At 46.6% G+C, this 57,671-nt stretch carries 39 protein-coding genes, 1 pseudogene and 1 riboswitch (1 of these 41 only partly in view); of the genes and pseudogenes, 12 read left to right on the top strand and 28 right to left on the bottom strand.

The features are described 5' to 3' along the window. The 15 genes from cbiD to hisC all read right to left on the bottom strand — a co-directional run. Positions 1-988, bottom strand: partial view of a cobalt-precorrin-5B (C(1))-methyltransferase CbiD gene (cbiD, locus tag ACDC99_RS03870; RefSeq protein ID WP_022317277.1) — the 5' portion only. The gene continues 785 nt to the left of window position 1, outside the view; only the first 988 of its 1,773 coding nucleotides appear in the window; the start codon lies at positions 986-988; its stop codon lies beyond the left edge, outside the window. Then, positions 985-2,808, bottom strand: coding sequence for a precorrin-4 C(11)-methyltransferase (gene cobM, locus ACDC99_RS03875; RefSeq protein ID WP_370755891.1), 1,824 nt, complete (start codon positions 2,806-2,808; stop codon positions 985-987). The genes cbiD and cobM overlap by 4 nt, the downstream gene beginning before the upstream one ends. Before the next feature lie 38 nt (positions 2,809-2,846). Then, the gene (locus ACDC99_RS03880; protein WP_044064550.1) at positions 2,847-4,016 is read right to left on the bottom strand and encodes a bifunctional cobalt-precorrin-7 (C(5))-methyltransferase/cobalt-precorrin-6B (C(15))-methyltransferase; all 1,170 of its coding nucleotides are present in this window, start codon (positions 4,014-4,016) and stop codon (positions 2,847-2,849) included. 22 nt (positions 4,017-4,038) lie between these two features. Then, a complete protein-coding gene (gene cobJ / locus ACDC99_RS03885) occupies positions 4,039-5,439 on the bottom strand; it encodes a precorrin-3B C(17)-methyltransferase (RefSeq protein WP_370755892.1) in 1,401 nt (466 codons plus the stop codon). Between the two features lies 1 nt (position 5,440). After that, a complete protein-coding gene (locus ACDC99_RS03890) occupies positions 5,441-7,519 on the bottom strand; it encodes a TonB-dependent receptor plug domain-containing protein (protein WP_370755894.1) in 2,079 nt (692 codons plus the stop codon). A gap of 48 nt (positions 7,520-7,567) precedes the next feature. Beyond that, entirely contained in the window at positions 7,568-8,671 is a 1,104-nt protein-coding gene (locus ACDC99_RS03895; RefSeq protein WP_022317272.1) for an ABC transporter substrate-binding protein, read from the bottom strand. 125 nt (positions 8,672-8,796) lie between these two features. Beyond that, on the bottom strand, positions 8,797-9,876 hold the full coding sequence (locus ACDC99_RS03900; protein ID WP_370755895.1) for a sirohydrochlorin cobaltochelatase: 1,080 nt from the start codon (positions 9,874-9,876) through the stop codon (positions 8,797-8,799). Beyond that, positions 9,863-12,028: a TonB-dependent receptor plug domain-containing protein gene (locus ACDC99_RS03905; protein WP_302749776.1), complete on the bottom strand. Its 2,166-nt coding sequence runs from the start codon at positions 12,026-12,028 to the stop codon at positions 9,863-9,865. The genes ACDC99_RS03900 and ACDC99_RS03905 overlap by 14 nt, the downstream gene beginning before the upstream one ends. Before the next feature lie 36 nt (positions 12,029-12,064). Then, positions 12,065-12,260: riboswitch (cobalamin riboswitch) on the bottom strand. 235 nt (positions 12,261-12,495) lie between these two features. Next, positions 12,496-13,854 (bottom strand): glucose-6-phosphate isomerase, encoded by a 1,359-nt coding sequence (locus tag ACDC99_RS03910; RefSeq protein WP_044064554.1) that lies wholly within the window; start codon positions 13,852-13,854, stop codon positions 12,496-12,498. A 28-nt stretch (positions 13,855-13,882) separates the two neighbouring features. Next, positions 13,883-14,878, bottom strand: coding sequence for an NAD(P)H-dependent glycerol-3-phosphate dehydrogenase (locus ACDC99_RS03915; RefSeq protein WP_044073219.1), 996 nt, complete (start codon positions 14,876-14,878; stop codon positions 13,883-13,885). A gap of 78 nt (positions 14,879-14,956) precedes the next feature. After that, positions 14,957-16,717 carry a lysine--tRNA ligase gene (gene lysS / locus ACDC99_RS03920; protein WP_022317267.1) on the bottom strand — a complete coding sequence of 587 codons (1,761 nt, stop codon included), beginning with the start codon at positions 16,715-16,717 and terminating at the stop codon, positions 14,957-14,959. Between the two features lie 427 nt (positions 16,718-17,144). Then, positions 17,145-18,017: a sigma-70 family RNA polymerase sigma factor gene (locus ACDC99_RS03925; RefSeq protein WP_022317266.1), complete on the bottom strand. Its 873-nt coding sequence runs from the start codon at positions 18,015-18,017 to the stop codon at positions 17,145-17,147. A gap of 190 nt (positions 18,018-18,207) precedes the next feature. After that, entirely contained in the window at positions 18,208-18,678 is a 471-nt protein-coding gene (gene rlmH, locus ACDC99_RS03930) for a 23S rRNA (pseudouridine(1915)-N(3))-methyltransferase RlmH (protein ID WP_278839843.1), read from the bottom strand. A gap of 80 nt (positions 18,679-18,758) precedes the next feature. Beyond that, a complete protein-coding gene (locus tag ACDC99_RS03935; protein ID WP_022317264.1) occupies positions 18,759-19,058 on the bottom strand; it encodes a DUF4491 family protein in 300 nt (99 codons plus the stop codon). An 81-nt stretch (positions 19,059-19,139) separates the two neighbouring features. Continuing rightward, positions 19,140-20,189, bottom strand: a complete 1,050-nt coding sequence (gene hisC, locus ACDC99_RS03940) for a histidinol-phosphate transaminase (RefSeq protein WP_370755899.1) — start codon at positions 20,187-20,189, stop codon at positions 19,140-19,142. Positions 20,190-20,432: 243 nt separating this feature from the next. Between hisC and ACDC99_RS03945 the strand changes: the two genes are divergently transcribed. Beyond that, positions 20,433-21,671, top strand: a complete 1,239-nt coding sequence (locus ACDC99_RS03945; protein ID WP_044074231.1) for an MltF family protein — start codon at positions 20,433-20,435, stop codon at positions 21,669-21,671. Positions 21,672-23,112: 1,441 nt separating this feature from the next. On the opposite strand, the gene ACDC99_RS03950 is transcribed toward ACDC99_RS03945, so the two are convergent. Next, entirely contained in the window at positions 23,113-23,769 is a 657-nt protein-coding gene (locus ACDC99_RS03950) for a DUF4468 domain-containing protein (protein WP_287073328.1), read from the bottom strand. Between the two features lie 284 nt (positions 23,770-24,053). Here ACDC99_RS03950 and ACDC99_RS03955 point away from each other — a divergent pair, with 284 nt between their 5' ends. The 7 genes from ACDC99_RS03955 (at position 24,054) to ACDC99_RS03985 (ending at position 34,413) form a co-directional block, all read left to right on the top strand. Continuing rightward, on the top strand, positions 24,054-25,241 hold the full coding sequence (locus ACDC99_RS03955) for an ATP-binding protein (RefSeq protein WP_370755902.1): 1,188 nt from the start codon (positions 24,054-24,056) through the stop codon (positions 25,239-25,241). A gap of 85 nt (positions 25,242-25,326) precedes the next feature. After that, positions 25,327-28,926, top strand: coding sequence for a pyruvate:ferredoxin (flavodoxin) oxidoreductase (gene nifJ / locus ACDC99_RS03960; protein ID WP_288772132.1), 3,600 nt, complete (start codon positions 25,327-25,329; stop codon positions 28,924-28,926). Positions 28,927-29,188: 262 nt separating this feature from the next. Next, a complete protein-coding gene (locus ACDC99_RS03965; protein WP_022317255.1) occupies positions 29,189-30,877 on the top strand; it encodes a putative transporter in 1,689 nt (562 codons plus the stop codon). 34 nt (positions 30,878-30,911) lie between these two features. After that, on the top strand, positions 30,912-31,874 hold the full coding sequence (locus ACDC99_RS03970; protein WP_044073924.1) for an OadG family protein: 963 nt from the start codon (positions 30,912-30,914) through the stop codon (positions 31,872-31,874). Between the two features lie 33 nt (positions 31,875-31,907). Beyond that, positions 31,908-32,366 (top strand): biotin/lipoyl-containing protein, encoded by a 459-nt coding sequence (locus tag ACDC99_RS03975; protein WP_022317253.1) that lies wholly within the window; start codon positions 31,908-31,910, stop codon positions 32,364-32,366. A 49-nt stretch (positions 32,367-32,415) separates the two neighbouring features. Next, positions 32,416-33,573, top strand: a complete 1,158-nt coding sequence (locus tag ACDC99_RS03980) for a sodium ion-translocating decarboxylase subunit beta (protein WP_370755905.1) — start codon at positions 32,416-32,418, stop codon at positions 33,571-33,573. A 210-nt stretch (positions 33,574-33,783) separates the two neighbouring features. After that, entirely contained in the window at positions 33,784-34,413 is a 630-nt protein-coding gene (locus ACDC99_RS03985; RefSeq protein ID WP_022317251.1) for a response regulator transcription factor, read from the top strand. Between the two features lie 16 nt (positions 34,414-34,429). On the opposite strand, the gene uvrB is transcribed toward ACDC99_RS03985, so the two are convergent. Beyond that, positions 34,430-36,484 (bottom strand): excinuclease ABC subunit UvrB, encoded by a 2,055-nt coding sequence (gene uvrB, locus ACDC99_RS03990; protein WP_044064563.1) that lies wholly within the window; start codon positions 36,482-36,484, stop codon positions 34,430-34,432. A gap of 463 nt (positions 36,485-36,947) precedes the next feature. Here uvrB and ACDC99_RS03995 point away from each other — a divergent pair, with 463 nt between their 5' ends. From ACDC99_RS03995 to ltrA, 4 genes are all read left to right on the top strand, one after another. Further along, positions 36,948-37,772, top strand: a complete 825-nt coding sequence (locus tag ACDC99_RS03995) for an outer membrane protein assembly factor BamD (protein WP_022317249.1) — start codon at positions 36,948-36,950, stop codon at positions 37,770-37,772. 83 nt (positions 37,773-37,855) lie between these two features. Then, positions 37,856-38,182 (top strand): DNA-directed RNA polymerase subunit omega, encoded by a 327-nt coding sequence (locus ACDC99_RS04000; RefSeq protein WP_022317248.1) that lies wholly within the window; start codon positions 37,856-37,858, stop codon positions 38,180-38,182. A 2-nt stretch (positions 38,183-38,184) separates the two neighbouring features. Then, positions 38,185-38,643 (top strand): DUF4293 domain-containing protein, encoded by a 459-nt coding sequence (locus tag ACDC99_RS04005; protein WP_022317247.1) that lies wholly within the window; start codon positions 38,185-38,187, stop codon positions 38,641-38,643. Positions 38,644-39,199: 556 nt separating this feature from the next. Beyond that, entirely contained in the window at positions 39,200-40,606 is a 1,407-nt protein-coding gene (gene ltrA, locus ACDC99_RS04010) for a group II intron reverse transcriptase/maturase (RefSeq protein ID WP_044075172.1), read from the top strand. A gap of 119 nt (positions 40,607-40,725) precedes the next feature. Here ltrA and ACDC99_RS04015 read toward each other — a convergent pair whose 3' ends face one another. From ACDC99_RS04015 to ACDC99_RS04065, 11 genes and pseudogenes are all read right to left on the bottom strand, one after another. Further along, entirely contained in the window at positions 40,726-41,268 is a 543-nt protein-coding gene (locus ACDC99_RS04015) for a CinA family protein (protein WP_022315687.1), read from the bottom strand. Positions 41,269-41,284: 16 nt separating this feature from the next. Further along, positions 41,285-42,316: a tRNA (adenosine(37)-N6)-threonylcarbamoyltransferase complex transferase subunit TsaD gene (gene tsaD, locus ACDC99_RS04020; RefSeq protein ID WP_022315686.1), complete on the bottom strand. Its 1,032-nt coding sequence runs from the start codon at positions 42,314-42,316 to the stop codon at positions 41,285-41,287. A 26-nt stretch (positions 42,317-42,342) separates the two neighbouring features. Then, complete coding sequence (map, locus tag ACDC99_RS04025) at positions 42,343-43,203, bottom strand: type I methionyl aminopeptidase (RefSeq protein ID WP_022315685.1); 861 nt, start codon at positions 43,201-43,203, stop codon at positions 42,343-42,345. A gap of 21 nt (positions 43,204-43,224) precedes the next feature. Continuing rightward, positions 43,225-43,863, bottom strand: a complete 639-nt coding sequence (locus ACDC99_RS04030; protein ID WP_370755906.1) for an HAD family hydrolase — start codon at positions 43,861-43,863, stop codon at positions 43,225-43,227. A 48-nt stretch (positions 43,864-43,911) separates the two neighbouring features. After that, positions 43,912-44,391: an SsrA-binding protein SmpB gene (gene smpB / locus ACDC99_RS04035; protein WP_022315683.1), complete on the bottom strand. Its 480-nt coding sequence runs from the start codon at positions 44,389-44,391 to the stop codon at positions 43,912-43,914. 111 nt (positions 44,392-44,502) lie between these two features. Continuing rightward, positions 44,503-45,006, bottom strand: a complete 504-nt coding sequence (locus ACDC99_RS04040) for a DMP19 family protein (protein ID WP_022315681.1) — start codon at positions 45,004-45,006, stop codon at positions 44,503-44,505. Between the two features lie 402 nt (positions 45,007-45,408). Continuing rightward, positions 45,409-47,097, bottom strand: a complete 1,689-nt coding sequence (locus tag ACDC99_RS04045) for a transposase (RefSeq protein WP_042517040.1) — start codon at positions 47,095-47,097, stop codon at positions 45,409-45,411. Positions 47,098-47,370: 273 nt separating this feature from the next. Beyond that, positions 47,371-50,238 carry a PD-(D/E)XK nuclease family protein gene (locus tag ACDC99_RS04050; RefSeq protein ID WP_370755907.1) on the bottom strand — a complete coding sequence of 956 codons (2,868 nt, stop codon included), beginning with the start codon at positions 50,236-50,238 and terminating at the stop codon, positions 47,371-47,373. A 20-nt stretch (positions 50,239-50,258) separates the two neighbouring features. Then, positions 50,259-53,525 (bottom strand): UvrD-helicase domain-containing protein, encoded by a 3,267-nt coding sequence (locus tag ACDC99_RS04055; protein ID WP_370755909.1) that lies wholly within the window; start codon positions 53,523-53,525, stop codon positions 50,259-50,261. A 30-nt stretch (positions 53,526-53,555) separates the two neighbouring features. Continuing rightward, positions 53,556-55,217, bottom strand: a complete 1,662-nt coding sequence (locus tag ACDC99_RS04060) for a DUF5686 family protein (protein WP_370755911.1) — start codon at positions 55,215-55,217, stop codon at positions 53,556-53,558. A 563-nt stretch (positions 55,218-55,780) separates the two neighbouring features. Next, positions 55,781-56,599, bottom strand: a pseudogene (locus tag ACDC99_RS04065) (IS982 family transposase); the annotation flags it as partial. Between the last annotated feature and the right edge of the window lie 1,072 nt (positions 56,600-57,671).

A 57,671-nucleotide genomic window follows, 5' to 3' on the forward strand; every position in this document is an offset into this window, starting at 1 on the left:
AAGAGATGCGAGATGTTATTCTACAGCCTCTTGTCACATCCGGATCGTCGCTGAAGTCTTTTGTGACGGTGGCAATTCCTTTGGCGTTGTGTTCAACGGGGATAGTGAGTATTTCACCATCAGGAAGAGAGAAGGAAACTTCCTCGTCGTCATCATCAAACAAGAGGGAGAGAAGTGCTGCTTTTGTAGCAGCTGTGGCGCAGGCACCGGTAGTGAGACCTGTTTTCAGTGGAAAGAAATCGGGCATCATCTGTTCGATGCTTCGTCTTAGTCCGTATTTTCCTGTTACGTAAACCCAATCGCCGGGAAGTGCAGGATGCTCGATTACGTAGATTTTCAGCCCTAGTTTTTGTGCTGCCTCTATCTTTGCGTCGAATCCTCCGGACAATCCGCTTTCCTTGGTCAGTATGGCATCGCAGCCAATGCGCTTCATCATGGCCTTTTCAGCTTCGGCTGATGGTATCTCAAGGTTTTCGTTATACATTACCAGATGCTCACTTGGAAAACCTGAGACCTCCGCTTTGTCAAGACTCTCCTGTCTGTCGAGGATTCGGAAGAAAGTTGTATGTTTCCGCCAATAAGCTTCCAACTTACTGATAGTGTTTACTCCACTCAACGCCAGCAGACAGTTGATGTCGTCAGCTTCGAGTCTACTGATAGCTTCTTCATAGCTATGGCAATATGTCACACCGATGGCGTGGCGTGGGAAAGAACGTTCAACCCTTATTACAGGAATGCCTGCTTCTTCAATCGCCTTGTGCAGGTTTTCGGCAAAGGGGTGGGCAGCGTCGATGATGCAGCCGATATTATTGTCGTGGCAGAATGACTTTATCTCAGTGGCGGACATGCTTCCAGAGAGACGCACGCCGTTGTGCATCTCCACTTCTTGCAGCTTGCTTCTTGTGGAGTAATAGAATGGCTTTCCTGCTTCTTCGCATACCTCCACAGCGATGCGGCCTTCTGTTGTGCCGCCAAAGATAAGTATCATTCTTTACCCTTTCTGAATAGATGAGTGAAATGTCCGTCGTAGAGTTTGCTCAGACCATTACGATTGTCGATAGCCTCTCCTACAACTATCATTGTTGTGAGAGTAAGGTTGTTGTCCTTGAGAATCTTGGACAGGTCTTTCAGTTGGCCACGATAAATGCGCTGCTCTTTCCATGTTAATTTATAGCATGCCGCAACAGGCGTTTCGGGAGGATAACCTCCATCGAGGAGTTCTTTCATCACTTCGTCTACAATGCTGGCACTGAGGAATATACACATAGTGGATTGATGTTCTGCCAAGAGATGGAGCTTCTCTTTGTCGGGCATTGGAGTACGTCCTTCGCCACGGGTCAGGATGATAGTCTGACATTTTTCCGGGATTGTGAACTGGCTTCTGAGTTCTGCAGCGGCAGCAAGAAAACTGCTGATACCAGGAGTGATGTGGTAATGCATACCGTATTCATCGAAATATGCCATCTGTTCCTGTATGGCACCATAGATACAAGGGTCGCCTGTATGGAGACGCACTATGAGTTTTCCTTCGTCATAGAATTTCTTCATCAGGTGGAATTGCTCCTCAAGGTCCATTCCTGCAGATGAGCGTACTGTGGCTCCCGCTTTGGCACAGTATGTCAGTTCCTTGGGTACAAGACTTCCTGCATAAAGGATAAGATCTGCCTGCTCGAGGAATTTCCTGCCGCGCACGCTTATAAGATCAGGGTCGCCTGGACCAGCCCCCACTATTTCTATGTGTCCGTTGTCAAGGCTATTGTTCATGTCTGGTTTGTGGCATGCAGATTCGTCTTCACCAAGAGCCCATGTATAGAAAAACGTCTTGTCGCCGGCAGACACACTACCTTTCTGTTTCTCCACCACCAAACTGCCGTTTCTGCTTGCAGCCAATGCGGAAGCCTCAGCAACACCAAGGCAGCCTGTCACTTCAAATACCTTGTCGGAAGGGTTCGGAACCTCTATCTGGCAAAGAGTCTCGGCAGGATAGATATTCAGTTCGGCCCATGGCAATAGGGCTTGGAGTTTCTTCAATGCAGCCTCGTCTTTCTTCAATGTTATTGTTGAGACAGTTCGTATGCTCTCCATAGCATAGCCTTCATTGCGGACATTCGACAATATTTCGTTGGCAATACCAGTGGGAGCGTCTTTCTGGCAACCAATGCCGAGATTGAGGCATTGCGGACAATACTGGATATGTTTCACTCTGCTTATGTCATATCTGTGTGGAGACACCAAGATCAGCAATTCTTTATTCCATTTGTCATTACCGGTAGTCTTGTCGTTAGAATTGCCATCTGACAAATAGTCATTATAGCTGTCGTAGACTGTGACATGTGTCGGGCATGAGGATTTCAAATATCTTGTTCCTTCGTCATCCACTTCACACACGAGGGCGGTTGGGCATTTGTTGACAAATGTAGCGATGACTTTATTCATTTCCTCATTTGTCATTTTGGTGATTTGCCATCCGAAGCGCTTGGCTATGGTGTCGAGAGACCACAGACCGGTATTGTCGCTCTGGGTGGTTATAATAGCCTCAGCATTTATAACTTTCGCTATTTCTCGGGCAAGGCCGTTGGCACCGCCCACGTGTCCGCTCAAAACAGGAATTACGTATTTCCCTGTTGAGTCTACACATACTACTGCGGGGTCGGTGTGTTTGTCTTTGACAATGGGAAGTATTTTTCTCACGCAGATGCCCAATGCTCCGATGAAGACTATCGCCTCACCATCAAAGCACAAGTTTCCTTTTCGTATTTTGTCTGCAAGACGTCTGCCTGCATCGTTTATTGTCTCGTATTTTATCATATTGCTTTCAAACGTATTGTGTTCTACAACACAGGAGCTCATATCGCTCTCATTATTGTAATAGGGTTGTTGCCGTCAACAGTTATCGTGTGTAGTATTTCTGTTGTCATGCCTAACTCTCTCGTAATGCTGAAGAAAGAGTCTTTGCTTGTTTCGCTGACAGAATTGAAAACTATGCAACCAGAGTGAGACAAGACATTTTTTACTTTTATAAGTACTTCTTTCATCTTGCCTCCATAACCGCCGATGAATACGGCGTCGGGCAGGGGGCAGTCGCTTATGTCCATATTGCAGAAGTCGCCTATCCTTGCGTCAATGCCAGGGGCATGGAATTTCCTGGAGTTTGCAAGCATGAGTTCCTTTCCCTCGTCGCGTATTTCGAATGCCGTGACCTTCAGATGAGGATAGGCGAGCTTGGCCTCAATGCTCACGCTACCAGTACAGAATCCTATATCCCAGAAGGATTTCTTTTCAGCCAACTGAAGGGCCGACAAAGATGCCATACGTACGGGCATTTTAGTTATCATCCTGCTGCGGCCATCCAGCAAGTGGAAGGCTTCGTCTGGGATGCCGATATTCTGGCGTATGAGTTTTCTTTGTTCCAATATTATGCAATTAGGGGTAGAGTAACCTTTGGCAGGGTCGTATTGTCCAAAGTTCTCTTTTTCTTCATTGCCAAGGTTTTCACCCACATACATTTCGTAGTTGTCGTAGCCATAGGTGTGCATTCTTTGCCATATCTCATGTGGAGTCTTGTTCTTGTCGGTGAGACAGCCAATGAGACGTTCTCCGCGTATGAGGGCTTCGTCTAACCGGTCCCACGGTCTGCCGGTAAGCGATGCCGTGTACATGTCATTATAAGCGAGATTCAGTTTGTGTGCAAGTAGCTGAAGAGAGTTGAATGTGGGAAACACTTTCATTTGTACTTCAGGAAAAGACCTCTTTACGGTATTGGCGAAACCATAGAACAGGGGGTCGCCTGAGGCGAAAATTACCAGTTCATCATGGTGCTTGTATTTTTCCAGTACGTCGGTAATTGGTATGGTAATGTTTATCCATACGTATCTGGTGGGCAACATGCTGGCTATGATTTCATGATGGCGCATACCACCGGAGAAGACTCTTCCTGCGGATATGATTTTCATGACCTCTGGTGTGAGGCAAAGTCTGTGGCTGTCGGAGAGTCCTATAATATAACATTTATTCATGTCTTCACTACTTATAATAGGGTTATACGTCTCTGCCCGGTCTCAATTGTTCTGCATCGTCGAATGTCAGAATGCTGTTTATGAGCGTTGCTGCAAGATTACTTCCGCCCTTTCTTCCGTCAATTATGATTTTAGGTATATCGGTGAGAGCCTTGGCAGCGTGTTTGCTTTCCTCAACATGTACGAATCCGACAGGTGCTCCCACTATTCCTGCAGGTCTGCAAATTTGTTTTCTTACTAGCGAACAGAGTTCCAGCAGTGCTGTAGGAGCATTGCCGAAGGCATATAGGGCGTTGGGATGCTCTTGTGAAGCAAGCCGCATCCCGGCCTGAGCGCGGGTTATGTTTTTTTCTTTGGCCATTTCTATGGCGCGGGGGGCATTGATGTAGCATACGGTTTCTATTCCAAGTCGCTCCAGTGCTCCCTTGCGTATGCCGGATGCTACCATAGAGACATCTGTAACAATAACCTTTATTTCTCTGCTTTTTACCTTGTCGTAAATCTTTGCTGTGGCTTCGTTGTCCATCCACAACAGGTTTTCCATATCGAAGTCTGCCGTAGTATGAATGGTATGAAGGAGTGGCCATAGTTTCCATGTAGGGATGTCCCGGTTCTTCAGTTCATTTCTGATAGTTCGGAAAGACTTTATCATTATGCTTTGCCCCACTTTGCAATCTTCATCCTCCTTGTCTTTGCGGTAATAGCCACGTGGGGTGATGAACGATCCGTTCCAGTTGTAAGACTGGCTGTTGCCAATTATTACCACTGTAAACATATCTATATCCTCAGGATTGAAATCCTTCAGCGTTGTGATCTTTACACTTTGTTCTTCACGTCCTGCTTGTCTCACGTATCCTACGATATTGTCCTCGCTTCTATATTTGAGAAACAGTTCTTTCAGACGGTACAACTGCCAGTATCTGCCGTTGCTTTTAGGGTTATATACGGCAGTGATGAAGTCAGCTTCCGCTGCAGCAACAATTCTTTTCTCTATCACATGCCAGGGCGTCATGAGGTCGCTCATGGATATTACGCAGAAGTCATGTCCCATCGGAGCTCCGAGGAGGGAGGCTGCTTTCTGGAATGCGCTGATGCCGGGTATTGAGACGATTTCCACTTTGGATTCCTTCTCACGCTTCATCTCATAAATGAGAGGAGCCATGCCATATATGCCGGCATCGCCGCTGGAAACCACACACACGGTATTCCCCTTCTCGGCATATTCAAAGGCCATCTCGGCACGTTGGCGTTCTTTTTTCATTCCGGTGTCTATGCAGACTGTATCGTCGGATATGAACTTCTCGATGAACTGGAAGTAATATTTGTATCCTACAACTACGTTACTGTCTGCTACGGCCTGTTGAAGTGCGGGAGTTATATCTTCCGCACTGCCAGGTCCGATGCCTGCCACATATATTCTCATATCAGTCTTTGAATTTTAAAGTTACACTCAATATAACGGATCTTCCAGGATTTATTGTAGAGAAATTAGAATTCCAGTAAGATGTGTCACGCTTGTTGAAGATATTGTCTATGCCTACACCTGGTGTTATGGTAAATTGTTTCAGGCTGAAAGTGTGCCGCGTAACAATGTCCCATTGCTGATATTCAGGAGCGTAACCATATGTATTTGAGTATCTTTTGCCCTGTATGTGACCGTTGATCTGGGTGTTTAGATGATATGAACCCCAGCTTTTGTCCCATGCGGCAGATACATTTACAACATTTTTCACGCTCTTGTCCACTGGAGTTTCTGACATCTTATATTGTTGTGTCTTTTTGTCAAGCGTCACGCTTTTTGCCTTGGTATCGCAGAATGTATAGCCTGCAGAAGCAGAGAATCCATATGGGAGAAGAAGCTTTAAGTTTGTTGATATTCCCTTTATGGTGGCTTTGTCTATATTGTCGCGTTGACGTATAGTTGTCCAGCCTTCATTATAGAGTGCCGTCAGTTTCTCACTGGCTTCAATCTCAGCCTGTGTCATGGTGCGGTAGTTTATCATGTTGCGGATATTGTTGAGGAATCCGCTGACGCTCAGGGTGAACCACTTGTTGGCATATTCCAGGTTGGCATTCCAGAATCTGTTCTTTTCGGGCTTCAGCATGGTGTTGTTGATTGTGTATCGGGCAGATGTCTTAGTCTGGTCGGTAGCATAAAGCTGAGAGAGGGTAGGGGTACGGTAGCCTTCAGCATAGCTTACTCTGGCTCTGAATCCGGCGATGTGATAGAAGAGGGCCGCGTTTGGAGTCACATTGCTTCCGAAGTGCTTGTTGTAGGTATATCTCAGTCCCACAACAGCTTCCAGACCTTTGACAATGCGGATTTCATCCTGTGCGAACAGGTTGTATGTATATGTGCTCTCCTTGTCAATATTGTCAGAGGCGCTCTTCAGGTTTTCCTGTTCCATCTCTATGCCAGCCGATAGCTTGTTACAGTTGTTGAGCCTGAAAATACCTTTTATGGTCTCGTTTATATACTGTGTGTTCTTGCGTGTTTCGTCGTAAGCTTCTTTGGTTGCCGTTTGCCAGTAGTCATAAGCCGACTTGAAGTTGTCCATGTATACGTCAAAGTAGAGATGCACATTTCTGTTTGGCACCCATCTTGCACCAGCTCCCAGGTTGTATGTCCTGTGTTTTATATCGTAGGTGTAGGCTTGCTTTGAAGTATAAGTATAAGTCTTGTCCCCCGTAGTCTTGTCGGTTGTTGCTTTCTGTGTGTAGTATGTAGCGTTTCTGTCGCGTCCGGTTTTGTGACCATATAGGTTGCCGGAAAGGTAGATGTCGATTTCGTCATTGAATCTCCACTCCAGCCTCTCGCTGATGTTGTCAGACTTGAAAGCCGTAGACATCGGTCTGCCGGTAAGCTTCAATACGGATTCGTCGCCTTCCTTGAATTCCTGATATCTGTTCACTTGCCAGTTGTCAGCCTGACGGTGGTTATAGCTTGTGTGGCTTGAGAATTTTCCCTTTGTTATATCCACGTTGATATCCTGGTCGAATCTGCCTTTGTTCATCACTTTTGTGCTACTTGTCACCTCAAGGTTGTTTTTGCCATCGTCTGTGATTACGTTTATCACTCCGGCTATGGCATTACTTCCATAAAGGGCGCTTGCTGCTCCCGACAGGATTTCTATGCGCTTGATGTTGTCAATGCTGATACGGTTCCATCTGTCGTCGCCCGACATTCTCTTGCCGTTTACGAGAATCAGCATGTATGCGTCGCTTATTCCGTTGAAATTCACGGTGGTGCCCATTCCGTTTGTATAGGTGGTTATGTTTGATGTGAGTTTGGCCAAGGCTTCCTGAAGACTTGTCACATTGGCATTTTTCAGTTCTTTTGCCGAGATTACCTTCACTTCAACGGGTGAGTTTTCTGCCTTTCTATAGGTGCCTGTACCTGTTACGATAACAGGATTGAGTATATTCTCGCGAACTTTGTCATTCTGTGCTGATGCAATGCTTGGTATAGTCAGGGCAAAGGGTAAAAATATAAGGCGATTCATAAATATCTTGCTTTTTTCAAGTTGTATAATTGATTGTTTAATTGAATGTTACTTTATTAGTTTATAGTATTTAGGAATATAGCTTGGCAGTATTTCCGGATGGAAAGCTTTCACGAAGTCTGCGAGCAAGAAGTGTGGCTGCACTCCGCCAAGCTCTCTGTAAGGCGTCTGGCTCAAGTCGCAGAAGATTACCCTCTTGTTCTTGAAAGCGTCCATAGTGGCATATCTGGCATCTTCGTTTGCAAGTTCTTTCAATGAGAAATTGCCTTTCGATGAACCATCCGTCTGCCAGAAGTCAGCATGAATTCCTTTGGCATAAACAGATTCGAAGTCGAGGGCAATGCCACCAGACTCCTTGTTGTCTTTCATTATATAGTCTGCACCTGCATCTCTGAACAGTTGTGCCATATAGCTTCTGCCGCCCACGATATACCATCCGTCTCGAAGCTGTCTGCCGCTTATCACGGTTGGGAGTTTCTTGTTGTCAGAGGTTGCCTTTTCCACTTCTTCCTTCAGAGTGTTGTATTTTTTCTCGATGTCAGCGAAAACTGCATTAGCCCTTTTCGTTTCTCCTGTGAGGATGCCAACGAGCTTTATCCATTCAGCCTGTCCCAGTGGGTTAGTTTCTTTGTATCCGTGATGGAAGATAAGAGGAATGCCACATTCTTTCAGAGCTTCAAACCCTCCATATTTGCTTGCGCTCACGAGGATAAAGTCAGGTTTTGTGCGCATCACGGTTTCAAGGTCGAAGTTTCCTTCTTTCCCTATCTCAGCTGTCTTTCCGCTTTCAAGTTGGTCAAGCATCCTGAGTGAGAAGATATGTCGTAGAGAATTGATTCCGACGATTTTGTCTTCCAGACCGAGTACTTCAAAATTTCCGAGTTGTAAAGCCGTGGTGCATATAAAGCGTGAAGAAGATTTTCTGATTGTGATGTGTTGAGGCTTGCTTGCTTTGGCAGCAGGGTCAGGGTTTGTTATAGTGACATGTATGCCGTCGGGTTTGTATTCTACTTTCAGTCCTTTGGCATATTTTATCTCTATCGTGTCGCTATAGTCTTCAATGTGTGAAAGTACAGAGTCCTGGTCGTGGTACAGGCTGTCTGCAACAAGCTCTTTCTTGCCGTCCTGAGCTGTGGCGCAAGAAATGAGCATAGTCATTATTACTGCAAAATAATATAAAATTTTCATGTGTCTAAATAAACGGTAAAAACAAGTACGCAGAACATGCATGTTGTTCCGCGTCCCTGTTATATATAAACCGGTTCTATGATTGATTATTATTCCTCTGGATACATTGAATGGTAAGCGTCTTCAAGAAGCTCAGCATTCTTCGTATGGTTTATCCATATCTGGCGGATAGTAGGCAACTCCAGGAGTCCGAGTGGGTTGCCGTTGGTCTGAGGAACTACAGATGTGAAGCCTTTGTGGTTGAAGAACTCAAACCAGCTGTTGTCTTCACTTGTCGGCTCACTTGCGTCCCAATAGTCGTTTCCCTCGCCAGCCATATCGTTGTGTGCGTGGTCACCGGCTATAGACATCAGAGCGTGGAGATAAACCTTGCCAGAAGTGATGTTGTTGTTCTGCATACGTGCCATTACATTCTGCTTGTAGTTGTCCTTCATGTCAACAGTACCTACGTAGTAGTTCTTGCTGTAAGTCTGCAGGGCCTTTTCAAGCTGTGTGTAGCGGATGTTTGCCTTGAAAGAGTCGTAGTTGTCAGGGTTTCCGTGACCCATAAAAGCAACAACGCCCTGTGCCGCCTCGTCTTGATAGAGGTCATTGAGCAGTTTTGCCACGTCGTCAACCTCGTCAAGGTCGTTGAGCAAAGGCATACCGAGGTGGATCTCTACGGTCTTCAGATATTCGTCATCGAGGTGTGCATCCTTTACATAACCGTTGTTGGCGAATTTCTTTACGGCAGCAACAACATTTGCGAACTCCTCTCCAGGGATAACCTGGAGGCTCTGCACGTAAACAGTCTTGTACTTTGCAGCACCGATGGCGTGGAGCAAATAACGTGGCTCATAATAGTTGCGTGACTCGCCATGTTCTCCAGCACTGGCACGGTTGATGCAGATGTCAGAAGAGAAGCAGAAGTAAACGTCTGCATCTGGGAAAGCATCCTCATAAGCCTTTTTCGTGTCATCAAAAGCGGCGAAGGCATTTGTCCAAGTAGAACCGAAGGCTACGAGCAGCACGGCTTTGTCTTTGCCCGACTTGGCTTTCTGTGCAGCCACCTGCTGGTCGTTCATGGAATACTCAGAGATGATGCTCTGCTTAGAGTCATCATCATCGTCGCAAGCTGTAAAGCTCAATACAGCGAGCAACATCATCAGAAAGATTTTAATCTTCTTCATCTTGTTTTTTGTTTTGTTTATAATTATGGTTGAAAATCTTCTTTCCTTTGTTGAACTTTATGGCGAATGAGGCATATATGCTTGTGCCGCCATTGTTTGTTCCGAGATGGTATGGACGCATCGTGGTGTCTTTGTAGTTGAAGATATTGTCCACTCCCAACTCTACCTTATACGACATCTCAGCTCCTGCCTTTCCGAAATCATGCGTGGTGTTGATTCGCCATATCTGATAGTGTTTGCCGTTTCCGTTGTTTTCGTAGTAGCGTTTGCTGCTGCCGCGTGTGGAGAGGCTGGCTCCAAATCGGTATACCGTAGAGAATCTGTGTCCGTAAACCAACGATGCATTCCACTTGTTGTGTGCCATACCGTCTATCACGGCCTTTTTCATCCTGTCGTGGTCTGTGTCATACATGTTGGCTTGAGTGTCGAGGTAACTGTAGTTTCCGACGATGCTCAGATCCTTGTATATATTATACGACAGGTTGACGTCTATGCCATAAGTCTTGGCGTTTTCCATGTTTTTGTAACGTCTTGCCGTTACTTTTCCGCTGCCGTCCCCGAGATAACCGGTCGTCACGTCCTTTGGCAACTCGTCTACCGGAACGTTGACAAGTGCTATCATGTCTTCCAGTTTATTAAAGTAACCGGTTACAGAAGCAGTGAATCTCTCGTTCCTGTATTCGAGTCCAGCGCTGAAGTAGTTGCTTGTCTGTGGTTTGAGCGACGTGTTTCCCATATTGAAGAAAGTGGTCGAACCCATCACGTGCAAATATCTGTAATACAGTTCTTTAACAGTTGGCGCCTTGAATCCCTGACTCCATCCCAGACGCAGTCGGAAGTCGCCAAGACTGGCCATCGTACTCACTTTAGGCGTGAAGTGGAATCCGAATCTTGAATTGTCCACGAGTCTTGCTCCTGCCGTTATGTTCAGCCATGGAATGATGTTGAATTCGTCTTGTGCATATATAGCTCCCGTGTTGTCGTCAGCGCTACCGTTTGCAGTCCTCATTGGGGCTTTAAGATAGTCGTATCTGTATTCGGCTCCAACATTCAAGGTGTTTGCATAAGGCAGATGGAAAACGCCTTTCAGCATAGCCATCACGCGTTGCTGGTCGGCTTGCAGACGCTCTTTGCCTGGATAGAAGGGCACTCCGTGTTCCAGTTTGCCGTCTATATAGGCATCTTCGTATGTCTTGCTTGTATAGTGGTAATAGTAGGCATGCTTGTTCCAGTCCACGTCAATCGATATATAGTCCTTCTTGTCTTTGTTTGTAAACAGTTTACCGCCTATCGCTGCAGAAGCGTTGCGATAGAGCAGGTCGTATGTGTAGACGTCGCATGAGGCATAGTTGCCGTTAGTGGGTCTGTTGATGGATTTCTTGTAGAAATACCCGTCGGCATACAGTTCAAGATTCTTTGTCGGATTATATGTCAGTCTTTCGCTGATCTGCCAGTTCGTGAATTTGTTTGTTGTCTTGTTTCTTGAATCAGGTACTACGTGGCCTTCTGCAAATTCTTTTGAAGTGTTTTGCCATCCATCGTTGTGTTGCAGCTGGAAGCTGGTATACGACTGCACTTTGCCTATTCTCAGTCCCAATCCATTGCGTTGTCTGATGTCGTTGAAACGACTGTAGCGAGTTGTGTTTTCTAGAAGCAGACCTTGCGTGTCGTGTTTCTTTGTTATGATGTTTATCACTCCAGCCATGGCATCAGAACCATAGAGAGCAGATTGGGCACCTTTTACTATTTCTATTCTCTCAATATTGTTCGGGTCGATCAGTCCGAGGTCGTTTTCGCCTCCGTTGTCTCCATGTAGCCTTTTGCCGTTGATGAGAATCAGTATATAGTTGTTTCCGAGTCCTCCAAGCTGTGCTTTGCTGCCCATGTCGCCTTCGTTGAAGGCAAACGAGGCCGTAAGCCCTTCAAGGATGTCTTCCAGGGATTTACCTCCATAACTCTCTATCATCTTGTGCGAGATGACTTCTGTCTGCACAGGCACATCCTTCAGCAGGTGGCCGGTACCGGTAGCGGTCACGACAACCTCTTGCAGCGTCTTGTCGCCAGCAATATTATCTTTGCTGTTCTGGGCATTGGTGCTGATGCTATAAGCACCTGCGGCAATAGCCAATAATATGATTTTATTCTTTTGCATAATTAGATTATCTTCTCCTATCCTGGGAGCATGTTATCTACGAGTTGTGATCTGGCAGGTATTCTGACTTTCCACAGAGCCAACGCCTTCCCGACAATACTTGAAACCCTTTTGTTTCATGTCAGTGGCTTTCTGATGTTAGCTCCATAATGTGGATTACAGCTGCAGGAACAGTTCAGGTCTTTCACCTGATTCCCTTGCATGTCAGCATCGTAAATCACAGCTTTGAAATTATTGTGATTCCCTTTGCTTCTGTTACCATATCAATTGCAAAGGTACATTTAATTTGTTTGATAAACAAATTTTCACAAAGTTTTTTCGAGTAAAAGTCTGTCCACAATATAATAATGTTTTCCTTCTCTTCTTGTCTTTTCCCTATCTGGCAACATGTCTGGATGCTGCAAAAAATAAGGCAAATGCCATGTCTGACATTTGCCTTATATATATAATGTATTTTGCTTTCAAGTTTAAGCCTCTTCAGCCAAACGTTTTTTGATAGCCTTGCTGTCTTCTTCATAGCCAGGTTTGTCGAGCAAAGCAAACATGTTGCGCTTGTATGCTTCCACGCCAGGCTGGTTGAATGGGTTTACTTCGAGAAGCAGTCCGCTTATTCCGCAAGCCTTCTCGAAGAAGTATATCAGCTGACCGATGTAGTATTCGTCAAGTTTCGGAACGCTGATATGTATGTTTGGCACTCCTCCGTCGATATGAGCGAGTCTTGTTCCGAGTTCAGCCATCTTGTTCACTTCGTCCACTCGTTTTCCTGCAAGGAAGTTCAAACCGTCCAGATTGTCTTCGTCGTTAGGGAAGAGCAATTCACGGTTAGGCTTCTCTATGCTGATAACGGTTTCATAGATAGTGCGCTCGCCTTCCTGTATCCATTGTCCCATAGAATGGAGGTCTGTTGTGAAATCGCAGGAAGCGGGGAAGATTCCTTTGCCTTCTTTTCCTTCGCTTTCGCCATAGAGCTGCTTCCACCACTCTGAGAAGAAATGTAGCTTCGGCTGATAGTTCACCATTATCTCGATTTTCTTTCCAACCTCCTGATAGAGTCCGTTTCTTACGGCAGCGTATTGTGCTGCAGGGTTTTCTGCGAACGGCACGTTGATATCACAGGCTTTTTCCATTTCCACTGCACCCTCTACGAGTTTCTTGATGTCGAATCCTGCGCATGCGATAGGTAGGAGTCCTACTGGAGTGAGTACTGAGAAGCGTCCGCCGACGTTGTCCGGAATCACGAATGTCTTGTAGCCTTCTTTTGTGGCTGCTGCACGGGCAGCACCCTTCTTGGCGTCAGTAATAGCCACGATTACCTTCTTTGCTTCTTCCTTTCCGCGCTGTTCCTCACATTGCTTCTTGAGCAGTCTGAAAGTGAGTGCTGTTTCAGTAGTCGTGCCAGACTTGGATATGTTTATTACGCCGAATTTCTTGCCTTTCAGATATGCTGTCAGTTCGGAAAGATAATCCTCGCCGATATTGTTTCCTGCAAAAAGTATTGTAGGGTTGCTGCCGTCGTTGACGAGCCACTGGAAAGAGTTGCTCAGAGCTTCGATTACGGCTTTTGCGCCAAGGTAGCTTCCGCCGATACCAGCCACTACGATTGCCTCGCAGTTGCTGCGTAGGGTGTCTGCACATTGCTGGAGCTCAGCGATGAAGTCTGCAGAAATTTCTGATGGCAGATGGAGCCAGCCCAGAAAATCGTTTCCTTCACATGTGGCATTCTCCAATGCCTCTTGAGCTTTCTTGACTTTTTCTTCAAAACCTTCCACAGCTCCTGCTTTCAGAAACTGTTCGGCTTTTTTTGTGTTCAATTTTATTTTTTCCATATTCGTTTGTGATTTATGTTTGTCTTCTTTATCTGAAAGAATCTGTCAGCAGCTTTATTTCAATCTGCGGACTTATGCGTTCGTACAAGATGTTGTATACAGCATCCAGAATCGGCATGTTCACATGCATGTGTCTGTTTATCTCTTTCATGCATTTCGTTCCGAAATATCCTTCGGCTATCATCTCCATCTCTATCTGTGCGCTTTTCACGCTATATCCTTTGCCTATCATCGTTCCGAATGTGCGGTTGCGCGAGAAGTTGCTGTATGCCGTGACGAGAAGGTCGCCAAGATAGACGGAGTCATATACGCAACGCTTGATAGGGTGTACGGCAGTCAGGAATCTTGACATTTCCTGCACGGCATTAGATATGAGTACCGACTGGAAATTGTCGCCGAATTTCAGTCCGCTGCATATTCCCGACGCTATTGCATATACGTTTTTCAATACGGAAGCATATTCTATTCCGACTACATCGAGGCTTGTCTTCGTCTTGATATAGTCGTTCACCAGTATGTCTGTGAATGCCTGGGCTTTTTCCTCGTCGCAGCATCCCACGGTCAGATACGACAACCTTTCGAGTGCTACCTCTTCGGCGTGCGACGGTCCTCCAAGGCAAGCGATGTTTTCTTCCGGCACGTCGAATACGTTGTGGAAGTATTCTGAGCATACCAGGTTTTCATCGGGTACGATACCTTTTATGGCTGTGACGATGAATTTGTTTGAAATGTTTGTCTTGAGCTTCTTCAGGTGGTTTTTCAGGTATGGTGATGGTGTTACAAACACCAGCGTATCGTATTTTTCTACAATCTCGTTGATGTCTGAAGAGAAACAAATCTCATCTACATTAAATCTAACTCCCATCAGATAAGACGGGTTGTGTCCTAATCGGCGAAATTCGTCAATGCGGTCATCTCTGCGGATGTACCATCCAATGTGGTGGGTTTTTTCCACAACAATCTTTGCAATAGCCGTAGCCCAGCTACCTCCGCCAATTATTGCAATTTTACCACAGTTAAACATTCTGTCAAATTTGTTTGGGTGAGATATGTCCGGACCCATTGTTCTTTGTCGTCCGGACATATCTGGAGATATGAATTATTAAGATTCTGTCGAAGCATTTGCTTCAGCCGAAGGATTGGCTTTGTCAATCCAGTTCTGCACTTCGTCGAGAGACGGCTTTTCGTAGCCCAATTTGTATTTCTTGTTTATTTCTCCTATTTTCTGCTGGAGACCTTGCGCCTTTTCACCCTTGATGTCTGAGATGAGGTTGAATCCGGCCTTACGCATTACGTAAGCCCAATTTTCCGACACTCCGATTTCTTCCCATTCGTTTATGGTGCTTTGCGGCATTTTCTTTTCCGGCTTCATCTGTGGGAAGAACAACACTTCCTGGATGTAAGTCTTTCCCGTCATGAGCATTACGAGGCGGTCTATGCCGATGCCGATACCGCTGGTAGGAGGCATGCCGTATTGCAGCGCACGCAGGAAATCCTTGTCAATGATCATTGCCTCGTCATCGCCCTTGTCGGCAAGCTTCATCTGGTCTACGAAACGGTTCTCCTGGTCGATTGGATCGTTGAGCTCAGAGTATGCGTTGGCAAGCTCCTTGCCGTTTACCATCAGCTCGAAGCGCTCTGTAAGACCTGGTTTCGAACGGTGCATCTTTGTCAGCGGAGACATCTCCACGGGATAGTCTGTGATGAATGTAGGCTGGATGAATGTTCCTTCGCAGAACTCTCCGAAGAGTTCGTCGATGAGTTTTCCCTTGCCGAAGGTCTCGTCGACTTCCATTCCCTTTTCAAGGCAGAACGCACGGATTTCCTCTTCTGTCTTTCCGTTGCAGTCGAAACCTGTTTTCTCCTTGATGGCGTCAAGGATAGGCAGGCGGCGGTATGGAGCCTTGAAGCTCACCATCTTGCCGTCTATTTCCCTTTCAGGCGAACCGTTCACTGCTATACAGATTGTCTCGAGGAGTTTCTCTGTGAATGCCATCATCCAGTTGTAGTCCTTGTATTGCACGTAGAGCTCCATACATGTGAACTCTGGATTGTGGTTGCGGTCCATTCCCTCGTTCCTGAAGTTCTTTCCGATTTCATAAACACCTTCAAAACCGCCTACTATAAGCCTCTTCAGATACAGCTCTGTGGCAATACGCATGTACATATCCTGGTCGAGGGCGTTGAAATGAGTGATGAACGGTCTTGCTGACGCACCACCTGCGATACTCTGCAGGGTAGGGGTCTCCACCTCCGTGTAGCCGGCTTCGTCGAGCACTTTTCTCAGCGTGCGCAACACCGTGGCGCGTTTCAGGAAAGTGTCCTTCACTCCGTCGTTCACAACGAGGTCTACATATCTCTGTCTGTAGCGAAGTTCCGGATCGTCGAATTTGTCGTATGCCACTCCGTCCTTGTATTTCACGATAGGCAGCGGCTTCAGACTTTTCGAGAGCAGGGTCAGCTCCTGTGCGTGAACTGAAATCTCGCCTGTCTGTGTGCGGAATACGAATCCTTTGACACCGATGAAGTCACCGATGTCCATGAGCTTTTTGAATACTACATTATAAAGGTCCTTGTTGTCGCCGTGACAGATCTCGTCGCGTGAAACATACACCTGTATTCTTCCTTTGGAGTCTTGTATCTCAGCGAAGGATGCCTTTCCCATGACTCTGCGGCCCATCAGTCGGCCCGCTATCATCACTTGGCGAGGTTCGTCCTCGTCTTTGAACTCAGATCTTATGTCAGTACTGAAAGCGTTTGTTGGAAACTCTGCGGCAGGATATGGGTCGATGCCCATATCGCGTAGCGTCTGCAAGCTCTGGCGGCGTACAATCTCTTGTTCGCTCAATTCTAGAATGTTCATATTATATTATCTTGTAATTTTCTTTTTACGTTGAAAAGGCATTTCGGACATCAGTTGACAAGTGACCAACCTGCATCTTGTCTGCCTGTAAGCAAGTTCGGAAACTTGCTGAACTCCTATACCTTAATGCTTGATTTTGCAAAGTTAATAAATTTATTATTAAAAGCCTTGCGTTTTGTGTTTTTTTTATTCTCAACAGCTTGCTAATACTCATTAGAAGCCAGACAAAATCTACTCTTCAAGAAATACGGAATCCATGCAAACCGTAACCGTCGGTTTGGGTTCAAATAAAGTAAGTGGGAAAGAAAAATGCGTCTTGCCGCCATGATGTATGAATCATGTCTGTGGCAAGACGCATATATTGTCTGCTATTGGGAATTGCTTCCCGTATTTTGTCTCATTTCTTCCCCAACAGAGGGGGTGGGCATCAGCCCAGATACTTGATGAGAATCTTGGCGTTGCCGCTGTCGCGCAGCTTGGCGATGCTCTTCTCTCTGATCTGTCTCACGCGCTCACGTGTAAGACCGAGCTGGTCGCCTATTTCCTCAAGGCCCTTTTCCTGACATCCTATACCGAAGCATTCGCGGATGATGGTTATCTCTCTCTCTTTGAGCACCTTGCTCAATACGGAATTAAGCTCAAGGGCCATGGATTCGTGGTCTACCACGCGGTCGGTCCTGCTGTCCTCTCCACTAGGCATCACGTCGAGCATACAGTTGTCTTCACCGTCCTGGAATGGGGCGTCGATGCTCACGTGGTGACCGTCGGCAGCAAGCGACTGTCCGATCTTCTCTTCGTCGAGCTTCGTTACTTCAGAGAGCTCGGAAACTGAAGGATGGCGCTGGTTTTCCTGCTCAAACTTGTTGATCTCATGGTTTATCTTGTTGAGCGAACCCACCTGGTTCAGCGGGAGTCTCACGATGCGGCTCTGCTCTGCTATTGCCTGAAGGATGCTTTGGCGGATCCACCACACGGCGTAGGAGATGAACTTGAAGCCTCTGGTCTCATCGAATTTCTGTGCGGCCTTGATGAGTCCGATGTTGCCTTCGTCTATAAGGTCGGTCAGAGTAAGGCCCTGATGCTGATATTGCTTGGCAACAGATACGACAAATCTAAGATTGGCTGTCACCAACTTGTTCTTTGCTCTTTCGCCCTCACGTCCGCCTTTCTTGATTTTCTGTGCGAGTTCAATCTCCTCGTCGATGGAAATCAACGGCGCACGACCTATCTCAACGAGGTATTTGTCGAGTGCTTCACTGGAACGGTTGGTAATACTTTTCTGAATTTTTAGTTGTCTCATGCCTGATATTTTCTTTAAAACCTTATAAGTAGCTGATTATTAATACTTTAATATTGTTTTCCTGAAAAAACGATGCAAAGGTACTAAAAATATCCTCCCGTGTCAATGGTTTTAACAAAACTTTAACACTTACGTGTATTTATTCTTCTGAAAAGCCGTAATGGTGACAGGCATTCATGTTTGATTGTCTTCATTCGTGATGATACGGTTCGCCTTTTATGATTGTGCACGCCCTGTATATCTGCTCCACGAAGAGCAGGCGTATCATCTGGTGTGAGAAAGTCATTTTTGAGAGCGACAGCTTGGCGTCGCTTCTCTCGTATACGGAGTCGGCAAAGCCGTACGGTCCGCCGATTATGAACACGAGGCTCCGTGCAGTCTGCTGCAGCTTCTCTATCCATCTGGCAAACTCTATGCTTCTGTATTCCTTGCCGTGTTCGTCGAGCAGCACCACGGTGTCTGACGGTTGCAGCCTCTTGAGAATCTGTTCCGCTTCCATCTCCTTCTGGTTGCTCTGTGTGAGGCTTTTCGTGTTTTTGAGTTCGGGGATTACCTCTATGTCGAAAGGCATGTAATGCTTCACTCTTCCCACATAGTCGTCAATCCCTTTCGTTATGTTCTTGTCGTTTGTCTTTCCCACGACTAAAAGTTTTGTCTTCATTTCCTCTGTTCTTTGTCCTGTCTTTCGGCTTCATGATGAAGCGTGGCAATGCCTGTATGCGCAACGAGAGGCTGCGCTTTCTATTTGTCGTATTCGTCTTTTCGCTTTGGGTTCATCGGAAACCATCCTTTTCTCACTCTTTCTCTCTGTTCGAAGAGTTCGAGGATAGACCATAGGAATGACGCCCCGGCAAGTCCCAGCGCTGCCGACCCGATAATGTCTTCTACGAAAAGCGCTGCCGCCAGACACAGGAGTCCGAGGAGCATGAACACCCACCAGTATCTTACTCCGGTGTAGTATTCCGTCTTTATCACTATGGGGTGGAACACGCCTATTATCGCCAATGCCATTACGGCTATTATGATACCTGTGAAAAACATTTGTTTATATTGATTTTTTATGAATAATTGGAGAACAGGCAAGGAATGTGCGGCTTGTCTTCCGTTAGGTTATGGACTTGTTTATTCTTCTTCCGTCTTCAGGAGTCTTAGTGCGGCGAGAAGTTCGCTGTTTTCCGACTTGCTGCCTACGGTGATTCTCAGGCAGTCTTCACACAGCGGCACGCCTGCCATGCTCTTCACCAATATGCCGTTTCCCTTGAGGTGGTCGTACACTTTTTTGGCGTCGGTCATCTGGGCAAGGAAGAAGTTCGTCTCTGTCGGATAAACCTTCTTGCACGAAGGCAGCAGTCTGAAGGCTTCAACCATCCTTTCGCGCTCCGCCAACAGTATGTTCACCCATTTCTCCACGTCGTATTGTCTGTCGAGGAGCTTGGACACGCTTTCCTGGGTCAGCGTGTTGACGTTATATGGATTTCTCACCTTATTTAATATGTCGATGATTTCCGGAAAGGCGAAGGCGGCACCAAGCCGTAGTCCTGCGCATCCCCATGAGTTGCTGAAGGTGTCAAGCACTATCAGGTTAGGATATTTGTATAGTTCGTGCCTCAGAGGCGTGGCGCTTGAGAAGTCTGAATAAGCCTCGTCCACCACCACAATGCCTTCAAACCCGTTTATAATCCTGATTATTTCTTCCCGTTGCAGTTCGTTGCCCGTCGGGTCGTTGGGTGAGCAGAGCCATATTACCTTCGTGTTCCCGTTGCATGCTGCGAGTACTCTCCCGGCAGAAAGCTGGAAATTCTCGTCGAGTGCCGCCTTTCTGTATTCCACGTTGTTTATCTCGGCAAGCCTTTCATACATCCTGCATGTCGGTTCTATCGCCACCACATTGTCTCTGCCAGGTTCGGCGAAACATCTGTATATGATGTCTGCGGCTTCGTCTGCTCCATTGCTCAGAAGTATGCATTCGGCTGGCAGCTTCTTCATCTTTGCGATTGCCCTCTTCAGCTCCGTCTGTCGTATTTCGGGATATCTGTTATACGGGGTGTTGTAAGGATTCTCGTTGGCATCGAGAAGCACCAATCCGGTCTTGTTGCCGTTTGAGCTTCTTTCATGTCCGTATGGCTCGAGTCTTAATATGTTTTGACGTACTAATTCGTTGAGTCGCTTCATGTTGCGCTGTTTCTTTAAATCTTTGTTGTGATATGGTTGTCATGATTGTCTTCATTCGAAACGTGGCTTGAATGCGCTTCGTGGCATCTGGTGGCTTCGGTTGCGAAGGCAATCTTTTTCTTTATCATACCGCAAATTTAGTCATTTTGTGATATATTTGCAAGGAAATAGCTATCTTTGTGGGCTATTTGTTCTGCATGCTGTTGTGCCGGAACGACATTTACCCGTAATTAAAAACAATTCATGACAAGATATTTTCGTTGCCGTAAAGGCCATTTGCTTTTCATCATCATGCTTTTGCCTGTTCTCATGCTTGCCGTTTCTTGCAGAGACAAGGCGGCAGACAAGTCTATCGTCACTCCCTGGGGCGAGGTGATGACAGACTCCGTGTCGGCTGGAGGCTTTTGCAGCATCTCGGAGATAGTGAGCAACGGCGAACTGATAGTGGTGACGCTAAGCGGTCCGCAGACATATTTCGAATACCACGGCAGGGGCTTCGGCACCCAGTATCTGCTTTGTGAGAAGTTCGCCCAGCAGCTTGGTGTCGCCCTTCGTGTGGAGGTGTGCAAAGACACGGCGGAGCTTGCCGAGAGGGTGAGGCAGGGTAGTGCCGACCTTATAATGTGTATGTTGCCTAAGGGCATGAAGCAGGGTGGCGGACTGAAGTTCTGCGGTGCCTATTCTGATGGCATGCAATGGGCGGTGGCCAAGGGCAACGGCGAATTGGCGAAAGCCCTTGACGGCTGGTATAAGCCCAAGATGCTTGCCGACATAAAGAAGGAGGAGCGGTTTCTGTTGTCTTCGCGTAGCGTTTCGCGTCATGTCTATGCTCCGTTCCTGTCGCGCGAAAATGGCGTAATCTCTAAATATGACCCGCTTTTCCGCCGCTATGCCCCCGTAGCGCGGTGGGACTGGCGGCTGTTGGCGGCACAATGTTATCAGGAGTCGTGCTTCGACCCCAATGCCAGGTCGTGGGCTGGAGCCTGCGGACTGATGCAGATAATGCCTTCCACGGCAGATCATCTAGGTCTCGCCCGTAGCGACATGCACGACCCGGAGAGGAGCATTGAGGCTGCTGTGCGCCTTCTTGCCGAACTGTCGTCTGTCTTCAGCAACGTGCGTTCTGCCGAGGAGCGCCAGTGCTTCGTACTCGCAGCATACAATGGCGGTGCGAACCACGTGAAAGACGCCATGGCGCTTGCCCGGAAGCATGGCGGCAATCCGTCGAGATGGAATGATGTGGCACCATACGTGCTGAAGCTTCAGCAGCCGGAATTCTATAACGATCCTGTGGTGAGATATGGCTATATGCGAGGGTGGGAGACTGTAGACTATGTTTATCGCATCCGCAAGCGCTATGCCCAGTATCGTGGATGCAAATATACGGGGCCTTCTGTGGAGGGGATTTCCAGCGGGTCCTACGATGCAGGCGGTGTGATGACTCCCCGCAGGGCTACAAAGAAATACAAATATCACATATAGCCTGTTGCAAACAGGCGGTTTGTGACTCGCAAACCGGCTGTTTGCGCCCTCGTTTTCGGTGTTTTTACGTTTGTATGTCGCCTGTTTCGGCAACAAGCATCTTTCGATTTGCTGCTGTCAATAAAGAGTAGATTTACCCCCCCCAATCGGTCATAAAAATAAAGTAAACGTCCTGATGACCGTTTTTTTTGGTTTAAAATTTCGTCTGCGGAATATAATCTTGTCGCGGCTCACCACGTCGTCGTGTAGTTGTATGATTTCAAGAACAGGGGAGGGAGTCAGCCGTATCCAACTTGTCGGAAATGTATAGTTGTTTGAAAAGTCTTTACAAAAGAGTCTCAAGAGTCTCAGAGTCTCACAGTCTCACGTGAAATCCGGTGTTTTGTATAAGTTATTATATATCAATGTATTATCTTTTTTATTACATTATTTATTGGTTATATGAGACTGTGAGACTCTTGAGACTCTTGAGACTCTTTTCCTTCCTTTTCCCTCTTTCTCTTGTCTTTTCTTTGAAGTCCACACTTGCCATGCCTCATGTCATAGTATTTGTAAGATTTACAAGAACAGAGTTGTGACGTTTGCCTTAGTCTGCTTGTCGGAGAATGTATACAGCTCCCACCTAGCCTCCCCCGTAGGGGAGGGACAGTAACCATTGGCTATCTGATTATCTGTAGACGCTTTATTATCAGTCACTTATCCGCTAACGGAGTAATCTTCATCTCCCCTACGGGGGAGAACGAGAGGGGGCTGAAGATGATAACCGGAATAATTCATCTTCACTTGATGTCTGCATTTGTCATGCCCCTGGTCATTGTAGATGCAAAAAATCACGAACAGATGTGTGACGTTTGCCGTAGTCTGGCTGTCGGAGAATGCTGGTTGTTGGAAAAGTTTTTACAAAAGTGCCCCAAGTGTCCCACTGTCCCATTGTCCCAAGTGGAATCATGTATTTTGTATAAGTTATTATATATCAATATATTATCTTTTTTATTACATTTTTTATTGCTTATTTGGGACAGTGGGACAGTGGGACACTTGGGACACTTGGTACTCTTTTCCTCTCTTTTCTCTTGCCTTTTCCTTGAGGTTCATGTTTGCCATGCCTCATGTTGTTGTATTTGCAAGATTTTCAAGAACAGAGGTGTGAAGTTTGCCGTAGTCTGTTTGTCGGAGAATGTATGGCCGTTTGAAAAGTCTTTATAACATTTTTCCCATTTTCCCATTTTCCCATTTTCCCATCTTCCCAATGGGAAATGGTGTTTTTGTATAAGTCATTATATATCAATATATTATCTTTTTTATTACATTTATTTTTCGTTATATGGGAAGATGGGAAAATGGGAAAATGGGAATTTTTGGGAAAATGTCACCCTGTGTGTCGCCGTTGTTTATCTGCGAGAGTCAGTAGGAGATGGGGTTGAGGTTGGCAGATCGTGGATCATTTATCCGCCAGATAGGTTCTGAACTTGTCGAACACCTCGTCCTTCCTGTCGATAGTCATCCTGCGGAACTTCGCCCATCCTGTGACGAGTTTTGTCTTCTTCTTGTTCAGCGCATTCTTGTCGTTAATGGATTCCTCGGCAAGGATTTTCGTCATGCCCTTACCGTCGTTCTCGTCATATCTGAAGAATATGTTGCGCATCGTCAGTTCCACACAACCGTCCGTGCAGTTTGCCACCAGCACATAGTTTAGCTTTGCCCTGTCGAGCGAGAGGAAGGTGCTTTTGAATACAAGCCATTCGTTAAGTGTTGCCACAATCACCCGCTGCGACTTGTTCACAAGCGTGACGTTGCTTTCCGGAAGTTGGTCTTCTTCTTTAACGAAATCCTGCAAATAGCCCAAACACAGGTTGTAAAGCTGCTGAGAGGATTTTCCTGGCATGTTGATTTTGCAGGTCCATTCCACCTTTCCTTCATTCTCCGTCACGGCGCCGGCCATGTATTTCGGATCTTCTACTTTTTCCTTTCTGGTTACGGTCTTTACTGTTTCCTTCTGTTTCCCGACTGCTGCATCCGGTCTTTCCCACTCGTTCTGTGCCCAAACGTTGCAGAACGACACATTTATAAATAATAGTGACAATAAAAATTTTTTCATTCCAATTAATCTTTAAGTTGTTTAACGATATGCAAAGATAACACTAAAAAGCGCAATGCATCGTTGATTATGCATTATTTAACGATTCGGCATCTTGCCTGCAGTTTCTTTGTCATCCTTCTTGTTCGTGAATTTTTACATGCACAAAGCCCCGCTTTTGAGTAATTTTATCCTGCAAACCATCGAAACTGGATTAAAAATGATAAAAAATGCAAGATTTTGCAATGTAGAGTTTGAAAATTGGTGGAAAACCATTAACTTTGCAAATGAATTAAATGATAGGGATGGAAGCGTTTTTTAGAACACATAACTATTTGGTGGAGCACACGGATGCACCGGTACGTCGTCTATTGATGGACGAGGTAGACTGGAACGACCGCATGATCGGAATCAAGGGGTCGCGAGGAGTGGGAAAAACCACTTTCCTCCTGCAGTATGCAAAAGAAAACTTTGAACTCGGAAACAAAAAGTGTCTGTATGTAAATATGAACAACTTTTATTTCCAGTCCAGGGGAATAGCAGACTTCGCTGGGGAGTTCTACAGAAACGGAGGAAGAGTGCTGCTTATCGATCAGGTGTTCAAAGAGCCGAACTGGGCAAGCGAACTGCGCAAATGCTACGATCTCTATCCAAACCTTCACATCGTCTTTACCGGTAGCAGCGTGATGCGGCTCAAGGATGAGAACTACGAGCTCAGCGGCATCGTGAAGAGCTACAACCTGAGAGGGTTCTCGTTCAGAGAATTCATCAACCTGCAGACGGGAAACAACTTCGAACCTTTCACGCTTGACGACATAGTGGAAAACCACGAGAAGCTTGTCAGGAAAATCCTGCCATACGTTTCGCCGCTGAAGTATTTCCAGGATTACGTTCACCACGGGTTCTATACGTTCTATCGCGAGCACAGGAACTATTCGGAAAACCTGCTCAAGACGATGAACATGATGACGGAGGTGGACATACTGTTCATAAAGCAAATCGAACTCAAATATCTTGCCAAGATAAAGAAGCTGTTCTATCTCCTGGCTGTGAACGGAACGAAAGCCCCGAACATAAGCCAATTGGCAATCGACATAGAGACAAGCCGTGCCACCGTGATGAACTACATCAAATATCTGGCAGACGCAAGACTTATAAACATATTGTATCCGGTGGGGCAGGAGTTCCCGAAAAAACCACCGATGGTGGTGATGCACAACCCTAACCTCATGTATGCGATATATCCGATAATCGCCGACAAGCAGGCTGTGATGGAGAATTTCTTCATCAATGCGTTGTGGAAAGATCATGTGGTGAACAAGGGAAACAAGAACGGACATTTCATCGTGGACGAGAAATACGACTTCACCATATCCGACGCCACACATTCATCAAGGTCGAGAGGCTCGGCGAACACGTATTCCGCAAGATACAACACGGAAATAGGACAGGGGAACCAAATGCCGCTGTGGCTGCTCGGATTCCTGTATTGACAGAAGAGGCTAATATATTATTTATTTAAAGTGTAATAATTAAATAAGTAAACAACAAATACATTAACATTAATATTTTACTAAAATGGCAAAAGAAAAAAAGTTTATCACTTGTGATGGTAACGAGGCTGCCGCTCACGTAAGCTATATGTTTACAGAGGTAGCTGCCATTTATCCTATCACACCATCGTCTCCAATGGCTGAGCATGTTGACGAATGGTCTGCACGTGGCAGAAAGAACATTTGGGGACAGACTGTTAGCGTACAGGAAATGCAATCAGAGGGTGGTGCCGCTGGTGCTGTGCACGGCTCACTGCAGGCTGGTGTGCTTACAAGCACATACACAGCTTCACAGGGCTTGTTGCTCATGATCCCTAATATGTACAAGATCGCAGGTGAGATGCTTCCATGCGTATTCAATGTTTCTGCACGTTCATTGGCTACGCAGTCGTTGTGTATCTTCGGTGACCACATGGACGTCATGGCTTGCCGCCAGACAGGTTTCGCCATGTTCTGCTCTGGTTCTGTACAGGAGGTTATGGACCTCTCGGCAGTTCCTCATCTCGCAGCGCTGAAGTCTGAAATTCCTTTCGTAAACTTCTTCGACGGTTTCCGTACATCACACGAGTACCACAAGATAGAGCTCCTCGACCAGGAGGATGTTGCCAAGCTCGTAGACCCAGCTGACGTTAAGCGTTTCCGCGACCGCGCACTCACACCTGAGCGCCCTGTAACACGCGGTACAGCTGAGAACCCTGAGACTTTCTTCACTCATTGTGAGTCTCGCAACGATGTTTATGAGAAGTTGCCGGAAATCGTAGAGCACTACATGAACGAGATGACAAAGATCACAGGTCGTGAGCACCACATCTTCGACTACTACGGAGCTGAGGACGCTGAGCGCGTGATCATCCTCATGGGTTCTGGTTCTGAGGCTGCTCGCGAGGCTATCGACTATATGACAAAGAAGGGCGAAAAGGTAGGTATGGTAAGCGTACACCTCTTCCGTCCGTTCAGCAACAAGCACTTGCTGGCTGCCGTTCCTAAGACAGTCAAGAAGATTGCTGTGCTCGACCGTACAAAGGAGCCAGGAGCTGATGCAGAGCCATTGTATCTCGACGTGAAGAACGCATTCTACAACGTAGAGAACAGACCTGTAATTGTTGGCGGACGCTTCGGTATCGGAGGCTGCGACACTACTCCGGCCAGAATCATCTCTGTATTCGACAACCTCAATTTGCCAGAGCCAAAGGATCACTTCACTCTGGGTATCATTGATGATGTTACATTCACTTCTCTTCCTGCCGTTGAGGAAATCCCAATGGGTGGCGAGGGCCTCTTCGAGGCTAAGTTCTACGGACTCGGTGCTGACGGTACTGTAGGTGCTAACAAGAACTCTGTGAAGATCATCGGTGACAATACAGACAAGTACTGCCAGGCATACTTCTCTTATGACTCTAAGAAGTCTGGTGGTTTCACATGCTCGCACCTCCGTTTCGGCGACGAGGAAATCCGCTCTACATACCTGGTGAACACTCCTAACTTCGTGGCTTGCCACGTACAGGCATATCTCCACATGTATGACGTGACACGTGGACTCCGCAAGAACGGTACATTCCTGCTGAACACAATCTTCGACGGACAGGAGCTTGTTGACTTCATGCCTAACAAGGTAAAGCGTTACTTCGCACAGAACAATATCACCGTTTACACAATCAACGCTACAAAGATCGCCCAGGAGATTGGTCTCGGCAACCGTACAAACACCATCCTGCAGAGCGCATTCTTCCGCATCACAGGAGTTATCCCTGTAGACCTCGCTGTTGAGCAGATGAAGAAGTTCATCGTGAAGTCTTACGGCAAGAAGGGTGAGGACGTTGTGAACAAGAACTACCAGGCTGTTGACCGCGGTGACGAGTACAAGCAGCTCACCGTTGATCCGGCATGGGCTAACCTGCCAGACGATGAAGTGAAGAAGGATGACGCACCTGCATTCGTTAAGGAACTCGTTCGTCCTATCAACGCACAGGCTGGTGACCTGCTCAAGGTTTCTGACTTCGTTAACCACGGTACTGCCGATGGTACATGGAAGAACGGAACTGCTGCTTATGAGAAGCGTGGTGTAGAGGCATTCGTACCTGTATGGAACTCTGAGAACTGTATCCAGTGTAACAAGTGTTCATTCGTTTGTCCTCACGCTGCAATCCGTCCATTCGTGCTCACTGACGAGGAGAAGGCTGGCTTCAACGGCAACACTATCGAGATGAAGGCTCCTGCAGCAATGAAGGGTATGCACTTCGTTATCGAGCCATCTCCACTCGACTGTCTGGGATGCGGCAACTGTGTTGACGTATGTCCTGGCAAGAAGGATAAGGAGACTGGTGAGCTTGTCAAGGCTCTCAAGATGGTTCCTTACAACCCAGACGCAAAGGATATGATAGACCTCGCTGCCGGTTGGAGCTATCTGGTTAAGAACGTGAAGTCTAAGCAGGATCTCGTAGACGTGAAGTCTAATCCTAAGAACTCACAGTTCGCACAGCCATTGTTCGAATTCTCTGGCGCTTGCTCAGGATGTGGTGAGACTCCATACGTGAAGTTGGTTTCTCAGCTCTTCGGTGACCGCGAGATGATCGCTAACGCTACTGGTTGCTCTTCAATCTATTCAGCTTCTGTACCATCTACTCCATATACAACAAACGAGAAGGGACAGGGTCCTGCATTCGCTAACTCTCTGTTCGAGGACTTCTGCGAGTTCGGTCTCGGTATGGTGATGGCTAACAAGAAGATGAAGGAGCGTGTTGAAGGTCTTCTCAATGAGATTATCGCAAACGAGAAGGTTGCCGACGACTTCAAGGCTGCAGCCAAGGAGTGGATTGCCGGCAAGGATGATGTTGAAGCTTCTAAGGCTGCTGCCGCCAAGCTGAAGCCATTCATCGAGGAGGGTGCTGCTGCTGGCTGTGATGTTTGCAAGGAGCTGAAGACTCTCGACCACTATCTCGTTAAGCGTTCACAGTGGATCATCGGTGGTGACGGTGCTTCTTATGATATCGGTTACGGTGGTCTCGACCACGTTATCGCTTCTGGTGAGGATGTGAACCTGCTTGTTCTCGATACAGAGGTTTACTCTAACACCGGTGGTCAGTCTTCTAAGGCTACTCCACTTGGCGCCATCGCACAGTTCGCTGCCCGTGGAAAGAGAATCCGCAAGAAGGACCTCGGTATGATCGCTACTACTTACGGTTATGTATACGTAGCTCAGGTTGCCATGGGTGCTGACAACGCTCAGTGTCTGAAGGCTATCCGTGAGGCAGAGGCTTATCCTGGACCATCACTCATAATCGCTTATGCTCCATGTATCAACCACGGTCTGAAGATCAAGGGTGGTATGGGACGCAGCCAGGCTGAGGAGGCTCGTGCCGTAGCATGCGGTTACTGGCATCTGTGGCGTTTCAACCCAGAGTTGGCAAACGAGGGCAAGAATCCATTCACACTCGACTCTAAGGAGCCGGACTGGAGTCTGTTCCAGGATTACCTGATGAATGAGGTGCGCTTCATGTCTGTCAAGAAGGCTTATCCTAACGAGGCTGACGAACTCTTCGCTGCTACTCAGAGAATGGCCCAGCTCCGCTACGAAAGCTATATCCGCAAGTCTAAGGAGGATTGGTCTGACGCTACAGAGGCTTAATCAGACAGAACTGTCAATAGGTTGACATAATGTCAGTTCTATATTCGACATACACCTAAACGGCATTGAAGAATAGGGAACTGACCATAAAATAAAGAGAGTGGGGGTTGCAAATTGTTTGCAATCCCTACTTTTTTGGCATATAGCGAAAACAAATTGATAAAAATTAGCAATAACACTTTTTTTTCATTACCTTTGCGCACATAATTTTTTAAAACATTTTTTAATCTAAAACCTAAGAGAAAAATTAAATTACTAAGAGATGGAATGGCTAATAGCTTTATTCACAACAACTGACTCGATAGCGCATATAGCATTGCTATACGCTATTGTCATAGCTGTTGGTGTTTATCTTGGCAAGATCAAGCTGGGTGGTATCTCACTTGGAGTGACATTCGTATTGTTTGCAGGCATCGCCGCAGGCCATGTCGGATTTACAGCTCCTACGAATATCCTGTCTTTCATACAGGATTTCGGACTTATCTTGTTCGTGTTCATGATTGGACTTCAGGTTGGTCCTGGTTTCTTAGAAAGTTTCAGAAAAGGTGGCGTTACGCTTAACGCCCTGTCTGCATGCATGATCCTGCTTAATATCGCAGTTATGTTCGCATGCTATTTCATTTTCTTCGACACAAGCGACCACAACAACCTGCCAATGATGGTTGGAACGCTCTATGGAGCCGTGACCAACACTCCTGGCCTTGGTGCCGCCAATGAGGCTTTGTCTACAATCTTCCCTGCCGGACAGGTACCTCAGATTGCAAACGGATATGCCTGCGCATACCCGCTTGGCGTGCTCGGTATTATTGGCGCTACTATCGCCGTCAGATATATCTGCAGGGTGAAGCTTGAAAGTGAAGAAAAGAAGTTGGAAGAGGAGGAAGCTGAGAATACAGCGGTGAAACCGTACATGATGCACCTCAAGGTCACCAACTCGTATCTTGAAGACCGCACGGTAGAACAGGTTCATGAATTCCTCAACAGGGATTTTGTATGTACACGCATACTTCATGAAGGCCACGTGACGATTCCTACAGGCGAAAGCAGACTCCATATGGGAGACTTGCTCTTCATCGTTTGTGCAGAGGATGATGCCGAGCCGATCAACGCTTTCATCGGACCGGAGATTGAAGTTGACTGGAATGAACAGGATGAACCTATGGTAAGCAAGAGAATACTCGTTACCCGTTCTTCTATCAACGGAAAGACTTTGGGACAGATGCATCTCCCAAGTGTCTATGGCGTAAACGTGACTAGAGTGACACGTCAGGGAATGGATATCTTCGCAAGTCCAAGCCTTGCTCTTCAGGTGGGCGACAGAATCATGGCAGTCGGACCAGAGAACGCAGTCAACAGGGTGGCATCTGTGATGGGTAACTCTATCAAGCGTCTTGAGGCTCCTAACATCGCGACTATATTCGTAGGAATTATCCTTGGTATCATTTTCGGAAGTCTGCCTTTTGCCATTCATGGCATTCCTGTGCCTATCAAACTTGGTATCGCAGGTGGACCGCTTATCATAGCCATCCTCATCGGTAGATATGGATACAAGTTCCATCTTGTAACGTATACCACGACAAGTGCCAATATGATGTTGAGAGAAATAGGACTGGTTTTGTTCCTGGCGAGTGTAGGTGTAAAAGCAGGTAACAGTTTCTGGGACACTGTAGCACAGGGAGACGGTCTGAAATATGTATTCACCGGTTTCCTCATCACCATCATACCAATATTGGTAATCGGAACGATAGCAAGAATGAAATACAAGTTCAACTATTTCACTATCATGGGTATGCTGGCTGGTACATGTACCGATCCACCAGCATTGGCATATGCCAACTCATTATGCTCAAAGGAAGCACCAGCTGTAGGATATTCAACAGTCTATCCGCTGAGTATGTTCCTTAGAATATTTACCGCACAGATCATTGTGTTGTTCTTCTGCGGTCTGTAGCGATGATTGCATATAAATAACTTATATAATTCGTATGAAAAAGTTCAGTTTAATTCTCTTTGCTGCACTTACTACATTATTATCCGCATATGGTCAAGGTGCCAGAAACATCAAGATCAACGAGGTGATGACGAGTAATAAAGCAAGTATCACAGATGAGTATGGAAGGCACAAGCCTTGGGTAGAGCTTTCAAACATCGCATACTCTTCCTACAACATCCGTGGCATGTATATCACTACGGACAGGAAAGTGTTGGACAAGTCGTTGACTGTTCCACAGAGGATTTCGATGATGAGCATTATTCCAAGTGGAGATGACCGCACTTTGCTTACCGCCAGGACTCATGTTGTGTTCTATCTTGATTCACATAGAGCCGAAGGTTCTTTCTATATCGGCGAGAAGGCTATGCCAAACGAGCCGATGTGGATTGCCATCTATGACGGTAATGCTGTTGACCTGATTGATTCAGTCAGCGTACCTGCTCTGAAGGATGATTGCTCATTTGCCAGAGAAAAGGACGGCTCTGTGAAATGGGAAATCAAAAGCCCGGCAGAAGTGACTCCTGGTACGAACAACTTGTTGAAAGAAGGTGAATCAAAAGTGGCTAAACTGAAACGAGAAGATCCATACGGATTTGGCATTGCCATCCTGTCAATGGGAATCGTATTCTCTTGCCTTGCCTTGCTTTATGTTTTCTTCCGTGTTTTGGGTATATTCATGTCTCACAAGCAGACCATCAAGAAGGCAAAGAACATACAGCCTGTAAAGGCTGCCGTAGCTGCCGGAGAGGTGATCGCAGAGACTGGACACAAGACAAAAGTGATATTGAAGGACGGTCTGCAGTCGTCGGGTATTGATAAAGAGGTCTATATTGCCGTGATATCAATGGCTCTCAAGCAATATCTGGATGATGTGCATGACAATGAAAGCAATATCATTACCATCAAGCCGCATAGCACTATGTGGAATGCCCATATCGAAGAGAAACATTTTTAATGATTGTACAATTTAATAACAGCATAAAAAATCATGAACAAATATCAATATAAAGTACAAGGTGTAGATTACGATGTAGAAATCGTTGAAGTGGAAGGCAATATCGCAAAAGTCAAGGTCAATGGCATCGAGTTTGAGGTGGAGCTGAAAGAGCCTATCCATGCCTCGACAATGCCTAAGCATCCAATAGCTGTGAAGAAACCGGTTGCAAGTGTAGCACCTGCAGCAGCCGCTTCTCCGGCTCCGGCACCTGTTGCAGCCAAGCCGGCGGCAGGAGCCGGAACGAAGGTCGGAGCACCATTGCCAGGAACTATCACGGAAGTGAAGGTGAAAGTGGGTGACACCGTTAAAGCCGGTGATGCTGTCATCATTCTTGAGGCAATGAAGATGCAGAACAACATAGAGGCTGAGGTGTCTGGTACCGTTAGCTCTGTTCTCGTGAAAGAGGGCGATACCGTTATGGAAGGTGACGCTTTGATAACAATCGCCTGATAAAGGTTCAAGATAGTTCGAGTTATTATAAAATATAGAATAGAACATTATGAACATTATAGATTTCATAGTTTCCAACTTTAATGAATTCCTTTCCTTTACTGGTTTTGCCAATGCCACAGTGGGAAACATCATCATGATCGTTGTTGGAATCTTCTTCATCTGGTTGGCAATCAAGAAGGATTTCGAACCGTTGCTGTTGGTGCCTATAGGCTTAGGTATAGTTTTGGGTAACATACCTTTCCGTGCAGATGCCGGACTTGAGATAGGATTGTATGAAGACAACTCCGTACTCAACATATTCTATCAGGGCGTGCGTCAGGGATGGTATCCACCACTCGTGTTTTTGGGTATCGGAGCGATGACAGATTTCTCTGCACTTATCAGCAACCCTAAGCTTATCCTTATAGGTGCTGCTGCCCAGTTCGGAATCTTTGGAGCTTATATGATTGCCTTGGCTCTGGGCTTTGAACCCAACCAGGCTGCCGGCATAGCCATTATCGGAGGAGCAGATGGTCCTACGGCTATCTTCCTGTCTTCCAAGCTCAGTCCTAACCTGATGGGAGCAATCGCTGTATGTGCGTATTCATATATGGCGCTGGTTCCTGTTATCCAGCCTCCATTGATGCGTCTTCTCACCACAAAGAAGGAAAGACATATCCGTATGCAGCCTGCAAGAAGGGTAAGCCAGTTGGAAAGAATCATGTTCCCTATCATTGGATTGCTGCTCACTACTTTCATGGTGCCGTCAGGTCTTCCGCTTCTCGGAATGCTCTTCTTCGGAAATCTTCTTAAAGAGTCTGGCAAGACCACACGATTGGCAAAGACTGCGGGAAGTGCTCTCAATGATGTCGTAGTTGTTCTCCTTGGTCTGACTGTAGGATGCTCTACACAGGCGAGTGAGTTCTTGACGATGAATACGGTATTCATATTCCTTCTTGGTGCTTTCGCATTCATCATTGCTTCATCTACGGGTATTCTTTTCGTGAAATTCATGAACATCTTCCTGCCAAGGCACAAGAAGATAAATCCGCTGATTGGTAATGCCGGAGTGAGTGCCGTTCCGATGTGTGCACGTATCTCAAACAACATGGGACTTGAATACGACCGCCATAATTTCCTTCTCATGCATGCCATGGGACCGAATGTGGCAGGAGTGATCGGTTCTGCTGTAGCAGCAGGAGCATTGTTGGGATTCTTCTCATAAAGCTGACCTGACAGCAGAATCTGTTATGGCAAATAAATAATAGCAGGAGATAACGACTATCTCCTGCTTGTTGTTTTCATATGTTACAATCCTTATGTGTCATGCTACAATCCATTATCGTCATGCAATTATCCATATGTTGTCATGCAATTTTATAGCATCATGCATAATTTAATCAATGTACAATTATTAGTTCAACACGTTTAATTGATGAATACAGCACATTCCACACTACCACAGCAGCCACAGGTCGCAATCATTGATTCAAACACTTTTGCGGCAATTGGATTGAGATCATTATTGAAGGACATAATGCCAGAAATTACTGTTGATTGTTTCCGCTCGTTTTCTGAATTGGAAACAAATGACATGCAATTGTACTATCACTTCTTCGTGACCGAACACATATTGTTCACAAACCTGCAGTTCTTCAGAGATAACAAGAAAAAGACTATTGTGTTGACATCCACCAATGAACCAAGTCTGGTAGTGGAAAAATTCCACAGCGTTAACGTGAATGTATCAGAAAGTGAACTCGTAAAATCTCTGCTTCATCTTGAACAGAGTGCACATGCACATGGCAACAAGTTTCCTGAACACACCGCAAAAGAAATGTCAAAGGGTTTGTCTCCAAGGGAAATAGAGGTCCTGACTCATATTGTGCGTGGGTATATCAACAAGGAAATCGCTGACAAGCTGTGCATCAGCCTGTCTACTGTAATTACCCACAGAAAGAACATCACGGAAAAGCTGAAGCGCAAAAGTGTGGGCGCACTCACGGTTTATGCAGTAATGCAAGGATACATCGATATTGAGGAAATCGACAAATTGTCTGATTAGGCGCCAATATGATGGTTTATCGCTTCTCATCCAATAATTTCTCCATGCGCAATATCTCATCTCTGTATTGCGCAGCCTGAATGAAGTCAAGATTCTTTGCAGCCTTCTTCATCAATTCCGTAGTGTCGGCAATGCTTGTCTCGATTTCAGCCTTGCTCATCTTCATCATTATAGGATCAGCTGCAAATGCCAACGAATCTTTTTCAACGTATGGAGCGTACGTGGTGGTCTTGTGTCCAACCTTTGTTTCCATTTCATTAGAGCCATTGCGTTGGACTCCCAGGGCGCTTGTCTTGATTTCCTTCTCGATTTTCTTTGGCGTGAGATGATGTTCCTTGTTATACGCCATTTGTTTCATTCTGCGACGTTCCGTCTCGTCGATTGTCAATTGCATGCTTTCTGTGATGGTGTCAGCATACATGATGACTTTGCCATTAACATTTCGTGCAGCACGACCCGCAGTCTGTGTCAACGAGCGATGAGAACGCAGAAACCCTTCTTTGTCAGCATCGAGAATGGCAACCAATGACACTTCCGGCAGATCAAGTCCTTCGCGCAAAAGGTTCACACCAACCAGGACATCGAAGAGACCGGCCCGCAAATCATTCATTATCTTCACACGGTCAAGAGTTGCCACGTCGCTATGTATATAATTTGCCCTCACTTCATGGTTCAAAAGATATTCAGTCAGCTCTTCCGCCATACGCTTTGTCAGAGTGGTCACCAGCACACGCTCATCTTTTTCGCAACGTATCAGTATTTCGTTCATCAGGTCGTCAATCTGATTCTCGCTTGGCCTCACTTCAATCTCCGGATCCAACAGTCCTGTAGGGCGTATCACCTGTTCCACTACGACACCTTCTGCTTCCTGCAGTTCAAAGTCTGCGGGAGTGGCAGATACGTAAATCACCTGATTTGTCATTTCTTGAAATTCCTCAAACTTCAGAGGACGGTTGTCGAATGCGGCAGGTAGTCTGAAGCCAAACTCCACGAGATTCTGCTTGCGTGCCCTGTCGCCACCATACATTGCTCTTATTTGAGGCACGCTGACGTGGCTTTCGTCAATGACCATGAGATAATCTTTAGGGAAGAAGTCCAAAAGACAATAAGGCTTGTCACCTGCCGAGCGTCCGTCAAAATACCTTGAATAATTCTCTATTCCAGAACAATGTCCAAGCTCTTTTATCATCTCAATATCATATTCTACACGCTCTTTAATTCTCTGGGCCTTAATGTTGTCGCCAATTTCGTTAAAGAATTCAATGCGTTCGTCAAGATCTTTGGATATTTCGCTGATGGCTTCCTGAGTCTGTTCCTTTGAAGTAATGAACAGATTGGCTGGATAAATCTGATACTCGTTGAATGATGCAAGTTTGTGGAACGTTACAGAGTCAACTTCCTCGATGGAATCGATTTCGTCATCCCAGAACGTAACGCGCAACACGTTGTCGCTATATGCCATGAATATGTCCACTGTGTCGCCTTTAACCCTGAAATTGCCACGCTGCAGCTCCAAGTCGTTCCTCACATAAAGCGAGTCTACAAGACGGCGAAGGAACATGTTGCGCGAAAGAACCTGTCCTCGTTTGACCGTTATCACGCTTTGCGCCATGGCAGCAGGACCACCCATACCGTAAATGCATGAAACGGAAGACACTACAATGACATCCTTTCTTCCAGAGAGCAACGCAGACACGGCAGACAGCCTCAGCTTGTCTATCTCTTCATTGATGGCAAGGTCTTTCTCTATATATGTATCTGTCTGCGGAAGATATGCTTCTGGCTGGTAATAATCATAATATGAAACATAATATTCCACGGCATTTTCCGGGAAGAATCCTTTCATCTCTTCATACAACTGTGCAGCCAATGTCTTGTTATGGCTAAGCACAAGAGTAGGGCGGTTCACGTTGGCAATTACGTTTGCTACTGTAAATGTCTTACCTGAACCCGTTACGCCAAGCAGCACCTGTGCCTTGTCTCCATTATTCAATCCGTCGGTGAGCTGGCGGATTGCTTCAGGCTGGTCACCAGTTGGCTGGTATTTAGAAGTGAGAGTGAATTTATCCATCGTTTAATGATTCTTCCTTATGTTGTTAAGCATGACTTCAAAAGGCGAAGAACATGTCCGAATTGCAAAAGTACTCATTTTATCATAAGCCACAAAGGAGATGGAGAATTAACTTTTTGGGAATATCAAGGAAAAGCCGTATTCGCAGTTGCAACTTGCCGCTTCCATGGTTGTATTCCTATAGTTCTTGCCATGTAGACAAGCGTTTTCTTATACGTAATACTGTTGATTGTAAATGTCCTCATTGCATTGCGGTTTATTCGTGTCTGGTTTAAAAGCCAAACAAAATCCACTCTTCTAAAAAACAAAATACAAGCAAGCCCTAATCGCCGTTTTGTGTTTAAGGAATTGTAAAAAATCGAATAAACGGCTAAAAATGCGGATATTTCAGGTAAATCGAAAGCTAATATTTTGAAGTATAAATTATTATGTGTATTTTTGCAACTCGAATTAATTTGCTTATATGAAAAAGATAATCGTCGTAATGGCCGGAGCGATGCTCCTTTTCACGAGTTGCGTGAACCAATTCAACCAGATATATAAGTCGACAGACAACGATTTGAAATACGAGTATGCCAAGGAGTGCTATGCTCGTGGCAAATATGTCAAGGCCACGACACTTCTGCGGGAGCTTGTGACAATACAGAAGGGTACAGACAATGCTGAGGAGTCTCTCTTCATGTTGGCAATGGCTGAGTTCAAGGACAAAGACTATGAAACCGCTGCTGAATATTTCAAGAAGTATTACAAGTCGTATCCTAAGGGCATGTATGCAGAACTTGCTTCTTACTACATCGGCGAAAGTCTGTATATGTGCACTCCGGAACCTCGTCTTGACCAGTCTCAGACGGTATCAGCCATATCGGCCTTTCAGGATTATATGGATTTGTTTCAGGATGCCAGGATGAAAGACAAAGCGCAGGGCAGACTCTTCCAGTTGCAGGATAAGTTGGTAAAGAAAGAATTATATTCCGCACAGCTGTATTATAATCTCGGAACATATTTCGGCAACTGCACTAACGGAGGCAGCAATTATCAGGCATGTATCATCACAGCGCAGAATGCGCTGAACGACTATCCGTACAGCGAACTGAGAGAAGACTTCGCGTTGCTTATCGTTAAGAGTAAGTTCGAGTTGGCAGAACAGAGCGTAGAGTCAAAACGCATCGACCGCTATAGAGACGCAGAGGATGAATGCTATGGATTCATTAACGAATATCCAGACTCCAAGAGCCGCAGCCTGGCTGAGAAATACATCAATATCTGCAAGAAATACGTTAAAGACTAGCAATCGGTACGGCCTCCATTTCGAGCAAGTGGTCTTGCCATCTTGAGAATAAAAACAGAAAACAATAATAATAATTTTAAAGAATGGATTACAAAAAGTCAAAAGCACCGGTAAATACCGTTACGCGCAATATTATGGATCTTTGCGATGAGACCGATAATATTTACGAGAGTGTAGCCATCATCGGCAAACGTGCCAACCAGATTTCAATTGAGATCAAGCAGGATCTCAGCAAGAAGCTGGCAGAGTTTGCTTCCTACAATGACAGCCTTGAGGAAGTATTCGAGAACCGTGAGCAGATAGAGATTTCCCGTTATTACGAGAAACTTCCAAAGCCAACATTGCTTGCTACCCAGGAATTCGTTGAGGGAAAGATTTATTGGCGCGACCCATCAAAAGACAACAACTAAATATGATACAGCGCAAACAGTCCGTTTTCCTCTTGGTAGCGGCTATTCTGACGATTGTATGCTTGTGTCTTCCCATAGGAGTATTTCATCCCAAGAATCTTGGAGTGGATACGGCAATGTATAATCTGTGGATTCAATACGGCAACGGAAGCGTAAGCTATACTGTATGTCCTCTCTTCTGCATATTGCTCCTGGCTACTGTTACAAGCTTCTTCACTATATTCAAGTTTAACAACAGAAAATTGCAGATAAAGCTTTGCGGATGGAACAATTTGCTCATAGTCGTATGGTATATAGCTTATGCTGTTTTCGCATGGATGTTCAAAGGGGAGTTGGATGCAGACTTCAAAATCGGTTTTGTATCAGTACTGCCATTGGTTTCAATGATATTGATATTCATGGCCCGCAAAGCCATAAAGGCAGACGAGGCTCTTATCCGTGCAGCCGACAGAATAAGATGAAAATCTTATATAATGACATGGAATGATGTTAGCGGTCTGTCTGCTGTAAGCAAGAATTATCATTCCTGTCAAGTAAAATATAGTTAAAGGGAGTCATATCAATATTTTTCTTTGATATGGCTCCCTTTATGTTGTATGCTCGGCACGAGCATTGTCTAACGGGTGCAAGTCCCGAGTAAGCCTTAATAGCGGGAATTACATAGCCAAAGGCAAGGGTGTTCATCGTGAGGTGAAATCTGAAAGAAGCCGGTGGCAAACATCTGACCTAACGTACAGAAACTTCATACAAGGCATATGACCGTGGGTAAGGTTGCAACACAGACCAAAGCCCCATAGCTATTCGGAACGGTCGGTGTAAATGAAGTGGGTATAAGATGGAAAGACAATGCCCTTATCCGAGGAGGTCTCACGGACGCTTCAAATAGTCTTTTTTACGAAAGAAGCGGAGTAAAGCTTACCGTGAGAAGTCAGCAGACGCCATAGTAGTGCAATAGTCGATAACGTTGCACGAAGGGCTGAACCTAACAATTAAACGATAGTAATTGAAACATACCTCATGAAGGAAAGAATGCAGAAAACATTATCCCAAGTTAATGGCTGCCCCCAAAGAGATAGGTCGGAAACCGAATGGTATGGGGGAGTGCAGACCTTCATGTGGATGTGTGAAGACAACATCGTGGAAGTACCATTCGACAAGGAGCACCTTTTCGAGCAAATCCTCAGTCCTTCCAATCTCAACCGAGCCTACAAGGCTGTTATGAGAAACAAAGGCTGTGGTGGTATCGACAAGATGTCATGCGAGCAGTTGCTCCCATGGCTCATGACCAACAAGGATGTGCTCATCCGTTCCTTGATGGACGGCTCTTACCGTCCGAACCCAGTGAAAAGGGTAGAAATACCCAAAGACAACGGCAAGATGCGCCTGTTGGGAATACCTACAGTAGTAGACCGTGTGGTGCAACAAGCCATCAACCAAGTACTGACTCCCATCTATGAGAACCAATTCTCCAAGACAAGCTACGGCTTCCGACCGAGAAGAGGATGCCATGATGCACTGCGTGGAGCGCAAAGGATAATCAACGAGGGCTACACCTATGTAGTAGACCTTGACCTTGAACGCTTCTTCGACACCGTGAGCCATAGCAAGCTCATAGAAATCCTCAGCCGTACGATAAAAGACGGCAGAGTTGTCAGTCTTATACACAAATATCTCCGAAGTGGTGTAATGAACAAAGGCTTGTTTGAAGCGAGTGAGGAAGGAACTCCCCAAGGAGGACCGCTAAGTCCGTTGTTGAGCAACATCATGCTCAATGAATTGGATAAAGAACTTGAACGCAGAGGGCTTCCCTTTGTACGCTATGCAGATGACTCGATGATATTTTGTAAGTCCAAGAGGGCAGCAATGCGAGTGAAGGAGTCTATAACCCGATTTATAGAGAATACTCTATATCTCAAAGTCAACAAGGAAAAGACCGTAGTGTCGTATGTGCGCGGAGTGAAATACCTCGGCTACTCCTTTTATGTGATGAAGGGCAAATGCCAACTCACAGTGCACCCAAAGTCCAAAGCCAAGATGAAATCAAGGTTGAAAGAATTGACAAGTCGCAGCAACGGATGGGGATACGCCAAGAGAAAGCAAAAGCTGAAAGAATACATAAGAGGGTGGGTCGGCTATTATCATCTTGCTAATATGAAACGTCTCTTACTTGATACTGATGAATGGTTAAGACGTCGAATACGCATGTGTATATGGAAAGCTTGGAAGAAAGTCAAGACAAAAGTGGCAAACCTCATCAGATGTGGCATTAATAAATACCAAGCATACGAATGGGGTAATACTCGCAAGGGCTATTGGCGAATAGCTGACAGCCCTGTTCTAAAAAGGGCGATAGATAACAATAAACTACGCTCCGCAGGGTATGCTACTTTAATGGAGGCATATCTCGAATGGTATCCAAAATAGGAACCGCCGTATGCGGAACCGCACGTACGGTGGTGTGAGAGGTCGGAAAACGAAAGTAGGAAGAAAACTGCTTCGTTTTCCTCCTACTCGATTGTATGACTTTGATGATAGTTTCTTAATCATTCCACAACTCCAAATGTCGGAGTCGGTTCGCCGTCATCATCGCTTTTTTCGCTTCGGTCGAGCAGATATTGCAGAAACATCTGAAGAGCCTTTGTCGTGGCATTTGCAAGATTTATGTCTCTGCCGAAGTCGTCTTCCAGCTTCATTGTCACGATATCATCCTTGTTGCCGCAGGCAAGCCAGATCGTACCCACCGGAATATCGCCCGTGCCTCCGCCAGGACCGGCAAAACCGGTTGCCGAAATGGCATAGTCAACATCAAGAACCTTTATGGCGCCTTTCACCATCTCTATCGCTACATCCTCGCATACGGCAGTCTTCTCTTCCAGAAGATTGTGGCTGATGCCGAGGATTCTCTCCTTTATCTCATTGGTATAGGAAACGATCCCCCCCTTGAAATAATTGGAAGCACCTGGCATGGCGATGATAGACTCTGCGATACGTCCGCCGGTGCAACTCTCAGCAGTGCCGAGGGTTTTGCCGTTTTCCCATATCAGTTGGCTGATCTCTCTACTAAGTATTTTGTTTTCGAAACCCATTGTGTTTGATTTTGTTTTATTTGAACGTTACTTTAGAAAACGCCGGAGCGTCTATCGGACAGAATTCCTTGTCCATATATTTATAATATCCCGTTATGGCTATCATGGCCGCATTGTCGGTTGTATAGCTGAACTTTGGAATGTAGATATCCCAATGATAACGTTTCGCATGGTCTTTGAAAGCATTCCGCAGTCCGTTGTTCGCACTCACGCCTCCTGCCACAGCCACGTGCTTTATGCCCGTCTGCTTCACGGCTAGACGAAGTTTCTTCATCAAGATGTCCACTATCGTATGCTCAAGACTTGCCGCGATGTCCTCCTTGTGATGTTCGATGAATTCCGGATCGTCCTTTATCCATTCACGTAGACTATAGAGGAAAGAAGTCTTGAGTCCGCTGAAGCTGTAGTCCAGATTGGCTATATGAGGCTCAGCGAACTTATATGCCAAGGGGTTTCCCTTGCGTGCCAGCTTGTCTATGATAGGACCGCCCGGATATCCGAGTCCCATCACCTTTGAGCATTTGTCTATTGCTTCGCCGGCAGCATCGTCGATAGTCTGTCCCAGTAGCTCCATGTCCTTGTATGAGTTCACCTTGACTATCTGTGAGTTTCCGCCGCTTACGAGCAGACATAAGAACGGGAGTGGGGGAGCAGAGTTGTCGTCATCGCTTTCTTTTATGAAGTGAGCCATGACATGACCCTGGAGATGGTTCACGTCGATTAGCGGAATGCCCAACGAGCGTGCGAAGCCTTTGGCAAAACTTACGCCCACGAGCAGCGAGCCCATAAGGCCCGGACCTCTTGTGAAAGCCACAGCCGACAGTTGTTCTTTGGTTATACCGGCTCTTTTTATAGCCTGGTCAACCACGGGCACGACGTTTTGCTGATGTGCTCTCGACGCAAGTTCAGGAACAACGCCGCCATATGCCATGTGCACGTCTTGCGAAGCCGTGACATTGCTCAGCAGCACTCCGTTTTTCAAGACAGCAGCCGAAGTATCGTCGCAGCTGCTTTCTATTCCTAATATATATATATCCTTTTGTTCCATAATCAGAAATTTTCAAGCCTCAGCCTTTAGTGGGTGAGAATCTCCACTCCATGTTCAGTCATTAGAAAAGTGTGCTCCCATTGTGCGCTCGGTTTTTCGTCACCCGTGATTACTTCCCATCCATATTCATCGTCTTCATCGATGAATACCTGCCATGTTCCCATATTGATCATCGGCTCGATGGTGAAAACCATGCCTGGCACGAGTAGCATTCCTGTTCCACGATGTCCGAAATGCAGTACCTCAGGCTCTTCGTGGAATTTCAGTCCCACACCGTGTCCACACAAGTCTCTTACCACACCGTAGTGGTATTTCTCAGCATGTTTCTGTATTGCGTGACCTATATCTCCGACGAAAGAATACGGCTTTGCCGCTTCAGCTCCAATTTCGAGGCATTCCTTTGCCACTCTCACGAGCTGCTCCTTCTCAGGAGTAGTCTTGCCGATAATGAACATTCGTGAGGCGTCGGCGAAATATCCGTCAAGTATTGTGGTGAAGTCAACGTTGACGATGTCGCCCTCCTGCAAGACATCCTCCTCCTTAGGTATTCCGTGGCACACCACTTCATTGATGCTCGTACACACGCTTTTGGGGTAACCTTCATAATTGAGGCATGCTGGAGTTGCGCCATGGTCTACGCAATAGTCATAGCAGATTTTGTCAATCTCCAGAGTGTTCATGCCGGCATGTATCTGTTTTGCCACTTCGTCGAGCACTCCTGTGTTGACGATGCCGCTACGCTTTATTCCTTCTATTTCTTCGGGAGTTCGGATGAGGTCACGTGTCGGAACCTCTTTACCTTTGTTTTCCCAATACATTACCTTCTTGTCAAGCTCAGTTGGCTCTTGTCCTGACAGACAATGCCATCTTCTTTTCTTCTTAAACATGATATATTAAGTTTTGATCTTCTATCTTGCGTTCAGAGCTTCAAGGGCGTCAAGGAGCTCCTTCGTCCAATCCTCTCCGTTTTGGGGGCAGAACGTCTTGAATCCCAGATTCTTTCCCATTTCTATATTTGCCGGTCCGTCGTCAACGAAGAGAGTTTCCTCTGGCAGAATACTTTCTTTAGAAATGATTTCCTCAAACATTTTCCTGTTCGGCTTCATCATCTTCATCTTGAAGCTCATGTATAGAGAATCGAAGAAATCAGCTATGCTTCGTCCGTCGCCAGAGAAGCCGTCGCTCATCCCCCAGCTCATCATGAAAGGATTTGTGTTAGAGATGAGAATCAGTCTGTAGCCCATGCTTTTAAGTTTGTCCAGGACTTTTATGTTTCTGAGAGACACCTCTTTCGTGTATCCTCTCCATGCGTATTTGCATTCATCAAAAGTCAGTCGCCTGTGGCAGAGCTTGCTGAGTTCGCGGATAAATTCGTCAGCCGTGATCTTTCCTTCTTCCAGGTCTCCGAATATTCCGCTCTGGGTATAGGGGTCAAGGCGCCGATCTGCGTCCTCCAGTCCTATTTCCTTGAATCTCTTTACTGCACTTGGCTGGTCGATGGTCATTATCACGCCACCCAAGTCAAACATTATATTCTTTATTTTCATATCAAAGGGATTTTCTCTTGCATCCGACAAAATATCTTTCTACATTTGTCAGAATCTTTTCCTTGCCCTGTCCATTTCTCTTCTGTCTTCTTTCTCTTTGAGAGTCTGACGCTTGTCAAATTCTTTCTTTCCGCGGCATAGGGCTATGTCGAGCTTAGCCCTTCCATGGTCGTCGATGAAGAGGAGCGTCGGTATGATGGTGAAGCCCACCTGCTTTGTGTCTTCCTGCAGATTGTGGATTTCTTTTTTGTTCAAGAGAAGTTTCCTGTCGCGCTTGCTCTCATGATTGTTGTAAGAGCCATAGAAATAAGGCGATATATTCATTCCTTTCACCCATATTTCCCCGTTGTGTATATAGCAGAATGTATCCACGAGCGAAGCCTTGCCCATGCGTATGGACTTTATCTCCGTTCCTGTCAGCACTATTCCTGCCGTGTATGTGTCTACGAAGAAATATTCGAAAGAAGCCTTTTTGTTGCGTATGCTCACAGGACTTTTCTTTCTCAACAATTCCTGTTCTTTATTCATAAAACGTTTTTCTTCTAATTCATTATGTCGTCAAGACTATATTCAGCCAAGACTACAGTCTGGACTGAAATAATAAGTGTGTTGTCAAGACTACAGACAATATGGATGCTTTTACTGTTCGATTTTTGCGAATTCATCGATGTGTCCATCGATGTAATGGGCGATTTCTGAAGTCCATTCCTCTTCGTTTTCCACGAACGTGTCGTCGAAATCATCAAAGTCAGGGAATCTTTCAAACAGAGCCATGAACTCCTCATCGCTGCATTCTCTTTCTATTTCCTCCTTGTTTTCATTGTATAGTTTTCTTGCCGAATACAGTAATTTTGAGAAATCCCGAAGTCCCCATTGTTTCATCGCCCTTGCGAATGGGTTGTCGAAGATGAATGGTCCGTAGCCGTTGTGTATGAGCTGCACGAATCCTCCGTCCATCACTTCGTCTCTCAGCCAGATATAAGCCAGAAGCGTGATTTGGTCTGCCGAAAGCTCTGCCATGTTTTCAGCCGTGAGACTTCCCCCGATGCTGTCGAGTATGGCATTTGAGAACAGGTTGACGAACTCGTCCATGCCTTCGTTGGCTGCCTTTATTATATCCGTTTCCTTGATAACAACATTCATATAACTGTCTGTCTTTCTATTTTTTTTGCAAAGTTACGTAAAATATCGCAGTATAAGCTATCTTGAATGATTTTTTTGCTCAAGTAGCCATCTGCGGCAATTCTAATTGCCAGGATAACTCCCAATGGTCACAAGAGTTGCCAAAAACGAGCAACCACGGTCTTACTACTACTTCAGTCCCCACCTAACCTCCCCCCCCAGGCCGTCCGAAAACGGCACTTTGAGGCATATCACAGTTGGCAGAGCCGCTATTGCGACTCCACCTGAGCCCATTTAAGGGCATATAAGTTTTCATCTTAAAAAATCAGTTTATGTTAAACAATTCGTCATAAGGGCTAAAAATTGCCGCTACGAGCATACTTAGAGCGTGTTTTTGATGGTATATGATTCCCCTAAATAAATTTATCGGAGTGCAGCAACAAGGGCTAGCACACCTCTGAGACTTATGGCACGACGAAGGTTGTAAGATAGGCAGAAGAGGCCCATCTCAGCACTGACTTTGGCAAAGCCTTTGAGTAAGAAATAGTATTGTCCAAGAGTTCGCTTCATGGTTCCGAAAGGATGCTCGGAGAGACATTTGCGATTGTCCATTTTATTCTGGTCAAGGTGAAGGACATAGCGTACGACTTTCTTCACTACCTTCGTTCTGGGAGGTTTCGGTTTGTCCTTGTTCTCTTCCTTGAGTTGCTTGCGCTTAGCTTCGGTAGCCTTTATCAATGTATCCTTATTAAAGTCGACCTCCTTGAACCTCTGGGCAGTACACTTGCATTTGCATTTCTTGCATGCCAGTTTGTTGCAGTAGCGTATCATGCCGTTTCGTTTGATTGACTTCTGTCTGAGGATTTCACCCTGCGGGCAATAGACAAGATTACGTTCGGCATCCCTTACAAAGTATCCTTCAAGAGCCTTGGCACGCATCTGCTCGGGAGTCATCTTCAGTACTGCGGAGTCAACAACATCGGTAGCGAATTCCTTGACCTCAGCAGTCTGTGCATCGGTCAGGATTCCTTCGTAAACATCAGGTATTACGCCTGCCTCCAAGCATGCTTTCAGGTCTTCCGGCTTTGTGCTTGCCTTCTGTTCATCGGTTATGGTTGCTTCGTTGTAGTCAAATTGGACTTGCTCCGTACATCCACCATCACGCTGGATGACGTTAGGTATGATACCATTTGCCAGTGCGTCAGCATGATCCTCAGGACACTCGTAGCCTTTGTCTGCAGTGGTTTCAAGAACTGGCACATCGTAATCAGCCTTTATCTCAGAAGCAACGTTGGTTATCTGACCGTGGTCAGTAGGGTTGTTGGTTACCTGAAAACCAGCTATCATGTGGCTCTCGGCATCAACAGCAGTCTGCACGTTGTAGCCTACACAGAAACCCTCGTTGGCTTTCATCAGTCGGGAATCGGTATCGGTAAGAGAAATCTGGCTTTCGCCACTCTCCTCAAGCTGATTTCGGTAGCCCTCGTAGCGTTCCTTGCGCTCCTTGCATACATCAAGTTTGCGCTGAATCTCATCCTTTGAGAGTTTGCGTCCTTCTTCATGGTCGTAAGCGTCAAGCTCCTCCATGTAGATGGAGATGTGTTCGTCAAGACGCTTGATTCGGTCATCGAGCTTGCTCAACGTAAGATTATTGTCCTTGGCATTTACAGCCTTGAACTTACTGCCGTCAATGGAGATGTACGACTTGGAAAAGAGCTTCAGTCCCATGCAAAACTTATTGAACTCCTTATATACTTTGGTGATAGCCTCCTTGTTATCCTTGCGGAAATCAGAGATGGTGCGGAAGTCTGGAGACAGTTTGCCGAGCAGCCACATAACCTCAACGTTACACTTGCACTCACGGGCAAGCTTGCGTGAGGAGCGAACCTGATAGAAGTAACCGTAGATGTATAGCTTGAGCAGATCGCGAGGATTGTAACCAGGAGTGCCGGTCTCAGCGGGTGTACTGCGGATAAATCCCAGTTCATCCATCTTGAGACGGTCAACGAATGCATCAAAGAGTCTTACGGGAGCGTCAGCCTCCACATACTCGTCAATGCAGTCTGGGAAAAGAACCCTCTGTCGCCTGTCAGAACCTTTCTTGTATGCCATATCTTATCGTCTTAATTTACTATAAAGGTACGAAAAATACTTGAGAATAAAGACGATTCTGAGTTAAACAACTATAACAAAACAAACAAAATCACACGACTGGTAACGAATCTAACCTACGTGGCTATAGTTTTCGGACAGTCTCCCCCTTATAGGGGATGGACGGTTACCCTTGAGTCCTGATTGTCGGGGAGGGATGGTTACTATTGAGCATCAATTACTGTTGGGGGCAAGATTCCGACCTAAGTGAAGGTTGGAGTCTTAGCCTTTCCGCTATCTGCCGCACAAGGGCTTGTATGGGCAATATGTACAGATTTTCAGATTGGCGGTAGGCGCGAAGGCTTCTTTCCTGTCGTATATGTTTGCCACAAGGGCTTTCAGCCCCTCTCCGAACTCCGCCTGATATTCTTCCACATCGTTGATTCTCTGTCTGCCCAGCGAGATCACTGGGTCGTAGTTCTCCCCGAATGCACGTTGGATGAATATTAGTGCCGGACTGACTGGCAGCGCCTGGGGATTCAGTTTCCTGTCGTTTCGGGCTATCATCGAGTAGAGCATCGCCTGCAGATAATAGTCTGTGTGTTTCTTTCCGCCGGCTTCGTCGGCAGAGAATATCTCTCCGATGGTGGCTACAGGAGTCTTTATGTCGCTTCCGCCCGTCTTGTAGTCTATCACTCTGATGGTCTGCCTTCCCGTCTTGGGGTCGTTCACCATGTCGAGGCGGTCGATTCTTCCTCCCACCTTCACTTTCCTTACTCCCTCGTCGGTATTCACGTCCAGATTCATGAACATGTCTTTTTCGAGTGCCACGATGCTGAAGGGCGTCAGTTCCAGATCGATGTCGAGAAGCCGCTTCACGTATTTTATGAGTACCGTGCGGCTGATGAGCTGCATTCCGTTGTAGTGGAGCTTGCGCCACAGCCGTTCGTCGCTTCCGAACATCTCTTTCTGGAACATCCTGTCCACCACGGCCTCGATGTTCTGTGTTTCAGAGAGTTGTTTTATCACTTCAGAAGTTATCATCTTGCCGTTCCCGGCAAAGTCCTTGTATATTTCTTCGAGCACATTATGGAATATGTTTCCGAACGCCCTGCTCGTGAGCTGTTCCTCTATGTCCTCGTCGGGCTCCCTTATTCCGGCTATGTTGTTGAAGTAGAACTGCATCGGGCATCGCAGGTATCTGTTGAGAGCCGTTGGCGAGAGGGAGCCGTAGGCTGAAAGGATTTTCATCACGTTGTCGTCCTTCTCATACCTTACGGCGATTTTCTCCACCGAACTTTGTCCCACATGCAGCGAGAGCCTGTTTATCTCGTGTCTGCTCTCCACCATGAGCTGGAGCATGAAGCGGCTCATTTCGCCTTTGTTGCCGTTTTCCGTCGATGTGTTGTATGCAATCGTGATGTCTTTCGCCCGCTGCAGCAGCCTGTAGAAATAGTAGGAATAGATGGCCACCTTGTTGTCCACCGTTGTCAGCCCGTAGGCCTTTCGTATGGAGTAGGGGATGAATGACGAATCCCTTATTCCCTTTGGCATGTTCCCCTCATTGCATGAGAGCAGCAGCACGTGGTCAAAGTCCAGGTTCCTCGTTTCCAGCACTCCCATTATCTGTATTCCTATCGCCGGTTCTCCGTGGAATGGTATCGATGTGGCTGCGATATGCTGCTTGAGGAGCTTCTGTATTGTTATCCTGTCCACATCAAGTTCGCCTACCTCCACGAGTCCCTTTATCCTGTTTATGAGCGTGTACATATTGAATACCGACTCAACGAAGAGCACGTCTTCATTTTTCCCGGCTATGTTTTTCAGTATGTTCAGTAGCCATTGCATGAGCTTCAGGTTGGAGTCCATCGGCAGGAAGAGCGCCTTGAGACTGTTGTCTGCCCAAAGCTCTTCGTTTTTCGGATATAGAATCCGCTTCACCTGTAGCTCCTTCAGCAGTTCTGAGGCTTTTGCGGATAGATATTTGGTGAATGGATGTGTGAGCAGACTACGGATGAAGGAGATTCTGAATCCGTTGTCGGTCCTCAGTCCGATGGTCTGCAGGTCGAGCAGCTGCGACACGAATGATGACACCGGGGCCTGCGATAGGGGGTAGCCCGTGGTGATGTTTATGTTTTCCACCTCTTCCGGTATTGCATACATTATGCCCGTGAGCAGCCCTTCGTCACACATCACCACTGCCGTGCGCCTGCCGTCCTTGTAGCGTCCGTTTTGCCTCAGCCATTCGCTGACGAATCTTGCCTGTATGTTCTCCGTCTTGGCTTTTATGAATGATATTGTCTTGTCGGCTGAGAAGTTGTCGTAAGCCGCCCCGTAGTCCTCCTGCGGCAGGGAGTTTCCCAGTTCCGAAAGATACATTGAGATGTATTTTCCCGCTTCCTTGTGGCTTGAGGCTGTGCGTTTCGGGTTGCAGTAAAACTCGTCGTAGTCCCAATAGAACTCGGCTGCGCCTTCTTCCTTGAAATGTCGGAAGAGTCGGTGTTCTACTTTCTGCAGCAGGTTGAATCCCACGAAGATGTATTTGTCGAATTCTTTTTCTATTCCGCCATTTTCTATCACTTCTCTATACAGCATTCCCTCGTATGCAAGTCCTTGGCTGGCAAGTCTTTCTCTGAAATCGTTGTATATGTCCTTGAGCTTTGTCCATAGCGATAGGAAGAGTTCTTTCAGCCTTGTGTTGTGGTCTTCGGAGAAATTGCTGAAGAAGGTTTTGAGAATCTCCTTCTGCTCTTCCGTGAGATAAGAAGCGTCGTCGAATTCATGGATGTCGGCCACGTTGGCAAAGAGCTTGTCTGCATCAGCCATGTTCTTGTCTATGTCGTCGAAATCGCTTATGAGCATTCTACCCCAGTCGTAGAAGTGGTCGAGCGTCTCGTCTTTGCCTGTTATCTTGACGAAGCTTTTATACAGGTCGCAGACCAGCTTTATGGGGTCTCCCACTTCTGCCTTGGAATACTTGCGGAAGAGTTCGCTGATGGTGAGGTAGTTTGGCGCCCACACGGGCTTGCCGGCACATCTATAGAGTTCTTCGTTGAGAAATAGCGAGGCTCTTTTGTTCGGGAAGATTATCGCTATGCGCGACAGGTCATTTCCGTATTTTCTTATTATATCCTGTGCTACTATCTGTAGGAATGTTTTCATATTTTCCAATGTATTGTTTTTTACTTTTCCACCTCTTTTATTTCTTTCCTGAATACATACCAGATGTATCCTCTCACATTGGCGTAGCCCATCTGTCTGAGGTATCCGATGTATTGTCTCACCTGGGTGGCATATTTTTCGTTGGGCTTTCCGAACTTGAAGTCCACCACAACCACTTCGTCGCCGTCTTTCATCACACGGTCGGGTCGTCGTGCCACGATTTCCTTCTTTCCGGTCTTTTCGTCGGTTTCCTCGCAGATTATCGTGCATTCGTTGAAGAGCGTCCATCGGGGCGAGAACCAGTCAGCCACGAGTTCGTTTCCCGTCAGGTATCCGTTGAGCAGGCTCTGCAGCTTCTCCCGGTCCAGGTTGTCTCCATAGAGTATTCCTTCTGCTTCAAACCTGTCGAGCTCGGATTCCACGTCGGCTGCCGTCTTGATGCCAGAGAATATCTGGTGCAGTATGTTTCCCGTGCTGATATAGTCGGCTTTCGGCTCCGTGTTTTCTTCCTGTTCTTCTCCGTTGTTCTCCTGTATGAATTTCTTGCTGTTGTTGCTTTGTCTGAACTCCAGTGGTATTTCGTGGTGTTCTATGGTGGCAGCCACGGAGATGTCCTGCTTCAGGAACACGTTTCCCGACTTCTTGTCCTCCTCTTTAGTCTTGCCAGGGCAGAATTCTCCGTATGTGAACGTGAGTTCTGTACTGTTGTCGTCCTTGCCTTCTATTGTGGCTCCTTTTAGTGACTGTGCCGTTTCCACCAGGCTCTGCTCTATGAGCATGGAGCGTGTTCCTGCCGCGTTGCGCTTGCCGACGACAAAGAGATTCTTCTTCGGTCGGGTGAAAGCTACGTAGAGCAGGTTGAGGTTGTCTATCGTGTTCTGCATGTGCTCATACTTGTAGTCGTCGGCATAGATAGACTTTGCGAGTGTGGGTGAATAGCTGATGGGGATGAGGGGCAGCTGGCTGAACGGCTCCACGGCGGGATGACACCAGATATTGTTTCCGTATAGTTCCAGCTTCCAGTCGCAGAACGGGATTATCACGTTGTCGAATTCCAGTCCCTTGCTCTTGTGTATGCTGATTATCCTGAGTCCGTCGATGTCGTCGGTCTGTATGGTTCTCGAGTGCAGGTTTTCGTCCCACTCTCTGAGGAATCCCGCCACGTCTGCCGACATGTCTTTGATGTATGCGTTGAGATAGTCGAAGAATGCGCAGATATATGCTCCGTCCTCCTTCATGCGGTCGAGCCTGAAGATATGGAGCAGCTCCTCGCAGAGCTCGAAGAGCGGCAGTTCTTTCAGCTCTTCCTGGTGTGCGGTATATTCCTCGGGCAGCAGATTGTCGCCCTGGTCTTTCATATTTGTCATTTGACTGCCGGAGAATGTGTCGTTGCCTGTGGCGAGCGAATATTTCTTTGTCAGACAGGCTCTCGTGAGCACGTCGTCTCCGCCATACAGATAGCGCAGGGCATCTATGATGCAGCACACGGCGACCGAGTGGTCGAGTCTGAAAGCCTCATCGCTCACGATGTTTATGTCGGGATGGCATTCCGTGAAATAGTTTGCCAGCATGGGTATGTATCTGTTTGAGCGCAGCAGTATAGCTATGTCGCGCTGCCTCACTCCTCTTTGCAGCAGTTCGTGTATGGTGTCTGCCAGTATGGCGAACGTGTTTTCTTCGTAGCCTTCGGCTGGCAGCAGCCTGACGCTCACGAGTCCCTTGGCTTCTCTCTTTATCGTCTTCTGCTCCACGTCGGCATAGGCTGTGTTTATCTGCTGCGCATTGTTCTGGTCTGTATTGCTTTCGTTGGCGAATTCGGCGGCTATGGCAGAGCGGAAGAATGCGTTGTTGAAGCGGATGATGTTCTGCTCGGAACGGTAGTTGGTGTCGAGCGATTCTACGTTAACGGAGTATCCGGGGAATGCTTCTGCGATATTGCTGAGCAGACTCCATTCTCCGGCTCTCCATCTGTAGATGCTCTGCTTTATGTCTCCCACTATGAGGTTGTCTGTCACTCCCGGGGGCGTAGTCTTGGCATGGCTCAGACATTCGCCGAGCAGCACCTTGAAGTTGTTCCATTGCACTACGCTCGTGTCCTGGAATTCGTCTATCATGATGTGGTTGAGATGTGTTCCTATCTTCTCGAAGATGAATGGCGAGTCGGAGTCGTTTATCATCATTCGCAGCAGGTGTTGCGTGTCGCTGAGCAGGAATCTGTTTGCCTCGGCGTTCATCTCCTTCACCTTGTTTTCTATGTCTCTGAGCAGTCTGAGGTTGTTGATGTTCTTGAGCGTGGCGGCCACGGAGTTCACTATTGTCGCGGCTGTCGTCCTTTCCTTTTCCGCCCTCTCGAGGAGGGGCATGAGGCTCTCGCGTGCTGCCCGTATTATGAGGTCGCGGTTTTTGTTGGTTTTCGCAACCCAGTTCTCTTCGCTTTCCATGCAGTTTGCCACGGTCTTCGGTATGAAATTCCTGTCGCTGAGGTCGTCTTCGGCCAGTCGGTGGAAGTATTTCTGTATTCCGCTTCTCTGCCCGCCCTTGAAATCCTCTTCCTGTATGCCGTATTTGCCGATGAGCCTGAAGAATTCAGAGCTTGTTTCCTTGAGAATTTCCCGTGCGGCGATCTCTTCGGCTCGCAGCTTGGTGCGGTAGGAGGTGAGGAATCTGCTGTCGGAGAGTTTTTCGTTCACTGCTTTCCCGATTTCGCGATACTGGTCGTTGAATATCATCCGTCCAAAATCCTTCACCGAGCCGATGATGTTCCAGCTGTTGTTTTTGTCTATGTTTTCCATTATGAACCTCACGATCCATGAGAAGAGGGGCGACTTTCTGTCGAGTTCCTCTATCATGAGGTCCACTGCTTGGTTTTCCACCGCCGTATCGTTGAGTTCCACTCTGAGGTTTGCCGAGAGGTCCAGTTCGCGCGCGAGGTTCCTGAGCACGCTCTGGAAGAACGTGTCGATGGTCTCCACGTGGAAATAGTCGTAGTTGTGTATGAGGAGCGAGAGGGCTGCCGAGGCTGCTTTTCTGATGTCGTCTTCCGCCATCTGTGTCTCAAGTGCTATCTTTTTCAGATAGTCGTCAGATTCGGCCAGTCCTCGTGATATTCCGTAGAGCTGGCTCAGTATTCTGGTTTTCATCTCCTCTGTGGCTTTGTTTGTGAAAGTCACGGCCAGGATGTTTCTGTAGCTTGCCGGATTGGCTACGAGCAGCTTTATGTATGCCACGGCAAGCGTGAATGTCTTTCCGCTGCCGGCACTTGCCTTGTAAACTGTGAGTGAACTCATGTGTGTGGTTTTATTGTCGTTTTTTTTTATTCACCAGTCTCTGAACAGCTCCATGCTCATTCTGATGCCAGTGCCCTCGAAGTGCTTGTTGCTCACCCCTAGGAAGAGCCCTATGGAGAAGAGACGGTTTGTCAGTCCGTAGCCACACTCCAGATAGGGGTGCAGCTTGTCTGTGAAGAGTGTGTTGCAATAGAGCCTCTCCATCTCGATGAATTTTCCCACGAATGGTATTCTCGACACGAGCAGCAGGGGCGACTCATAAGTCAGATTGCTGTTCACGTAGTATTTCGAGGCGTTATACCAGTTTTTGTTCAGTAGCTGGAACTCCCCCGTCCAGTCGTCGTTCCATCCCTCTGGGATGGAATTGTATCTGAAGTTCCTGTAGTCCAGAAAGTAGGCCCCCTTGCTTCTTGATGTGTATATTCCGTATCCCATCTTCATCGATAGTACGCGGAGTTTCATCACGGGTATTTTCCACGAGGCGTCTATTTCCATGCGCTCGTAGTTCATGTCAGACCGTATCACTCCCTTTATGCCCCGCTCATAGTCGTAGGTCAGTACGGGGCCCCGATTCAGCCACGGGCTCCATACCAGCTGCAGGGTGGGGGAGAAGGAGTAATACTTCGGTTTCCTGCCCGTTGCGGCGAAGTCCTGCGGGTCCACCGCCGTACGCCTGTGGTAGGCGAATCCTGCACCCAGCCTTAGCCTCGGGTTGATGAGGAAACTTGTGCGCAGGCGCCAGTACATGTCTTTGAAGAGGTCGAGCCTCAGGTTCTCCCATCTGATGGAGTCGTACGACTCATGCTTGAGCTGCGTGAGGATTTCCGAATTGAAGATATGGTTGCCCGTTCCGTATTCCGTCTCTATGGTCAGCCGCCTGCCGAGTGTGAGCCGCATCGGGATGTTGAAATACACTTGTCGGAGCTTGAATGAATATCCGAGCCTCGCACCCATGCCGAGCCTTGCGTTGGGGCTGAAATCTAGGTTCCCGTTGAGCTTTATGCGATAGGTCACTCCCTTGTAGCTGCTGTAGCCCAGATAGAGAGGGTTTATTATGGGCGACATTCTGAAGCTCCCCCTCATGTTGCCTCCGAAATCGCCGCCCAGTCTGTCTATGAGATAGTTGCCCAGGTCTTTCCATAAGCTGCTCTCTCTCCGGTTGCGCCTAGTCGTGGCACTGTCGGGGGTAGGGTCGTTCTGCGTTCTGCGGGCTATGAGCGTGTCTATGGCGGCAGGGTCCAGATGGTAGAGCACGTTGTATGCCGACACCACCTTGTTGCCCATAAAGCGCATCTGTGTCCTCACGTTGCTGCTGTGGGGCATGGGCGGATGGTCTTTCTGCATGAGGATGCGGATTCTAAACTTCATCACGTCGATCGTGCCTCTGAATTCCACTTCGTGTATGCAGCCCGCCGAGTCCACGTTGGCTGAGCCTGCCACAAGCTGTATGTTCTTGAAGCGTGGTCGGAACGCCACTCTCATCAGCCCCGTGGTCTTGTTGTGCTCCGTCTTGTATCTGTATAAGCTCCTGTTAGTGCGCTCAAACGGCGAGAGCAGGAAGCTGTCGAATATCGTGGCGCCGTAGATTCTGGGCCGCAGCAGGATCTTCATCATCGACACCACGTCCTTGTTGCGTGGCACGTTGCCGCTTGACCTCACGGACTGAAGGTCTCTGATTTTTCTATTTGACATAATTAGTCTGAACAGTCTTTCTCCTTGATATTCCCTTCGTCCTTTGGCTATGGGATACATCGACGGCAGGAGTTTAAGAATGAAATTCCTCTTCTTTATGTCGATTCTGAAATTGTGATATATATAGAGAGAGGTGTCTGTTCTGGATTGCAGCAAGCTGTCGCCCTTGTCGAAAATCCTGTCAAGCAAGAGATTGTCGACATCTGTTTTCCTTTCGCGCCCCAAGACTCCGGCTGCCGCGCAGAAAACAATAAACATCAGTAAGATGATTCTCCTTTTCAACTCACCTTATTTTATATATGAGACTCCAAATTTCAATTTCTCGTACTGAAGAACTCTGAAATTCCAGTTCGCGGATTAAAATGCAAAGATATGGAATTTTTTTCAAGTTTACAAGGAGACGAGTAAGCAAATAAACAAGGATTTTTTTTCCTAAATACCTGAGTTCGGGATAAGCGGCAGTCGTTTTTCTTGTTATGCCAGATTTCCGACAGGTGCATATTACATTTGCCCTCCAAACAATATGGATGGCAAAATGCAGAATTGTAAAGTCCAAATGAAGTTTACTTTATAACAACAAGCTGTCCGTCAACATTCTCTATGCAATAGTCAATGTTGATGGATGGCTTCTTTTCAAAGAAGCTATACGCAGCCAAAACAGAAAGGACATTCATTACGAAATTGAACACGCTACAATGTCTTGAATGTACAAGTTGTGCAACATTCTTAAGTTCGTCATTGATGGTTTCTATGACAGATCTTTTGCGCAACAGAATCTTGTCATACAATGGCATGAGCTTGTTTTTCATATTGCATTTCAAGCCAGTGACAATTTCTATACCGTCGTTAAACAATCTCTCAAACAAGCCATGCGAAATATATCCTTTGTCTGCGAATAATTTTCCGAACACATTATCACTCAATCTGTTAAAAATATCTGTGTTTCTATCGTCAACATTCGCTTTCGTAAGCATAAAGTTAAGCAGTTCACCTCTCTCATTGCATATCAGGTGTAACTTGAAACCGAAATACCATCCCATGGTGCTTTTGCCTCTTTCTGCATAACCACGGAACACCTTATTCCTTGTTATGCGCTTGTTGTGGCATACAGGAATGCATGTACTGTCAATGAAACTTATACCCGTGCATCTGCCAAAGCAAAACAGTTGGAGGAACAGCATCATCTCAACCGCGACTCTGGACTCGAGTTCAACAAAGCGGTTATATGAGAGCTGCTTTGGGAACAAGTCGTGCAGGTGCGCCTTGACATAAAAGAAGTAATAATGCTTGAAGTTGCAGAAAGTATTGAAATGAAAGCAGATGAGTATTGTCATGATTTCCGACCGGCTCATAGTACATTTCCGATTGCGGTGCTTACGCCCGTCAGGCTCACAAATGGACATCAAGTAGACAACTTGACGAGGAAAGTGGTTTTATCGACTTGTTATTTTACATAATTGTGATTATCAATAATAGATACGGAGGAATAAATAAAATGTCTAAACTCCTGTCTAAGGAATTCTACGGCAATCATTATTATCTGAATATCGACTCCGATATTGGGTCGGTCTCTCGGTTGGCAGCAAATCCGTGGCAATACCATCAGCCAAGCTCCTCTTCCAAGTCGACAAGCAGCTGTTCGGCAACCTGTCAGACCGCCTCGGCACAACCTTCCACATCTATGATCATCTATCAAAACCAAGGCAACATGAGAAAATTCAGAATCAAAACATAAAAGCAAATGAATAAATAAAGGCAAGCACCTGATTTTCAAGTGCTTGCCTCGTATTGGTACGCTCGGAATGAGCATTGTCTAACGTGTGAAAGTCCCGGGCAAGCCCTAATAGCGGGAATTGCATAGTCAAAGGCAAGGGTGTCCATCGCGAGGTGGAATCTGAAGGAAGCCCAAGACAAACATCTGACCTAACGAACAGAAACTTCATATAAAGCATATGACCGTGGATAAGATTGCCAAACAAATCAAAGTCCCATAGCTATTCGGAACGGTTGGTGTAAATGAAGTAGGTATAAGATGGAAAGACAATGCCCTTATCCGAGGAGGTCTTGCGGACGCATGGTGAAGATGATGTATTCGATGTACCATGACGGAGTATAGCTTGTCGCGAGAAGTCAGCAGAGGTCATAGTACCCAAGGCACGGGTTTGCCTAAAGGGAAGGACAGAATCGTGCAATACAATAGTAAATGACTGCTACCTTGAGAGTCTTTTGTAGTCAGATGTCCGAAAAGGAACTCTCTATTCACACGATAGGACGGAATCCGACGATAGAATAGAAGTGACGTATCTCGAAGGGATGGCTGAAAACAACTTGTCACACACCGTGAGGTGTAAAAGCACGAAACCGCCGTATGCGGAACCGCATGTACGGTGGTGTGAGAGGTCGGTAAACATGAAAGTAGGAGATAAACACCTATGATTAGTGTTTACCTCCTAC

The sequence above is a fragment of the Prevotella pectinovora genome (assembly GCF_041323955.1).
Classification (GTDB): Bacteria; Bacteroidota; Bacteroidia; order Bacteroidales; family Bacteroidaceae; genus Prevotella; species Prevotella pectinovora.

Coding starts and splice junctions, on each gene's coding strand:
- ACDC99_RS03985 (WP_022317251.1), top strand. CDS start 33,784: ATGAATACAGCACATTCCACACTACCACAGCAGCCACAGGTCGCAATC.
- ACDC99_RS03905 (WP_302749776.1), bottom strand. CDS start 12,028: ATGCAAAAGAATAAAATCATATTATTGGCTATTGCCGCAGGTGCTTAT.
- ACDC99_RS03995 (WP_022317249.1), top strand. CDS start 36,948: ATGAAAAAGATAATCGTCGTAATGGCCGGAGCGATGCTCCTTTTCACG.
- ACDC99_RS04000 (WP_022317248.1), top strand. CDS start 37,856: ATGGATTACAAAAAGTCAAAAGCACCGGTAAATACCGTTACGCGCAAT.
- ltrA (WP_044075172.1), top strand. CDS start 39,200: ATGAAGGAAAGAATGCAGAAAACATTATCCCAAGTTAATGGCTGCCCC.
- ACDC99_RS03895 (WP_022317272.1), bottom strand. CDS start 8,671: ATGCTCATTTCTTGCGCCACAGCTCAGGACGGCAAGAAAGAGCTTGTT.
- ACDC99_RS03945 (WP_044074231.1), top strand. CDS start 20,433: ATGACAAGATATTTTCGTTGCCGTAAAGGCCATTTGCTTTTCATCATC.
- ACDC99_RS04055 (WP_370755909.1), bottom strand. CDS start 53,525: ATGAGTTCACTCACAGTTTACAAGGCAAGTGCCGGCAGCGGAAAGACA.
- ACDC99_RS04060 (WP_370755911.1), bottom strand. CDS start 55,217: ATGTCAAATAGAAAAATCAGAGACCTTCAGTCCGTGAGGTCAAGCGGC.
- ACDC99_RS04015 (WP_022315687.1), bottom strand. CDS start 41,268: ATGGGTTTCGAAAACAAAATACTTAGTAGAGAGATCAGCCAACTGATA.
- lysS (WP_022317267.1), bottom strand. CDS start 16,717: ATGAACATTCTAGAATTGAGCGAACAAGAGATTGTACGCCGCCAGAGC.
- smpB (WP_022315683.1), bottom strand. CDS start 44,391: ATGAATAAAGAACAGGAATTGTTGAGAAAGAAAAGTCCTGTGAGCATA.
- rlmH (WP_278839843.1), bottom strand. CDS start 18,678: ATGAAGACAAAACTTTTAGTCGTGGGAAAGACAAACGACAAGAACATA.
- ACDC99_RS03880 (WP_044064550.1), bottom strand. CDS start 4,016: ATGAATAAATGTTATATTATAGGACTCTCCGACAGCCACAGACTTTGC.
- ACDC99_RS03900 (WP_370755895.1), bottom strand. CDS start 9,876: ATGAAGAAGATTAAAATCTTTCTGATGATGTTGCTCGCTGTATTGAGC.
- ACDC99_RS04040 (WP_022315681.1), bottom strand. CDS start 45,006: ATGAATGTTGTTATCAAGGAAACGGATATAATAAAGGCAGCCAACGAA.
- cobJ (WP_370755892.1), bottom strand. CDS start 5,439: ATGAGAATATATGTGGCAGGCATCGGACCTGGCAGTGCGGAAGATATA.
- ACDC99_RS03915 (WP_044073219.1), bottom strand. CDS start 14,878: ATGTTTAACTGTGGTAAAATTGCAATAATTGGCGGAGGTAGCTGGGCT.
- ACDC99_RS03980 (WP_370755905.1), top strand. CDS start 32,416: ATGAACATTATAGATTTCATAGTTTCCAACTTTAATGAATTCCTTTCC.
- ACDC99_RS03970 (WP_044073924.1), top strand. CDS start 30,912: ATGAAAAAGTTCAGTTTAATTCTCTTTGCTGCACTTACTACATTATTA.
- ACDC99_RS03955 (WP_370755902.1), top strand. CDS start 24,054: ATGGAAGCGTTTTTTAGAACACATAACTATTTGGTGGAGCACACGGAT.
- ACDC99_RS03910 (WP_044064554.1), bottom strand. CDS start 13,854: ATGGAAAAAATAAAATTGAACACAAAAAAAGCCGAACAGTTTCTGAAA.
- hisC (WP_370755899.1), bottom strand. CDS start 20,189: ATGAAGCGACTCAACGAATTAGTACGTCAAAACATATTAAGACTCGAG.
- tsaD (WP_022315686.1), bottom strand. CDS start 42,316: ATGGAACAAAAGGATATATATATATTAGGAATAGAAAGCAGCTGCGAC.
- ACDC99_RS04045 (WP_042517040.1), bottom strand. CDS start 47,097: ATGGCATACAAGAAAGGTTCTGACAGGCGACAGAGGGTTCTTTTCCCA.
- ACDC99_RS03965 (WP_022317255.1), top strand. CDS start 29,189: ATGGAATGGCTAATAGCTTTATTCACAACAACTGACTCGATAGCGCAT.
- ACDC99_RS03925 (WP_022317266.1), bottom strand. CDS start 18,017: ATGAGACAACTAAAAATTCAGAAAAGTATTACCAACCGTTCCAGTGAA.
- ACDC99_RS04005 (WP_022317247.1), top strand. CDS start 38,185: ATGATACAGCGCAAACAGTCCGTTTTCCTCTTGGTAGCGGCTATTCTG.
- nifJ (WP_288772132.1), top strand. CDS start 25,327: ATGGCAAAAGAAAAAAAGTTTATCACTTGTGATGGTAACGAGGCTGCC.
- ACDC99_RS04050 (WP_370755907.1), bottom strand. CDS start 50,238: ATGAAAACATTCCTACAGATAGTAGCACAGGATATAATAAGAAAATAC.
- cobM (WP_370755891.1), bottom strand. CDS start 2,808: ATGATAAAATACGAGACAATAAACGATGCAGGCAGACGTCTTGCAGAC.
- ACDC99_RS03935 (WP_022317264.1), bottom strand. CDS start 19,058: ATGTTTTTCACAGGTATCATAATAGCCGTAATGGCATTGGCGATAATA.
- ACDC99_RS03950 (WP_287073328.1), bottom strand. CDS start 23,769: ATGAAAAAATTTTTATTGTCACTATTATTTATAAATGTGTCGTTCTGC.
- ACDC99_RS03890 (WP_370755894.1), bottom strand. CDS start 7,519: ATGAATCGCCTTATATTTTTACCCTTTGCCCTGACTATACCAAGCATT.
- ACDC99_RS03975 (WP_022317253.1), top strand. CDS start 31,908: ATGAACAAATATCAATATAAAGTACAAGGTGTAGATTACGATGTAGAA.
- map (WP_022315685.1), bottom strand. CDS start 43,203: ATGTTTAAGAAGAAAAGAAGATGGCATTGTCTGTCAGGACAAGAGCCA.
- uvrB (WP_044064563.1), bottom strand. CDS start 36,484: ATGGATAAATTCACTCTCACTTCTAAATACCAGCCAACTGGTGACCAG.
- ACDC99_RS04030 (WP_370755906.1), bottom strand. CDS start 43,863: ATGAAAATAAAGAATATAATGTTTGACTTGGGTGGCGTGATAATGACC.